The 57,540-nt window shown below is 59.4% G+C and carries 52 protein-coding genes, 1 pseudogene and 1 riboswitch (1 of these 54 only partly in view); of the genes and pseudogenes, 26 read left to right on the forward strand and 27 right to left on the reverse strand.

Going from position 1 to position 57,540, the window contains the following annotated elements; translation table 11 throughout:
- Positions 1-885: P-type ATPase actuator domain-containing protein (locus tag AC07TV_RS20990; RefSeq protein ID WP_494650322.1), on the reverse strand; the 885-nt coding region annotated here is incomplete at its 3' end.
- 89 nt (positions 886-974) lie between these two features.
- On the opposite strand from AC07TV_RS20990, the gene AC07TV_RS20995 reads away from it, so the two are divergent.
- Both AC07TV_RS20995 and cadR read left to right on the forward strand, forming a co-directional pair.
- On the forward strand, positions 975-1,313 hold the full coding sequence (locus tag AC07TV_RS20995) for a YnfA family protein (protein WP_494650323.1): 339 nt from the start codon (positions 975-977) through the stop codon (positions 1,311-1,313).
- Between the two features lie 16 nt (positions 1,314-1,329).
- The gene (gene cadR / locus AC07TV_RS21000; RefSeq protein ID WP_494650324.1) at positions 1,330-1,806 is read left to right on the forward strand and encodes a Cd(II)/Pb(II)-responsive transcriptional regulator; all 477 of its coding nucleotides are present in this window, start codon (positions 1,330-1,332) and stop codon (positions 1,804-1,806) included.
- Between the two features lie 76 nt (positions 1,807-1,882).
- Here cadR and AC07TV_RS21005 read toward each other — a convergent pair whose 3' ends face one another.
- The 4 genes from AC07TV_RS21005 to AC07TV_RS21020 are packed head-to-tail and all read right to left on the reverse strand — an operon-like array spanning position 1,883 to position 5,545.
- Positions 1,883-2,425 (reverse strand): cupredoxin domain-containing protein, encoded by a 543-nt coding sequence (locus AC07TV_RS21005; protein ID WP_494650325.1) that lies wholly within the window; start codon positions 2,423-2,425, stop codon positions 1,883-1,885.
- Positions 2,412-3,821 (reverse strand): multicopper oxidase family protein, encoded by a 1,410-nt coding sequence (locus tag AC07TV_RS21010; protein ID WP_494650326.1) that lies wholly within the window; start codon positions 3,819-3,821, stop codon positions 2,412-2,414. Before AC07TV_RS21010 ends, AC07TV_RS21005 begins: the two co-directional genes overlap by 14 nt.
- Positions 3,822-3,838: 17 nt before the next feature.
- The gene (locus tag AC07TV_RS21015; protein ID WP_494650327.1) at positions 3,839-5,278 is read right to left on the reverse strand and encodes a TolC family protein; all 1,440 of its coding nucleotides are present in this window, start codon (positions 5,276-5,278) and stop codon (positions 3,839-3,841) included.
- 3 nt (positions 5,279-5,281) lie between these two features.
- Complete coding sequence (locus tag AC07TV_RS21020; protein WP_494650328.1) at positions 5,282-5,545, reverse strand: hypothetical protein; 264 nt, start codon at positions 5,543-5,545, stop codon at positions 5,282-5,284.
- A gap of 177 nt (positions 5,546-5,722) precedes the next feature.
- Between AC07TV_RS21020 and AC07TV_RS21025 the strand changes: the two genes are divergently transcribed.
- The 8 genes from AC07TV_RS21025 (at position 5,723) to AC07TV_RS21060 (ending at position 15,723) form a co-directional block, all read left to right on the forward strand.
- Positions 5,723-6,400 carry a heavy metal response regulator transcription factor gene (locus tag AC07TV_RS21025; protein WP_265941898.1) on the forward strand — a complete coding sequence of 226 codons (678 nt, stop codon included), beginning with the start codon at positions 5,723-5,725 and terminating at the stop codon, positions 6,398-6,400.
- Positions 6,397-7,812 (forward strand): heavy metal sensor histidine kinase, encoded by a 1,416-nt coding sequence (locus AC07TV_RS21030; protein ID WP_494650329.1) that lies wholly within the window; start codon positions 6,397-6,399, stop codon positions 7,810-7,812. Before AC07TV_RS21025 ends, AC07TV_RS21030 begins: the two co-directional genes overlap by 4 nt.
- Before the next feature lie 236 nt (positions 7,813-8,048).
- A riboswitch (cobalamin riboswitch) is annotated at positions 8,049-8,250 on the forward strand.
- Positions 8,251-8,422: 172 nt separating this feature from the next.
- Positions 8,423-11,188: a ribonucleoside-diphosphate reductase subunit alpha gene (locus AC07TV_RS21035; RefSeq protein WP_494650330.1), complete on the forward strand. Its 2,766-nt coding sequence runs from the start codon at positions 8,423-8,425 to the stop codon at positions 11,186-11,188.
- Positions 11,185-13,269 carry a ribonucleoside triphosphate reductase gene (locus AC07TV_RS21040; protein WP_494650331.1) on the forward strand — a complete coding sequence of 695 codons (2,085 nt, stop codon included), beginning with the start codon at positions 11,185-11,187 and terminating at the stop codon, positions 13,267-13,269. Before AC07TV_RS21035 ends, AC07TV_RS21040 begins: the two co-directional genes overlap by 4 nt.
- Entirely contained in the window at positions 13,262-13,441 is a 180-nt protein-coding gene (gene nrdD / locus AC07TV_RS21045) for an anaerobic ribonucleoside-triphosphate reductase (protein WP_175145461.1), read from the forward strand. Before AC07TV_RS21040 ends, nrdD begins: the two co-directional genes overlap by 8 nt.
- The gene (locus AC07TV_RS21050; protein ID WP_494650332.1) at positions 13,434-14,099 is read left to right on the forward strand and encodes an anaerobic ribonucleoside-triphosphate reductase activating protein; all 666 of its coding nucleotides are present in this window, start codon (positions 13,434-13,436) and stop codon (positions 14,097-14,099) included. The genes nrdD and AC07TV_RS21050 overlap by 8 nt, the downstream gene beginning before the upstream one ends.
- A 38-nt stretch (positions 14,100-14,137) precedes the next feature.
- Positions 14,138-15,262 carry a ribonucleotide-diphosphate reductase subunit beta gene (locus AC07TV_RS21055; protein ID WP_494650333.1) on the forward strand — a complete coding sequence of 375 codons (1,125 nt, stop codon included), beginning with the start codon at positions 14,138-14,140 and terminating at the stop codon, positions 15,260-15,262.
- Positions 15,263-15,303: 41 nt separating this feature from the next.
- Positions 15,304-15,723, forward strand: a complete 420-nt coding sequence (locus tag AC07TV_RS21060; protein ID WP_494650334.1) for a GNAT family N-acetyltransferase — start codon at positions 15,304-15,306, stop codon at positions 15,721-15,723.
- A 123-nt stretch (positions 15,724-15,846) separates the two neighbouring features.
- Here AC07TV_RS21060 and AC07TV_RS21065 read toward each other — a convergent pair whose 3' ends face one another.
- The 11 genes from AC07TV_RS21065 to AC07TV_RS21115 form a co-directional block, all read right to left on the reverse strand.
- Complete coding sequence (locus AC07TV_RS21065; protein ID WP_494650335.1) at positions 15,847-16,470, reverse strand: IncC plasmid conjugative DNA transfer DtrJ family protein; 624 nt, start codon at positions 16,468-16,470, stop codon at positions 15,847-15,849.
- Positions 16,467-18,374: a conjugative transfer system coupling protein TraD gene (gene traD / locus AC07TV_RS21070; RefSeq protein WP_494650336.1), complete on the reverse strand. Its 1,908-nt coding sequence runs from the start codon at positions 18,372-18,374 to the stop codon at positions 16,467-16,469. The genes AC07TV_RS21065 and traD overlap by 4 nt, the downstream gene beginning before the upstream one ends.
- A 1-nt stretch (position 18,375) precedes the next feature.
- Positions 18,376-20,013, reverse strand: a complete 1,638-nt coding sequence (gene mobH, locus AC07TV_RS21075; protein ID WP_494650337.1) for a MobH family relaxase — start codon at positions 20,011-20,013, stop codon at positions 18,376-18,378.
- Positions 20,014-20,093: 80 nt separating this feature from the next.
- Complete coding sequence (locus AC07TV_RS21080) at positions 20,094-20,732, reverse strand: FlhC family transcriptional regulator (protein WP_494650338.1); 639 nt, start codon at positions 20,730-20,732, stop codon at positions 20,094-20,096.
- A gap of 11 nt (positions 20,733-20,743) precedes the next feature.
- A complete protein-coding gene (locus AC07TV_RS21085; RefSeq protein ID WP_494650339.1) occupies positions 20,744-21,043 on the reverse strand; it encodes a hypothetical protein in 300 nt (99 codons plus the stop codon).
- 332 nt (positions 21,044-21,375) lie between these two features.
- Entirely contained in the window at positions 21,376-22,440 is a 1,065-nt protein-coding gene (locus tag AC07TV_RS21090) for a DUF932 domain-containing protein (protein ID WP_494650340.1), read from the reverse strand.
- Positions 22,441-22,721: 281 nt separating this feature from the next.
- The gene (locus AC07TV_RS21095) at positions 22,722-23,732 is read right to left on the reverse strand and encodes a DUF7146 domain-containing protein (protein WP_494650341.1); all 1,011 of its coding nucleotides are present in this window, start codon (positions 23,730-23,732) and stop codon (positions 22,722-22,724) included.
- Positions 23,719-25,332: an ATP-binding protein gene (locus tag AC07TV_RS21100; protein WP_494650342.1), complete on the reverse strand. Its 1,614-nt coding sequence runs from the start codon at positions 25,330-25,332 to the stop codon at positions 23,719-23,721. Before AC07TV_RS21100 ends, AC07TV_RS21095 begins: the two co-directional genes overlap by 14 nt.
- Positions 25,333-25,401: 69 nt before the next feature.
- Entirely contained in the window at positions 25,402-25,719 is a 318-nt protein-coding gene (locus AC07TV_RS21105; RefSeq protein ID WP_494650343.1) for a hypothetical protein, read from the reverse strand.
- A gap of 9 nt (positions 25,720-25,728) precedes the next feature.
- Entirely contained in the window at positions 25,729-25,986 is a 258-nt protein-coding gene (locus AC07TV_RS21110; protein ID WP_494650344.1) for a hypothetical protein, read from the reverse strand.
- Positions 25,987-26,046: 60 nt separating this feature from the next.
- On the reverse strand, positions 26,047-26,487 hold the full coding sequence (locus AC07TV_RS21115; RefSeq protein WP_494650345.1) for a hypothetical protein: 441 nt from the start codon (positions 26,485-26,487) through the stop codon (positions 26,047-26,049).
- A 676-nt stretch (positions 26,488-27,163) separates the two neighbouring features.
- Here AC07TV_RS21115 and AC07TV_RS21120 point away from each other — a divergent pair.
- From AC07TV_RS21120 to AC07TV_RS21140, 5 genes are all read left to right on the forward strand, one after another.
- On the forward strand, positions 27,164-27,925 hold the full coding sequence (locus AC07TV_RS21120; protein ID WP_494650346.1) for a DUF1845 domain-containing protein: 762 nt from the start codon (positions 27,164-27,166) through the stop codon (positions 27,923-27,925).
- Between the two features lie 137 nt (positions 27,926-28,062).
- Positions 28,063-28,425, forward strand: a complete 363-nt coding sequence (locus tag AC07TV_RS21125) for a helix-turn-helix domain-containing protein (RefSeq protein WP_494650347.1) — start codon at positions 28,063-28,065, stop codon at positions 28,423-28,425.
- Between the two features lie 726 nt (positions 28,426-29,151).
- Entirely contained in the window at positions 29,152-29,358 is a 207-nt protein-coding gene (locus AC07TV_RS21130; protein ID WP_494650348.1) for a helix-turn-helix transcriptional regulator, read from the forward strand.
- A 243-nt stretch (positions 29,359-29,601) separates the two neighbouring features.
- Positions 29,602-30,546, forward strand: a complete 945-nt coding sequence (locus AC07TV_RS21135; protein ID WP_494650349.1) for a site-specific integrase — start codon at positions 29,602-29,604, stop codon at positions 30,544-30,546.
- A gap of 16 nt (positions 30,547-30,562) precedes the next feature.
- Complete coding sequence (locus tag AC07TV_RS21140) at positions 30,563-31,771, forward strand: DUF1173 domain-containing protein (RefSeq protein WP_494650350.1); 1,209 nt, start codon at positions 30,563-30,565, stop codon at positions 31,769-31,771.
- Between the two features lie 68 nt (positions 31,772-31,839).
- On the opposite strand, the pseudogene AC07TV_RS21145 reads toward AC07TV_RS21140, so the two are convergent.
- Positions 31,840-32,109: pseudogene (locus tag AC07TV_RS21145) on the reverse strand (integration host factor subunit beta); the annotation flags it as partial.
- Positions 32,110-32,247: 138 nt separating this feature from the next.
- Between AC07TV_RS21145 and AC07TV_RS21150 the strand changes: the two are divergent.
- The 8 genes from AC07TV_RS21150 to AC07TV_RS21185 all read left to right on the forward strand — a co-directional run bounded on the left by AC07TV_RS21150 (position 32,248) and on the right by AC07TV_RS21185 (position 48,869).
- Complete coding sequence (locus AC07TV_RS21150; RefSeq protein WP_494650351.1) at positions 32,248-33,570, forward strand: recombination directionality factor; 1,323 nt, start codon at positions 32,248-32,250, stop codon at positions 33,568-33,570.
- The gene (locus AC07TV_RS21155; protein ID WP_494650352.1) at positions 33,567-34,862 is read left to right on the forward strand and encodes a metallophosphoesterase family protein; all 1,296 of its coding nucleotides are present in this window, start codon (positions 33,567-33,569) and stop codon (positions 34,860-34,862) included. The genes AC07TV_RS21150 and AC07TV_RS21155 overlap by 4 nt, the downstream gene beginning before the upstream one ends.
- Positions 34,863-34,929: 67 nt before the next feature.
- Entirely contained in the window at positions 34,930-37,401 is a 2,472-nt protein-coding gene (locus tag AC07TV_RS21160; protein ID WP_494650353.1) for a DNA repair protein, read from the forward strand.
- A gap of 273 nt (positions 37,402-37,674) precedes the next feature.
- Positions 37,675-38,583, forward strand: coding sequence for a BrxR family transcriptional regulator (locus AC07TV_RS21165; protein ID WP_494650354.1), 909 nt, complete (start codon positions 37,675-37,677; stop codon positions 38,581-38,583).
- 234 nt (positions 38,584-38,817) lie between these two features.
- Positions 38,818-42,396, forward strand: a complete 3,579-nt coding sequence (locus AC07TV_RS21170) for a Druantia anti-phage system protein DruA (RefSeq protein ID WP_494650355.1) — start codon at positions 38,818-38,820, stop codon at positions 42,394-42,396.
- Between the two features lie 8 nt (positions 42,397-42,404).
- On the forward strand, positions 42,405-43,892 hold the full coding sequence (locus AC07TV_RS21175; protein ID WP_494650356.1) for a hypothetical protein: 1,488 nt from the start codon (positions 42,405-42,407) through the stop codon (positions 43,890-43,892).
- Positions 43,885-48,570, forward strand: coding sequence for an ATP-binding protein (locus AC07TV_RS21180; RefSeq protein ID WP_494650357.1), 4,686 nt, complete (start codon positions 43,885-43,887; stop codon positions 48,568-48,570). The genes AC07TV_RS21175 and AC07TV_RS21180 overlap by 8 nt, the downstream gene beginning before the upstream one ends.
- A gap of 86 nt (positions 48,571-48,656) precedes the next feature.
- Entirely contained in the window at positions 48,657-48,869 is a 213-nt protein-coding gene (locus tag AC07TV_RS21185) for a hypothetical protein (RefSeq protein WP_494650358.1), read from the forward strand.
- Positions 48,870-48,960: 91 nt separating this feature from the next.
- Here the strand turns inward: AC07TV_RS21185 and AC07TV_RS21190 are convergent, their stop codons facing one another.
- The 6 genes from AC07TV_RS21190 to AC07TV_RS21215 form a co-directional block, all read right to left on the reverse strand.
- On the reverse strand, positions 48,961-49,284 hold the full coding sequence (locus tag AC07TV_RS21190; RefSeq protein WP_494650359.1) for a hypothetical protein: 324 nt from the start codon (positions 49,282-49,284) through the stop codon (positions 48,961-48,963).
- Positions 49,281-49,589, reverse strand: coding sequence for a DUF5983 family protein (locus tag AC07TV_RS21195; protein ID WP_494650360.1), 309 nt, complete (start codon positions 49,587-49,589; stop codon positions 49,281-49,283). Before AC07TV_RS21195 ends, AC07TV_RS21190 begins: the two co-directional genes overlap by 4 nt.
- Before the next feature lie 270 nt (positions 49,590-49,859).
- Entirely contained in the window at positions 49,860-50,441 is a 582-nt protein-coding gene (gene radC / locus AC07TV_RS21200) for a RadC family protein (protein ID WP_494650361.1), read from the reverse strand.
- Positions 50,442-50,777: 336 nt separating this feature from the next.
- The gene (locus AC07TV_RS21205) at positions 50,778-51,449 is read right to left on the reverse strand and encodes a hypothetical protein (protein ID WP_494650362.1); all 672 of its coding nucleotides are present in this window, start codon (positions 51,447-51,449) and stop codon (positions 50,778-50,780) included.
- 113 nt (positions 51,450-51,562) lie between these two features.
- Positions 51,563-51,802, reverse strand: coding sequence for a hypothetical protein (locus AC07TV_RS21210; RefSeq protein WP_494650363.1), 240 nt, complete (start codon positions 51,800-51,802; stop codon positions 51,563-51,565).
- A gap of 247 nt (positions 51,803-52,049) precedes the next feature.
- The gene (locus AC07TV_RS21215; RefSeq protein ID WP_494650364.1) at positions 52,050-52,550 is read right to left on the reverse strand and encodes a hypothetical protein; all 501 of its coding nucleotides are present in this window, start codon (positions 52,548-52,550) and stop codon (positions 52,050-52,052) included.
- A gap of 109 nt (positions 52,551-52,659) precedes the next feature.
- Here AC07TV_RS21215 and AC07TV_RS21220 point away from each other — a divergent pair, with 109 nt between their 5' ends.
- Complete coding sequence (locus tag AC07TV_RS21220; RefSeq protein ID WP_494650365.1) at positions 52,660-52,908, forward strand: hypothetical protein; 249 nt, start codon at positions 52,660-52,662, stop codon at positions 52,906-52,908.
- Here AC07TV_RS21220 and AC07TV_RS21225 read toward each other — a convergent pair.
- Together AC07TV_RS21225 and AC07TV_RS21230 are read right to left on the reverse strand one after the other, a co-directional pair.
- Complete coding sequence (locus tag AC07TV_RS21225) at positions 52,879-53,100, reverse strand: hypothetical protein (protein WP_494650366.1); 222 nt, start codon at positions 53,098-53,100, stop codon at positions 52,879-52,881. The two genes, AC07TV_RS21220 and AC07TV_RS21225, sit on opposite strands and share 30 nt — an antisense overlap.
- A gap of 1,192 nt (positions 53,101-54,292) precedes the next feature.
- On the reverse strand, positions 54,293-55,195 hold the full coding sequence (locus AC07TV_RS21230) for a LysR family transcriptional regulator (RefSeq protein WP_494650367.1): 903 nt from the start codon (positions 55,193-55,195) through the stop codon (positions 54,293-54,295).
- Positions 55,196-55,285: 90 nt separating this feature from the next.
- Between AC07TV_RS21230 and AC07TV_RS21235 the strand changes: the two genes are divergently transcribed.
- Positions 55,286-55,843 carry an NAD(P)H-dependent oxidoreductase gene (locus tag AC07TV_RS21235; protein WP_494650368.1) on the forward strand — a complete coding sequence of 186 codons (558 nt, stop codon included), beginning with the start codon at positions 55,286-55,288 and terminating at the stop codon, positions 55,841-55,843.
- Positions 55,844-55,956: 113 nt separating this feature from the next.
- Here AC07TV_RS21235 and AC07TV_RS21240 read toward each other — a convergent pair whose 3' ends face one another.
- Positions 55,957-56,619 (reverse strand): IS3 family transposase, encoded by a 663-nt coding sequence (locus AC07TV_RS21240; protein WP_494650369.1) that lies wholly within the window; start codon positions 56,617-56,619, stop codon positions 55,957-55,959.
- A gap of 26 nt (positions 56,620-56,645) precedes the next feature.
- Positions 56,646-56,963, reverse strand: a complete 318-nt coding sequence (locus AC07TV_RS21245) for an integration host factor subunit alpha (protein ID WP_494650370.1) — start codon at positions 56,961-56,963, stop codon at positions 56,646-56,648.
- 218 nt (positions 56,964-57,181) lie between these two features.
- Between AC07TV_RS21245 and AC07TV_RS21250 the strand changes: the two genes are divergently transcribed.
- A protein-coding gene (locus AC07TV_RS21250; protein WP_494650371.1) for a hypothetical protein crosses the window boundary here: on the forward strand, positions 57,182-57,540 show its 5' portion. 313 nt of this gene lie beyond the right edge of the window; only the first 359 of its 672 coding nucleotides appear in the window; it begins with the start codon at positions 57,182-57,184; its stop codon lies beyond the right edge, outside the window.

Below are 57,540 nucleotides of genomic sequence, written 5' to 3' on the forward strand. Positions count from 1 at the left end.
CGGGATGCTTTCGCCGGTGACCGGCGCCTGATTGACCGCACTGGTTCCTGCCGTCACCTGACCATCGAGCGGTATCCTGGCGCCGGGTTTGACCCGCACACTGGCCTCCAGCGTTACCACTGCGGCCGGTACTTCCAGCCACGTCCCATCAGCCTGCCGAACTTCCGCCGTCTCCGGCGTCAGGTCGAGCAAGCCCTTGATGGCGTTACGCGCCCGATCCACGGAACGGGCTTCGATCAGTTCGGCAATGGCATACAAGGCCATGACCATCGCCGCCTCGGGCCACTGTCCAATGAGGAAGGCACCGGTCACCGCCACACCCATCAGCGCGTTCATGTTCAACTGCCCGCGCCGTAATGCCGCTACGCCTTTGCTATAGGTGGAAATGCCGGACAGCCAGATGGCAACAACGGCTAATGCCATACCGAAGCCCTTGAATGGCAATGTGTCGGGCGCGAAGAAATCCAGCGCTTCCGCACCGACGGCCAGCCCCAGCGCCAGAACACTTCGCCATAGCTCACTGACGCCAACGTTTTCCGTTGCCGCCTGATCTGGCGAAACCGCTTTGGGGCTAAACCCCGCCTGGCGGATAGCGGCCAAGGCGGCATCGAGAGCATCCGTCGTCGCATCGATCGAAACGGTGCGGGCCGACAGTTGGAAACGCAGGGAACGGATGCCATCGATACCGGCCACCGCACGACGGATGTCATTCTCCTCGTTCGGGCAGTCCATGGTTGGAATCACGAAAACGGGCACGCCATCGCTTTGAGCGAGATCGGCGGCGGCTGGGATTTCTACGGTGGTAGTCACTGCGGCTGAACAGCCGCCGGCACAGCCGCTGTGGGCGGCTTCCTGAAGGGGCTTCGGGCTGGGATCAAGACTCATGGCGTTCTCCTTGTTTCCTGCATTAGAAACCCTTGAGTGACTACAGAGTCAAGCGATTACAATAAAAGAAAATAGTCGGAGCCGAAGCAATGCTTGAGTTTGTCAAAGTTCTGGGATTGTTCGCCATAACCGCGCTGGCCGAGATTCTCGGCTGCTATCTGCCGTGGCTGGTGCTGACCCAGCAGCGTTCACCTTGGCTGTTGATCCCCGCCGCCGTTTCCTTGGGGCTGTTTGCCTGGCTGCTGACCCTGCATCCAGGTGCCGCCGGACGAATCTACGCCGCCTACGGCGGTGTCTACGTGGCGATTGCCCTGATCTGGCTATGGCGGATCGATGGCGTTGTGCCGACCCGATGGGATATTGTCGGCAGTGCGGTCACGTTGGCCGGTATGGCGATCATTATGCTCCAACCGGCTCGGTCCGTTTGATCGTCAGGAGGCGAAGATGAAAATCGGCGAACTGGCCCGCCTTGCCGGGACGAATGTGGAAACGATCCGCTATTACGAGCGTGATGGGCTGCTACCCGTACCGGCACGCAGCGAAGGCAACTACCGCATCTATCGGGAAACCCATGTCCAGCGACTGTCCTTTATTCGGCGTTGTCGCAGTCTGGACATGACGTTGGATGAGATCCGGGTCTTGCTACACTTCAAGGAGTCACCCCAGGAGAACTGCGCGGATGTGAATCGCCTCCTTGACCGACACATTGGGCACGTCACCCAACGGATGCAAGAACTCCAGGAACTGGAAAGGCAACTGAAAGACCTACGCGAGCGCTGCGGTGAGGCGCGGGATGCTGCCCACTGCGGCATTCTTGACGGGTTGTCTCAAGCGATCATGCCCGGCGAAAAGTCGGCAAGCCATGTACAGGGAACGCATCAACATATCCTGGCACAGGATGATCGAGGCAAACATGGCTGACGATATCGACTTGGCGTGCGACTTTCCGACCGGGAAGCCAAAGCGGAATGGAATCCGATTTATGTAATCTTGCGAACTACCGACGCACATTAATCTTGCCTTTCATCCCCGCTTCGAAATGTCCCGGAACGAGACAGGCGAAATCGAAACTCCCCGATTTCGCGAATGTCCAGGCGAATTCCGCGGTCTTTCCCGGTTCTACCGACACCGCATTCGGGTCGTCGTGCTCCATCTGCGGGAACTGCGCCATCAGTGCGGCGTGTTTCTTCAATTCCGCCGGCGTACCCAGTACGAATTCGTGTTTGACTTGCCCATGGTTGCGCACGACAAAGCGAATCGTTTCTCCTCGTCTGGTTTCGATGCGCTCGGGTTTGAAACGCATGCTGTCGCCCATGGCCACTTCGACCGTCCGGGTGGCCGCGCTGATCGAAGCCGGTCTGCCGAGGTCGGCGGCATGTTGACCGGATGGCTTGCCCGCCGGCTGTTTGGTCGGAGCGGTGTGGTTTTCATCGCCGTAGGCGGCAAAACCGGGCATGGACAGTATGACGAGCAAGGCAAGATCACAACGATTGCGCATGATGAGCACCTCTTCAAGTAAATTCGGCTTAGTGGCCGGCATGTTTGCCGGGTTTGCGCACGGTCAGTTCCTGGTTCACTGGTTTCCCGTTCGCCGGCATCGACATTCCGCCGTGAGTTGTCGCTCGCGGGGCCTCGGCGACCGGCCCCATCCATTCGGAGGCCTGAGTACCGGCGGGCTGCTTGTACCAGCCAGGGTCGCGATAATCCCCCGGCTTCTGATCGCGGCGCACTTTCAGCATCGAGAACATACCGCCCATTTCGACAGCGCCATAGGGCCCTTGGCCGGTCATCATGGGGAGCGTGTTGTCGGGAATCGGCATTTCCATTGCGCCCATGTCCGCCATGCCGCGTTCGCCCATCACCATGTAGTCGGGAATCAGATCGGTGATCTGCTTGACCACGCCCCGGTGATCGACGCCGATCATCGTCGGCACATCGTGTCCCATGGCATTCATCGTGTGATGGCTCTTGTGGCAATGGAAAGCCCAATCGCCTTCCTCATCGGCCAGGAATTCGATCTGTCGCATCTGGCCGACCGCGACATCGGTCGTCACCTCCGGCCAGCGGGAAGCGATTGGCGTCGGGCCGCCATCGGTGCCACTGACGACAAACTCGTGCCCGTGCAAATGCATCGGGTGATTAGTCATGGTCAGGTTGCCCATGCGGATGCGAACTTTGTCATCCTTGCGGACATTTAGCGAATCGATGCCTGGAAATGCCCGGCTGTTCCAGGTCCAGAGATTGAATTCGAGCATGGTATTGACCTGTGGCGTGTAACTGCCGGGGTCGATGTCATAGGCGTTCAGCAGGAAACAGAAGTCGCGGTCGACTTCCTCGATGAGCGGATGCTTGCTCTTCGGGTGGGTCACCCAGAAACCCATCATGCCCATCGCCATCTGAGTCATCTCGTCGGCATGCGGGTGATACATGAAGGTACCCGGGCGTCGTGCAACGAACTCGTAGACGAAGGTCTTGCCGACCGGAATCTGCTTCTGATTGAGGCCACCCACCCCATCCATACCATTCGGCAGGCGCTGGCCATGCCAGTGAATGGTGGTGTGCTCCGGCAGCCGATTGGTCACGAAGATGCGCACGCGGTCGCCTTCGACCACTTCAATAGTCGGACCAGGGCTTTGTCCGTTGTAGCCCCACAAATGGGCTTTCATGCCCGGGGCGATTTCGCGAACGACCGGTTCGGCGACGAGATGGAATTCCTTGACGCCCTTGTTCATCCGCCACGGTAAGGTCCAGCCGTTAAGGGTTACCACCGGGTTGTAAAGACGTCCGTTGGCTGGCTGGAGCGGCGGCATGGTTTCTGGTTTGTCCATCGTTATCAGTTCGGGCAGCGCCGCCATGGCGACGGAACCGACCGAAGCGGCGGCGACGGCACTACCAGCCATCCCCAGGTTCTTGAAAAATTCGCGACGAGAAGTCATGGTCGAGTCCTTTGCGCTCAGTGGTCGGCCCGACCCGTCGCCGTGACAGTGGCGCGGGCTGGCGTGTTCAGTGAGGGTTTGCCGATCATCGACATCTGCAAATCGCCCTCGGCAATCCAGAAGTCCCGCAACGTCTCGATATAGCTGTTAACCGTGGCGATCTGTGATCGCGCATCGGCGAGCAACTCGAACACGCCAATCAGCATGCCGTTGTAGCGCAGCACGTTCTCCTCGGCGATCCGCTGGTGGAGCGGCACGATCTCGTCGCGATAATGGCGGGCGATATCGTAGTGGGTCCGATAGGCGTGATAACTCTCCCGAACCTCCGAGCGCGCATTCGTGGCTGCTTCGGCAGCCCGTTCGACCGCCTGCATATAGATGGCCTCGGCCTTGGCGACCTTGGCGCCACCCCAATCAAAAATCGGCAACTCAAAGCTGATTTCGTAGCCTTTCTTGTAGCCGCTGTCCCGGGCGCCTTCCAGGACGCGGGCCGGCCCCACCTCCAGAACGTTGATCAAGCGGGTCGCCTTGCTCAATTCCAAGTTACTGGCCAGGGCTTCGGTTTCGAGGCGAATGGCTTGCAGGTCAAGGCGCTGGTCAAGGGCCGCCTGTTCCAGGACGGGGAGTTCATTGACGGTAGTCGGCAAGTCCGGCAGCCGCTCGGGAAGTTGGAAGACCGATCGGTCGGCCAGTCCGAGAACTCTGGCCAGGCGCTCCCGGGAGGAGGTAGCCGCCTGTTCCGCCCGCGCCAGGTTCAGCGCCGCATCGGCGTAAAACGCCTGTTCCCGAGCCTGACGCAACTTGCTGAAGTTGCCCACCTGCGCCATCCGGCGGGCCAGTTCGGCGCCGGCCTCCGAAGCCTGTTTGACTTTGCGCAGGTAGCGCACCGACTCTTCGGCCGCGATGGCGGTGAAATAGGCCTGCCGGGTGTCGGCGGCCAGCCGGGCCACCGCAATGATCGCCAGGCGCTGGGTTTGCGCGAAATTGCGCCGCTCGACCTCGACAGCCAGTGGCATGGTGATCAAGGCGAAAATATTAAAGGTCAGCGCTTGCTCGATCTTGTATTCGCGAATGCCGTTTTCCGGTTTGCTGGCCCGCAGCATCGAGAAGTGCGGATTGGGGAGCCTACCGACCTGCACAAGATCGGCCTCGCTGATCCCCAGATCAAAAAAGCTGGCCTGCAGCCCCCGGTTGTTGAATAGCGCCACCTGGATGGCGTCGTCGACCGCCAGTGGTTTCGCCAGCAGTTCATCGACGCGGGCTTGCAGGGTGGCTCGTTCCTGGTCGCCGCGCACCCACTTCACCTCTTTGCCGAGCCGCTCCTGGACAGTCTGTTCCACGCTGCCGAATCCGCCGTCATTGGAGAAAGTGGCGCAGCCGGCGAGACCTGCCAGGGCGATCACCAGCAATGTGCGCTTGCCGCTGCTGTACAGCCCTATGGGGAAATGGGAAGACATGGCTTATTTCTTCTCACGCGGAGCGGCTGCGCTTGCTGCCCCCGACTGTTGCTCTGCTTTCGAAGGCTCAAGATGCCCCATATGGCCCTGCAAGCGCCCCATCCGGTCATTGGCTTGCCGCCAATCCTGGACCGCTTCGTCCACCATGGGTTTGTAGTCAACAAATACCGACCGGTAGCCGGCAGTTGGCGTCGCCGCTGGCGGTGCGTGGTCATCTGCCCATCCCGGACTCATGGCGACGACAAGGATCAATGCTCTATGTTTCATGATGCCTCCGCTGGGAAAGAGGAGTCTTGGGAATCTATCGCTCCCATGGTGGACATCATGCTTTCGCGAAACCAACAATCGGCTGACTTACGGATTACATTTGCGTAATCTAGGGCGATCAATGCTGAAACCGACGCAAAATGCATCAACGATAGCCAACGGTTGGTGGAGAGCGTCATGAAAATATTGGTCGTAGAAGATGAACCAAAGACCGGGATATACCTGAAACAAGGTCTCGTCGAGGCTGGCTTCGTGGTCGATCTGGTGGCTAACGGCCTGGACGGCTTGCATTTGGCGCTGACCGAGGCGCATGATCTGGCCATCCTCGACGTCATGCTGCCGGGTATCGATGGCTGGCAGGTGTTGCAGGGAATTCGGCGGGCCGGGAAAGAGATGCCCGTATTGTTCCTGACCGCCCGGGATCAAGTGGAAGACCGAGTCAAGGGCCTGGAGTTGGGTGCGGACGACTACCTGGTCAAACCGTTTGCCTTTTCCGAGTTGCTGGCCCGTGTCAGAACCTTGTTGCGGCGGGGTGGGAAGGCAAAAGAGTCGGAGTTTCTGCGTGCAGCTGACCTTGAACTCGATCTGCTGCGCCGTCGGGTGACCCGTGCGGGGAAACGTATCGACCTGACCGCCAAGGAGTTCGCCTTGCTCGAACTATTGCTGCGCCGCCAGGGTGAGGTGTTGCCCCGTTCATTGATCGCCTCCCAGGTTTGGGACATGAATTTCGACAGTGACACGAATGTCATTGAAGTCGCCATCAAACGCCTGCGGGTCAAGATTGACGAAGGCTTCGAACCGAAGCTGGTGCGCACGGTCAGGGGCATGGGCTACGTTTTGGAGATTACCGATTGAGTCAAACACAGAGTCGATCACTGACGCTTCACCTAACCTTGTGGTTTGCATTGGCGTCGGTATTCGTGCTGTTCCTGCTTGGGTTGCTGATCGGGCGCTCGGTGGAACAACACTTCGAAGAGCAGGACATCGAGGTGCTGGCCGGCAAAATGGAGTTGGCCAAGCATGTTCTTGAGAAAGCGCTGGCCACGCCAAGTGGCGAGACGCTGGCAAAACAGTTGGATGAGGCTTTGACTGGGCATCACGGTTTGGTCATTGCCGTAGTCGGACCTAATCGGCAACGCTTGGATGCCCATGTAGGGCTTGTTCTGCCCACTGAATTGCTCAGCGATCGACTGGCGACCGGTAGTGGACGCCCGATCAAATGGGTCGCCGACGATGGTCTCCCATGGCGGGGCATTTCGGCCACTTTGACGTCCGGAGGCCAGGCCGGATCCTCGTATACCGTCGTGGTGGCCACCGAAATATCGCATCACGAACATTTCATGGGCGCTTTCCGGCAAACCCTGTGGGTGTTCATGCTGCTGGCCACGCTGGCCATGGGCCTGCTCGGATGGTTTGTCGTCCGGCGCGGACTGGCACCGCTGCAGACGATCAAGCGTCAAGCTGCCGCGATCACCGCCAACCGGTTGCACACCCGTCTGCCAGTCGAGGCTATTCCCCTTGAACTGGGCGACTTGGCGAGCACCCTGAACGACATGCTGTCGCGGCTGGAAGAGTCCTTTCAGCGCCTGTCGGACTTCTCGTCAGACCTTGCCCATGAACTGAGAACGCCGGTCAGCAACTTGCTGACCCAAACCCAGGTCACGCTGTCGCGCGCCAGATCGGCCGACGAATATCGGGACATTCTGGCGTCCAACGCCGAAGAGTTCGAGCGCTTGTCGCGGACGATCGCCGACATGCTTTTCCTGGCCAAGGCCGAGAACAAGCAACTCATCCCGCATCAGGAGCGACTCGAACTTGCCGACGAGGTTGCGGAATTGATGGAGTTCTACGGGTTGCTGGCCGAGGAAAAGGAAATTCGCCTGTCGGTCGTTGGGCACGGCACCGTATCCGGTGACCGTCTGATGCTGCGCCGGGCAATCAGCAATCTGCTCTCCAATGCGCTGCGCTATACCCCGGTCGGTGGAACGGTAACGGTAGCAATCGAAATGCATCGCGACGAGGTGGTTCAATTGGCCGTTGAAAACACCGGGCCAAGTATTCCAGCCGAGCACTTGCCTCGCTTGTTTGATCGTTTTTACCGTGCTGATAGCTCTCGCCAGCGGACAACCGAGGGTTCTGGCTTGGGGCTGGCAATCACGCGTTCTATCTTGGCTGCACATGGCGGGGACATCACTGTAAGCTCGACGGAGGGTATGACGAAATTCACCTTGTCGTTACCTGCGGGAGTTGAAAGTCAAATTGCTTAGCGAGGTACGGAAAGATGCTGATCGCCTTTGCAAGGCCATGTTGAGAAAAAATCGGAACCAGGAAAAATCGAACACAACAGAATCAATGCCGAGCAATCAAGCCGAAGTGATACGAGCAACAAGCCTGCAAATTGACTCGCCGAAGCCCTCGAAACTCCACTACATGTAGTGGTGTTTTTGTATTCGAGTACTAAATGTAGTGGTCGCGCGCTTGACATATCCGATATGCCCCAACTAGACTTCGAGCCGTTGAAGGTTCCCCGCAAGGGGATTAAAACGGGAATCCGGTGCCAGGCCGCAAGGTCTGAATTCCGGGGCTGCCCCCGCAACTGTAATCGGCGAGCGCTTCGCCAACACATGCCACTGGATGCGTCCGGGAAGGTAGGTGGAGCGCGCTGAACCGAGAGCCAGGAGACCTGCCGCAACGAACTTTCTTTCATGGTTTTGGGGCGGGGTGTCCCTGACGAGAGGTTTATTGCGTGTCTTTCTTGCCGTTCGTTCGCCTGACCGATTCGACCACGGGTTGCTGCCCGCGGGCGCTGCGGTCGGTCGCGCCGATTGGCGGCCGGGCGCCTCGTCGATTCTCCGCCCCCCGATACGGAGAATCGCCTTGTCATCCAATGTCCTGAGCTTATCCACCGGCAGCGAAATCGCCGCCGCCGCCCTGCAAGTCATCCGCCGCAACGGCGCGGTCGTCGCCTTCGATGCCGACAAGATCGCCGTCGCGCTGACCAAGGCCTTTCTCGCCGTCGAAGGCAGCCAGAGTGCCGTCTCGTCACGGGTGCGCGACGTCGTGGCCCACCTGACGCAGGCGGTCGTCCGTTCGCTGACCCGGCGGATGCCGGATGGCGGCACGGTGCATATCGAGGACATCCAGGACCAGGTCGAACTGGCCCTGATGCGCTCCGGCGAGCACGACGTGGCGCGGGCCTACGTGCTCTACCGCGAACGGCGGGCCAGCGAGCGTTCGGTCGCCCAGCCGCTGGCCGGCGCGCCGCTGATCCACGTTCTGGATGGCGGCCAGCGCCGGCCGCTCGACCGCGCCGAACTGGCCGGCCTGTGCGCCGATGCCTGCGCCGGGCTGGGCAGTGCGGTGGATGCCGAACGGGTGCTCGACAGCGCCATCCGCAACCTTTACGACGGCGTGCCGCTGGCTGACGTGCACCAGGCGCTGATCCTCGCCGCGCGCACCCTGATCGAACGCGAGCCGGCCTACAACCAGGTGACGGCGCGCCTGCTGCTGGCCAGCCTTGGCCGCGAAGTGCTCGGCGAAGCGCGGTCGTTGAGCGAGATTGCTGCTGTCAACAGCGAATATTTGCCCAATTTCATCGCCCAGGGCATCGAAGCCGAACTGCTCGACCCGCGCCTCGCCTCCTTCGATTTGCCGCGCCTGGCTACCGCCCTGAAGCCCGAGCGCGACCTGCAATTCGGCTACCTCGGCCTGCAGACGCTGTACGACCGTTATTTCCTGCACATCGACGGCCGTCGCATCGAACTGCCGCAGATTTTTTTCATGCGCGTCGCGATGGGCCTGGCCTTGAACGAAATCGACCGCGAAGCCCGCGCCATCGAGTTCTACGACCTGATTTCCAGCTTCGATTTCATGTGCTCGACGCCGACGTTGTTCAACAGCGGCACGCTGCATTCGCAGCTATCGTCGTGCTACCTGACCACGGTGGCCGACGATCTCGAAGGCATCTACCAGTCGATCAAGGAAAACGCCCTGCTGCAGAAATACGCCGGTGGCCTGGGCAACGACTGGACGCCGGTGCGCTCGCTGGGCAGCCGGATCAAGGGCACCAACGGCCAGAGCCAGGGCGTCATTCCCTTTCTCAAGGTGGTTAATGACACGGCGGTCGCGGTCAACCAGGGCGGCAAGCGCAAAGGCGCGGTCTGCGCCTATCTTGAAACCTGGCACCTCGACATCGAGGAATTCCTCGACCTGCGCAAGAACACTGGCGACGAGCGGCGCCGCACCCACGACATGAATACCGCCAACTGGATTCCCGACCTGTTCATGAAGCGGGTTATCGACCACGGCGAATGGACGCTGTTCTCGCCGGTCGATGTGCCCGATCTGCATGAAAAGTTCGGCGCCGAATTCGAAGCGGCGTATGTCGCCTATGAAGCCAAGGCTGCCGCCGGGAAACTGAAGCTGCACAAGAAGCTGCCCGCCGTCCAGCTCTGGCGCAAGATGCTGACCATGCTGTTCGAGACCGGGCATCCCTGGATCACCTTCAAGGATGCCTGCAACCTGCGCTCGCCGCAGCAGCACGTCGGCGTCGTGCATTCGTCCAACCTGTGCACCGAGATCACGCTGAACACTTCGGACGAGGAAACCGCCGTCTGCAATCTCGGCTCGGTCAATCTGCTGGCCCACCTCAAGGATGGCGCCCTCGACCAGGCCAAGCTGGCGCGCACCGTGCAGACCGCCTTGCGCATGCTCGACAACGTCGTCGATATCAATTTCTACGCGACGCCCAAGGCACGCAACGCCAACCTCCGCCACCGGCCGGTCGGCCTCGGTATCATGGGTTTCGCCGATTGCCTGTACGAACTCGGCCTGCCTTACGCGTCGCCGGAAGCCGTCGAATTTGCCGACCGGACCATGGAAGCCGTCTGCTACCACGCCTACGGGGCATCGACCGAACTGGCCCGCGAGCGCGGCCGCTATTCGAGCTACCCCGGCAGCCTGTGGGCCCAGCGCATCCTGCCGCTCGATTCGATCGATTTGCTGGAAGCCGGGCGGGGCGGCCATGTCGAACTCAACCGTGACTCAACGCTCGACTGGGCCGGCCTGAAGGAACGCATCGCCCGCCACGGCATGCGCAATTCCAACTGCGTCGCCATCGCGCCAACGGCGACCATTTCCAACATCGTCGGCGTCTCGGCCAGCATCGAGCCGACGTACCAGAACATCTACGTCAAATCCAACCTGTCCGGCGAATTCACCGTGGTCAACGAAGCGCTGGTCCGCGACCTCAAGGCGCTGGAGCTGTGGGACGAAGTGATGGTCGCCGATTTGAAATATTTCGACGGCTCGCTGGCCCGCATCGAGCGCGTGCCGGACGAATTGAAGGCGCGCTACGCGACCGCTTTCGAAATCGACCCGGTGTGGCTCATCGAAGCAGCAGCCCGGCGCCAGAAATGGATCGACCAGGCCCAGTCGCTGAACCTCTACCTGGCGCTGCCATCCGGCAAGAAGCTCGACGAAATCTACAAGCTGGCCTGGCTGCGCGGTTTGAAGACGACCTACTACCTGCGCACGCTGGGCGCCAGCCAGGCCGAGAAGGCGGGCGGGCGCGACGACGCCGTGGCGCAGGATGAGCCGAAATTCTGTTCGATCGACAATCCGGAATGCGAGGCCTGCCAATGAGTACCAACGCACTGCAAGCGACCATCTCGGAAGCGATACCCCTGGTTTCCCCGTCGCTGCCGCGTCGCATCCTGCGTCGTGACGGTTCCGATGTACCTTTCGAGGTCGAGCGCATCGCTTCGGCATTGGCTCGCGCCGGTGCCGCCAGCGGTGAATTCGATGTGGATGAGGCGCAGTTGCTGACAGCTCGCGTGCTCAAGGTGATTCGCCACCGCTATGCCGATTCGGCGCCCACCGTCGAGCAGGTGCAGGATATGGTCGAACAGACCCTGGTCGACGCCAACCACTTGCGGACATTCCGCGCTTACGTTGCCTATCGCGACCAGCACCACAGACTGCGCGAGGACCGTCGCACGCTGGTGGACGTGGCGGCCACCATCGACGAGTACGTGGATCGCGCCGACTGGCGGGTACGGGCCAACGCCAACCAGGGGTATTCGCTGGGCGGACTGATCCTCAACGTGTCGGGCAAGGTAGTCGCCAACTATTGGCTGTCGCACGTCTATCCGCCGGAGATCGGCCAGGCGCATCGCGACGCCGACATCCACATCCACGACCTCGACATGCTCTCCGGCTACTGCGCCGGCTGGTCGCTGCGCCAGGTGCTGTTCGAGGGATTCAACGGCGTGCCCGGCAAGCCCGAGGCCGATCCGCCCAAGCACTTCTCCAGCGCCCTCGGCCAGATGGTCAATTTCCTCGGCACGCTGCAGAACGAATGGGCCGGGGCCCAGGCGTTCAGCTCCTTCGACACCTACCTGGCGCCTTTCGTCCGCAAGGACGGCCTCGGCTATGACGCCGTGCGCCAGGGTATGCAGGAATTCGTCTACAACCTCAACGTGCCGTCGCGCTGGGGTACCCAGACGCCGTTTACCAACCTGACCTTCGACTGGGTCTGCCCGGAAGACCTGCGCGACCAGGTGCCGGTCATCGGCGGCGCGGAAATGCCTTTCGCCTACGGTGACCTGCAGGCCGAGATGGACCTCATCAACCGGGCCTACATCGAGGTCATGAGTGCCGGCGACCGACGGGGCAGGGCTTTCACCTTCCCGATTCCGACCTACAACATTACCGAGGACTTCCCGTGGGAGTCGGACAACGCCGAACGGCTGTTCGCCATGACGGCCAAGTACGGCCTGCCTTACTTCCAGAATTTCCTCAACTCGGACATGAAACCGAACCATGTCCGTTCGATGTGCTGTCGCCTGCAACTCGATCTGCGCGAGTTGCTCAAGCGCGGTAACGGTCTCTTCGGCTCGGCCGAGCAGACCGGATCGATTGGCGTCGTGACCATCAACTGCGCTCGTCTCGGCCATTTGCATGCCGGCGACGAGGCGGCGCTGATGGCCTGCGTCGACCGTCTCGCCGACATGGCGCGCGACAGCCTGGAGATCAAGCGCAAGGTCGTCCAGCGCCTGATGGACGACGGCCTCTTTCCCTACACCAGGCGCTACCTCGGCACTTTGCGCAACCATTTCTCGACCATCGGCGTGAACGGCATCAACGAAATGGTGCGCAACTTCACCGCCGGTGCCGCCGATATTGCCAGCCCCGAGGGCCACGCGCTGGCGCTGCGCCTGCTCGACCGCTTGCGCGACCGGATGCGCGCTTATCAGGAAACCACCGGCAACCTCTACAACCTTGAGGCGACGCCGGCCGAAGGCACCACCTACCGTTTCGCCAAGGAGGACAAGAAGCGCTGGCCCGGCATCCTGCAGGCCGGCACGGCGGACAAGCCGTATTATACCAATTCGTCGCAGTTGCCGGTCGGTTTCACCGACGACCCTTTCGAGGCGCTGATGCGGCAGGACGAACTGCAGACGCGCTACACCGGCGGCACCGTGCTGCATCTCTACATGCGCGAACGCATCTCGACCCCGGCCGCCTGCCGGCAACTGGTGCAAACCGCGCTGTCGCGTTTCCGGCTGCCCTACATCACGATCACGCCGACCTTCTCGATCTGTCCGAAACACGGCTACCTGGCCGGCGAGCACGAGTTCTGCCCGAAGTGCGATGACGAAATCCTCGCCCGCGCGGCCCCGCCCATTGACACCCCTACTGCGAAAGGAAGAAACCATGTCTGAAACGAAATCCCAAGCACTCCTGAACGACTCCGAACGCCAACGCTGCGAGGTGTGGACCCGCGTCATGGGCTACCACCGGCCAGTTTCCGAGTTCAACCCGGGCAAACAGAGCGAGCACGGCGAACGACGGCACTTCGCCGAACCATGTCAGGCATCGGCCGCTTGTGGCTGACAGGAAAACCCTGGTGGTGGGCGGGCTGACGCCCTTCACCACCATCGACTTCCCCGGCCGGCTGGCCGCCGTCGTCTTCTGCCAGGGGTGCCCGTGGCGCTGCGGCTATTGCCATAACCCGCACCTGCATTCGCCGCAGGGCCGGGAGAGGCACTGGAGCGATGTGCTCGACTGGCTGGAGCCCCGGCGGGGCCTGCTCGACGGCGTCGTTTTCTCCGGTGGCGAACCGCTGCTGCAACGCGGCCTCGCCGCGGCTCTCGGCGAAGTTCGGGCGCGGGGCTTTGCCACTGCGTTGCATACGGCCGGCATCTACCCGAAGCGGCTGGCTGCCGTACTGCCGACGCTCGACTGGGTGGGTTTCGACGTCAAAGGACCGTTCGAGGACTACCGTCGCATCACCGGTGCCGGCGACGGCGAAACGGCGCTTGCTGCCTTGGATATCTTGCTCAAGGCGGGCACCGACCACGAAATACGCTGCACCGTCGATACCGGGCTGCTGGATGCCGACGCCATTGCCCGGCTGGCACGCCAATTGGCGGCTCGGGGCGTCTCGCGGCTCGTTCTGCAGTCTTGCCGCCGTAATGGACTGCCGGCACAGCTGCCCGAAGCACTGCTCGACGCAGCGGCGGCCTATCTGCCGCAGATCGAATCGAGATAAGTGGATAAACGATTTCACAGAAAGAAAGCACGTCAATAATGAATGCACCATCGCCCAATGCCTTGTTCAATGACTGGGAGCTGCCGACACCCACGGTCGCCCCTGAAAATCAGGCAAAAACCGAAGTCGACCGTAGCATTTTGCCGGTGGCACCAGCCCTTGCCCCGATCAACGCCGCCGACAAGCGCATCGTCAACGGCAAGGGCGACATCAACCAGCTCGCGCCGTTCAAGTACCCGTGGGCCTGGGAGTTTTTCCTGAAGGCCAACCGCAACCACTGGACGCCGCTGGAAATCGGTATGGCGCAGGACGTGCACGACTACCACCACAAGCTGAGCGGCGCCGAGCGCCACGTTTTCGAGAACGTGCTGGCCTACCTGACGACCTCCGACATCCTGGCCATGCGCAACATCGGCCTGGCCGTCATGGAAAAGATGAGCGCACCGGAATTGCAAATCTACCAGGCCCGCCAGGTCTATGAAGAAGCGCTGCACACCTGGACCTACCAGCACTGCATCGAAAGCCTCGGCCTCGACCAGCAGGAAATCTACAACCGCTACCGCGTCGTGCCGGAAATCCACGGCAAGATCGCGCTGGCTAACCGCCGGCTGGAAAAGGTGCTGCGCTCGGACTTCGACCTCACCGACCGCGCCAATCTGCACGAATTCGCGCTGTCCTACTTCTTCTTCGCGGTGATCTTCGAAGGCTGCTGGTTCTACAACGGTTTCACCCCGGTCTTCGCGCTGCAGCGGCGCGGCCTGATGAAGGGCGCCGCCGAGCAACTGCAATACATCATGCGCGACGAGGTGCTGCACTGCGCCTTCGGCATCCGCGTCATCCGCGAACTGCTGGTCGAGGAGGGACTGACACTCGACCCGGCCGCGCTGCGCACACTGTGGGATGAAGCCGAGGCGGCCGAAACCGCCTACGCCGGCTACATCCTGCGCGACCCCGTCCTCGGCTACAACGCCGAACTGCACGTCGCCCAGTTCCGCTTCATCGCCAACCGGCGGGCGCGCCAGGTCGGCGTCGCCGAGCCATTCCCGGGGGCTGAAAACGTCCTGCCCTGGCTCGACGAGCAGGCCAACCTGCGCAAGGAGAAGAATTTCTTCGAAACCCGCGTCACCGAGTACCAGACGGGCGGGGCGCTGGCTTGGGATTGATCGCCGAGCCCTTCCTGGGCGTGCCGTGCCGACTCCCCTCCTTGTCACGCCCAGTTGTCCTCGCCCATCTGCTGGCTCTGACCTCGGACGACCGCTACGGTCGCTTCGCCACTGCGCTCTCCGATGCCGGTATCGCCGCCTACGCCGACCGCATCGACTTCATTCGCGACTTCTGTTTCGCCACCCTCGAACAAGACGGCCAACTCTCCGGCTTCATCCACCTCGCCGTGTATGGCGAGGTGGCCGAACTCGGTGCCAGCGTCCTTCCCCCATGGCGCCAACAGGGCAAGGCGCGCCGGCTGTTCGCTTCGGCGCTGGGGTTTGCCGCTTCAACTGGGATACTGGAAGTCCATCTCGCTACCGGGCATCCGGCGGCGCGGCGGATTTGTGGCGGATTGGGGTATGGGATGCGAGAAGGGATGGGGTGTCCGAGAGTGAGAGTCAGTCTGCTGAAGTGCTGATCAGCACCGGCTAGAAACGCTGTGCGCTCAGGGGGAAGAGTGCTCGATTCGTTCGGTAGCAGCCGTTCGGTAAGTCGGTAGTTGGCAGTTATCACCGTTTCAGCTTCAACGGATTCTTCATTGCTACGCCCGTCGATGAAAACACCCCAGCGCCCGCCCGGCCAGCACCCCAACCACCAGCGGCACGCACGGCAGCCACAGCGGATGCAGCGTCACTGGTAGTACGAAGCCGATGACCGTCGCGCAGAGGATCATGATCCCCAGGCTGGCGTACAGCGCGAACATTTCCGGATCGTGCTGCAGGAATTCCTTGGCCTTGATGAGCCGCGCGAATCCGCCGTCGACGACTGCAGCCAACACGAATACCGCCAGCCAGGGCAGCCATTCGAGCAGGGTGGAGAGTCGATAGCTGGCGAGCAGGAGTAGCGCGTCGACGGCGCGGAAGTAGGTGTTGTTGAAGAGGCGCTGGTTGACCGAGGACATCTCCCGGGACACCGCGCCGTTCACGCCCGCTGACGAAGGCGCATCCTTCGCGGAGGGAATCGGCGTGACCTGGGCCGTCGAATCTTGCATGCTCATCGCCCGATCCAGCATGCGGGTGGCGGGCTCGGCGCCCCAGTAGGCGGTGGCCGCCTCATGCTCGGCGCGTAGCTGCGCGAAGAAGCGCTCCGGCGGATGGGCCGACGGCACGTACAGCACCAGGACCAGCAGGATAAGCAACGACAACACGGCGACGGCGCGGATCATGCGACCGCCTTTTCCGGGGCGCGGGGCGAATCCGCATCGGGATCGAGGATCGGAAACCGCCCCTTGATGATCCGGCCGCCCGACACCGAGGCGAAGTACTGGAGGTTGGGCAGTTTGCCCAGCACATCCGCCGGCACCATCTCCTCGAAGCTCTCCGTGAGTTGGGTGGAATAGCTCGACGAGAAGTCGCCCAGATGGGCATCCGATCCGTGGCTCAGGCCCACCCGCACCGTATGGATTGCCGTCTTGCCGAAGGTCTCGACCACGAAGTCCTGGGTCGGCCGGTCCTTGGTGCGCAGCGCGATCAGGTTGTTGAGGTTGCCCAGCGCCATGCGCGCCGCGTCCTCGCTACCCAGCCGCCTAGCCAAGTCGGCCAGCGTCTGCATCGCGCAGGTGGTGAAGATGCCGCCCTCGGCGCCCTTGTTGAGGATCTCGATCAGCGGCTGGTTGATGACGTTCGAGACCTCGTCGACGAACAGCGCGATGCGTCGGTAGCCGCCCAGGTTGTAGCGCATGCCGGCGCGCGCTGCCTGATCGGCCAGTGCGAGGGCGCCGATCGCCGAGGCGACGGACGGATCGGGCAGCGAGTCCAGGCACATGTAGAGCACGTGGCTGGCACGCTCGATCTTCTCGAAGTTCATAATGGGCCGCCTGTCGTCCGCATCGAAGGGATCGGGTGAGAGGCTGCGCCCCAGGTCGCCCGAGGTCAGCATCGACAGGATGGGCAGCAGGTTGGCGGTGATCTTCTGGTAGTGCTCGCGGTTATGGCGGAAGGTGCGCACCTGGGCATCGATCACCTTGTTGCGCTGGTTCTGGGCGATGTGGTGCTCGTAGTAAGCGACGAAGGCCATCAGGTCGGCGCTGGCCGCCTCCGACGGTCGTTTAATGTTGCCGCGATGGGCATCGTGCAGCAGTTTCTTCATGTCTGGCAGTTCGCGCCAGCCGGCGCCCACGCTCTGATCGTAGTAGCGGCGCAACGAGTTCTCCAGCACCGGCTCGATGCCGCCCTCGATATACTTGGTCAGTTTCATCAGATTTGGCCGTTCCTCGATTTCGACCAGGCCCTGCACCACGACGTTGACGGCATCCCAGCCGAAGGCCGAGAAGGCGCCGGCCGTGTCCGGCGGCATGATGGACTGGATACGCGAGGCGATCTCGGTGGGCTTCTGCCAGTTGAAGGTGAAATCCAGCCGTACCCCCCGCTCCGGAAAGGCCGGGTGGAATTCCATGAAGGTGTCCGGCTCGCGGTAGTCCGCGCAGGCGCGCTCGACCACGCGCTTGAGCCGGCGGCTATTCTTCGGATCAATGACGATCACGACGTCGCCGCGCCGGATCGCCTGGGTGATCAGATTGGCCAGTGCCACGCCCTTGCCGGACTGGGTGGTACCAACCAGCAGCGTGCCGCCCTCGAAGTTCTGCAGCGGCCGATGCAAGGGGCCTTCGTTCGGTTCGACGCCGTGGATATAGGGCAGGCCGATCTCGGCGTCCGGCTGGGGCTTGCTGTCGTAGCCCAAGAGCCGAAGCAGGTGTGGCGACACCGCGTACTCGCGGTAGTCGATCTTGGCGAGTTCATAGAGCCGCTGCGAATGCACCGGCCGCCATTCGAAGCCGAAGCCCAAGAACACTAAGGCCGGATCCTGGCACCATCGAGCCAGGTCGCCGGTACCGACGACCTCGATGCCCCGTCCACCCAGCGACGCCCGCAAGACCAGCATGCGCAGGGCCTGGGTCACCCGCAACACGCCCATCGCGAAGCAGACGAGCGCCAGCGGCAGGGCCAATTGCCGGGGCAGCGTGCCGTCTACGCCTACCCCCAGGAAATAGAGCAGCGCCAGCCACCAGGCGATGCCGGCATAGACCTCGTAGGCCCGGCGCCAGGGCATCTCATAGCGGCGTACCAGCATCTCAGTTTCCCTCCGCCGGTGGTGTGGCAAAGCCCGCCAGATCGAGTCCGCTTACGCACCGCGGATCGAGCACGATGCCGACGGTGGGGTTGCCGTTGAATTCACGCGAGAGCGTCGGCGGGCCGTTGCGGTTGGGTTTCACCAGCATGTTCGCCTCGGTGAGGGCACGCATGGCAAGGGATGGCTGGATGCCGCGCCGCCCGAATTCCTCCAGCGGTACGAACACCCCCTGGGCGAAGGTGCTCACGGTGGGCGGACCCATGCCATCGTTGAGCGTGCGAATGGCCTCGGCCAAGGCGTCGCGCACGACCGGGTTCAGACGCATCGGGGATTGCAATGCGAATGTCGCCGACGGCGGTATCGTCGCCGGTTCCGGCGATGGTGATCCGGGTGTTTCCTCGACCGGCGCCACGCGGACGTCACTGTCGGCGGGCGGCGGAATAAGCGACAACTGGGTGCCGCTCTTCGGCGGTGCCAGCGGTGGCGCAGACGCCTGCGCCGGCTTGAATTCCAGTGCCTGGGGCAGGGCGACGGGTGGCGGATCGATTCCGGCGAGGAGAATGGCCGGGGCCGAGACCTTGACAGCTTCCAGCGAGGCCTTGGCGCCGGGCGGCTGGATGGACCAAGTCGAGCGGCCCGCTGCTGCCGCTTCGAACACGCCAGCGGCCAGCAGTAGTTCCAGCATCGTCTCGGGCGCCTTGGGGATGCCGGCCAGTTGGTCGACTTCGAGTAGTTGGTGGACATCCTCGGCGGCGCCAGGCCAGACCAGGAACAGACCGTCCTGCCCGAACCACAGGCGCGACTTCTCGCGGTTGGCCACCCAGGCCGAGTTGTCGCTGGTGAGCCGCCGCAGGGCATCGACCAGATAGCGCTCCAGGTGCGAACCATACTGCGGCGAGCCGTAGCGGTCGGCACTGGCAGCAAGGTTGCGGTCAATGACCAGAGCCAGCGAGCGGCGCACCAGTTCATCCACGATGTTGTGCTCGCGATAGATCGGAATGCCGCTGATGCTGGCCAGCAAGTGCGGCACGATCACCGTATTGCCTTCGGAGAGATCGGCCATTAACGCAGGGGACACCACATGGGGCAACGCAAACAGGCCTAGCCCACGCGCCTCAACGGCCTGAGGTCGCCAGCGCAGAAAGTAGCGCTCTGCGCCACGGGTCAGCAACCATTTTGCAAGTGGTTGAAGGAAGGCTGGCCAGACTTCACCGACGGTATCAGTGACGATGACATGGCTCAGCAAACGATGCAACTCACAGCACAGGCCAGCAATGAATGTCGCATGGCGCCAGCGCGGTTCCAATTGCCGACGCGCCGATATGCTCATGCGTCCGGAAAAGATGTGTGCGTCGGTGCCTTGTAGACTGAAGAAGGCGGTCTCGAGGCCGAGTCGCAGCAGCCCGCCAGGTTTGCTGAAGTAATTGTCGGCGGTGGCCGGCAGCAGATGCACGCAGGCGGCATAGCGTCGGATCAACGTCAATACGTCACGCTCGAAGCTCTCCCGATCGGTGCCGTAGCATAGCTTGATGCGCGCGATCAGGTCAGCTTCGCTGGCCAGTAGTTCATCAACTGAGAGAGCGGCAAAGCCCGGGTCGGAGGCGGGGTAGCAACTGACGGGAATTGGTGTTACGGCCATGGCTGCACAGCGATGTCGGACGGGAGGTCAAGTGCCTCATTCTTCGACCAACAACTTTTCCTGTCGCGGCGAAACAGCGCTTATTCAGCGGGGTTATCGCCTTCGGCTCCGGGACTTAGCTTGTGGAAGAGGGCGAGCATGCCCAGTTGGCGCGCGGTCATGTCGATGAGAGGGCGGCGCGGATAAGATGCCTGGATGCGGTGGTCGACGTGAAAGCGCTCAAGCAGTTTACAGAAGGGGCAGGGTTCGCCGGGGTGGATGATGGTGCCGACTGCCGCGATGAACTCGCAGCCGCAGCCCGGACAAGTCAGGACGGTCAGCGTTGGTGCGCTGGCCAGCCAGATGCCGTCGATGTAGGAGATAAGGTTGAAAGCCCGGTCCAGGCTAATCCGGTAAGGCGGCTGGGTGACCGACTGATAGGTGCGATACGCCAGGATCAAGGCTTCCACGGCAGTAAGTCCATGGCTGCGCAATTGGTGGAACTTGGCGCCAATGAGGCAGGCATCGGTGCGCAAAATGAGATTGGCGCCGTGGTACCACTCGGCCGAGTCCGGGGCTCGGCCGCGGGGAATAGTGTGTGCGTCGGGGAAGAAAAGACTTTGTATCTGGCGCGGTGGCATGCCGGTCATGACGTGAATCGTCTTCAAGCGGGCGCCGAGTGCAGCCAGTTCCTTTGCCTGTTGCATTGCGTGCAAGTGCCGGTCGCCTCGGGTCGACATGTCCGGTTTTCCTAGCGCCGATTTTCCATTGGAACGGGCGGGTGAATAATGGCCATGGGGCCTGCCAGGGCTCGCGGCGTACTTAGCAGCGTAAGCAGATCTGCACGCGGTGGGAACAGGGTCGTATCGCCGACATGGAGTACCAGGGACCACAGTTCATCGAGGCTCAAGTCATTGAGGTGGTCAGCCAGTTTTGTGTCGAGGGCAAATTTGCAACAGGTTGAAGCCCGATCATGTTGTAGACCAGCGCGAATGACGGCAAGCGCATTCAGGTTGATCCATTCGACATCGCTAAGCGTCACATGACTCATGGTCTTGTTCTCCGGTTGGCCCTGTTGGGGGCATCAGGCATTGGAGACGGAAACCTTCGTAAGCGATCCGGCGCGCCAGCCTGGTCAAGGCAAGGGGCAGTCTATTTAGAATGGGCTGGTAATGGCAATAGCATTTTCGGAAAAGCTTGATGGGGTGACGTTCTTGCCATACTCAAGGGCTGATTGATACTGTCGCTTGGTGAGTGGCGTGGTGCATGATGGACTGTCGCGTGATGCCGAAGCAATACAAAAAGCTGGGTGCTCGGTGCATTTGAGCGGTTGAATGCCGAACCGGGACAAATGTCCCGGCCGGTCTTCAAAACGATTCTTAATCAGGCCGCTTCGGCGAGTCCTTTCCACTCATGGGCCGACAAGTCGATTAGCCGACCGCCCAAGGCTTCGAACTCCGTTGCGCGGTCATAGTCTTCGACCTCCTGACTGTAATGCGTCACCGCATTGACCAAACCGTACCCCGACAACTCGCCCTCGGCGATCAGATGGCGTAGTACGCCGGCCCGTTCGCCTTCGTTGAGGACATAGCGCTGGGCCAGTACCTCGATCGTCTTCACGGGGTCGCCCACCAGCGGAATATTGAGCGTCTTTTGCAACTTCTGCGCTGTCTGGCGGAAGGTCGCATCCGACACTGCCGCCTGCACCACGTCACGTACCTTCAGGAAAAAGGCCTTGTCGTCGGCACGCAGGGTGTCGTCCTGGTAGACCTGGATGCGTTCATCCTCGCCACCGAGCGCGCGACCGACGTGCGTCTTGCGCAACGAGCGATCAGGCACGATCAGGCCATTGCTGCACACCAGCCGGAACAGCAGCGGCTGCACCGACAGCGTGCCCTGGCCAACCTCCGAGTTCGAGATCACGACGCCTGCCTGAACTACGTCGCCGGGTGCCATCTCGTATTTCAGGCGCGGCGTGATGCACTTTAGATACATCTTGGTTTCGGTCAGTTCGACCGACTCGAAGCGCACTTCTGGCAACTGCTGCAGGATGGGCAGCACGCTCTCAGCCAGGTCGAAGTTGTCCAAGCGGCGGTAGCGATCCGACAGCACGGCACGCACCTGGCCATCCAGAGTGCGCAGCATGCGCCGGTCTTCCTCGCTTTGCAGCCAGGTGTTTACATTGCGATCAAGCAGTGTGGGTTGATCTTCGCGCATACGCTCGAAATAGGCATACGGGATCTTCAACTTGTCCGCCAGTTGGCGGCGCGCTAGAGGTGTGACGCCGTATTGCACAGGGTTGCCACTTTCCTCGATAACCAAGTGGGTCTCGCCCTGCTCATCGGTGGCATGGTGTACCAGTGCCGAGGGCACGATCAGGTCCTTCTTCGAATGCAGTTGGCGCTCCAGTTCCTGGGCCAGGCTGACGAGAGAACGTCCGTTTTTCATAGCAATCTCCTTGTTGGAAAAGAAAAGCGGAGACGGCATCCCCCGCTCGCGGGGATGCACATCCCCGCCAGGGTCGGTGACGGATCGGCGAATGCCGGTCCAAATAGGGCACGAGGTGAATCGCGCCGGAACTCCAGGGCTGTCTTCGCGATACCGTGGGGTATCGCCTGGTGTGACAACTACCAGTCGGGCAAATGACCTTTTCGCCGGCACCGAATGGCGCGGCAGTGCCGCTGAAAAGGTGGGTGCGCGCGCCTTGCGGTGGCGCACACCCTGGTTGCTCAAGCTGCCTGTGCGGACAAGGCCTGCACGCGGCGTAGCCACAGATCGCTCCAGTCCACGCCAGCGTCCTTGGGCACGAACACTTGCACGTCGCGCTTGCCCGTGCGATGTGTTTCGCGCTTCAGGCGCCGGGCCAGTATGAAGGCGCCGGCCTGGCCGGCGAAGTCGCCGTCGGCATCGTTGTCGGCGTAGATCCAGACCCGGCGAACCGAGTCGGGAATCCACAGTTTCTCCAGATTGCCGGCGTTCAAACTGGCCCAGAACGGCCGTCCCGTCGCGAGATAGAGTGCGATGCTCTTCTCTATGCCTTCGCTGATTCCAAGGTCTTCAGTCGCCTCGAAGAGACGAACCGCGGCCCCGTTGATGCCGGAAGACAGCACCTTTTTCGCATCTGGCACGGCCAACTTGGCGCCATCCCGGAGGTAGGTTCGGTGCAGTGTGACCGCATGGTCATCCTCGCCCTGGATGCAGGCCAGCATGGCCGGATACTCGGCGACCTTGAGCGACTTGCCGTCGGCATCCTTCTGGTAATAGCCCAGCGCCGGATGGAAGCGCAGCACCTTCGGATAGACCGGCAGCGCCACGCCCCGGCTGGTCAGGTAGCGATCGACTTCATCGCCTGCCGTGACTGGCTTCGCTTCGCTCCAGATCCTTTGCGCAAGTTTCTGCATGCGCTCGGCGGAAGGTTCTTTGGCCCGGACTGGCACCATCACTGGCATCATCCCCAGGCAACGCTCAACATCACGCAATGCCGTGTTGAAATCGATGCCCAGTACTGCCTGAAGCAACTTGAAACCGCCGCCTGGGCCGCAACTGCGACAGTGATAGTTTCCTTCGCCGAACTTGTCGGTGTACTGGAAGCGATCCGTGCCGCCGCACAAGGGGCAGGGGAGATTGCGCCGCTTGAGGATGCGTTCATCGACACCGAGGCTCGCCAGTATCTCCGTCCACCGGCCATGGGCACGCTGCTTGACCGCTTCGATACGGGCCTCGTACTCACGATTCTGCATGGCATGCTCCTTCTTCGGCGATCAGGGCTACCGAATAGCTGGGGGCGATGCCCACGCCGACGGTGACCTCGAAAGTCTTGCCATGCAGCAATGGGTATTTGCCCAGACCAAGTTCCAGCAACAAGGAATCCAGCGTTTGCACGGGGTCGACCGAACGCAGGCGACGGATCAGGTCGGCTAACGCATCGCGGTCGGCGTCCAGGTCCGAAGACATGAACTGGTCGTTCTCGTCGATGAAGGATGAGGCCTGCCGCACCGCTTCGCCGGAGGTCTCGCCGGCCGGGATGTAGATGACATCCTCGTGGCAGACGCCCGCGTCGGTGATTTCAGCCACATCCTTGGCGCTACGCAGGATCACTGAGTCGCAAAGGACTACGGTGGGCCATACCCAGCGTCCTTCCAACTGGACGCGGATCTGCTCGGACACCGCTTCGACCCGCACCGTTTCCTGGTCCAGAAAACGCACGTAGCGCCATGCCCAATGATTGGAGCTCAGACCGATCCAGTCGAAGATCAGATGGCCTTTGGCCCGGGCGAGCATCCAGCGCGCCGCGTTGTCGTTGCCCAACCAGTCGAGGGAAACCAGCGTCACTTCGCCGCTCTCGACGGCTTGCCGGGTGGGTGCTACGGCAACTTGTCGGACATAGCTGCGGTCATCGTCTTGGATTGGATAGTCGACGATTTCGTCGAACAATTCGACCGGTAGAACATCGAGATCGTTGAGTAGATCCCATTGTCCCCAGGCGCGCATTGCCGTGTAATAGATCGCGACAAAGCGCTCGGGCGAAAGCTGGGTCTTGGCGACTTCCAGCGTCTGCCGCCAGCAGGCGGCCAACTCGGCATCAATGCGCTTTTTCTGGACGTCCTCGTCGATCAGTTTGTCGCGATCCGGCAGGCGCGCCATGAATTGGCGCGAATCCAGGTGCACGACATTGACCTCGTCGAACGAGCCGTAGTTGGGCTTCATGACACAGAAACCCTGCAAGAATACAAATGTGTTGTAGCTGAACTTGCCGTCCCGCGTCCCGGTGAGATGGACCGTGCCTATCGGGCTGGCCATCGTTGCTAGGTTCGCGGCGGCAAATGGCCGCGCCAGCGGCTGGCCGTTGAACAGCACATCAACCGGAAAACCTAGGCACAAGGTCTCGATACGGCTGCCCAAATCGGGCAGATCGACCCCGTGCAGTTCTATCCGGGTGCTGGTCACTGCCTCGGCCAAAGACTCGACGTCGATGGCCGCCTTGGCCAGTGCCGCCGTAGTGTCGATATCGACTCGCTGATGACCCGAGGCGACGATGCAGCGCGTCGCGGCATAGAGGCACTTCGAGAAACCGACCCCGAAAGGGCGCTCTTCGGCACTGGTGGCATCATCCCAGCCCGATTCGTGAAAACTCAGAAGTTTCTGGAAATCGTCGAGACCTCCGCCATTATCCTGGACCACCAGGATCTGCGCACCGGCATCGTAGTCGACTTCGATGTGCGTCGCCCCGGCACGGCGGGCATTTTGCAACAACTCAGAGATGAGCGTGAAGCGGTCGGTGAAGGCATAGCGCTGGTTGCGCAAGGCGCCTTCTTCGTTGATTCGAACCTGTATCTGCATGATGTTCTCCATGAATGCAGACGGCACCGGTCCCGGCGGGACTGGCCCGCCAAGGGGGAAGTTGACCAGTCAGCCGAGACGGTGGACGGGCGGTGTAAACAACTGGCCGACAGCCAGGGCTTCCATCAGGCTGTGCCTTAGGAATTCAATGGGCAGCAGGTGGCGGGTGCTCAGGACCTGGCTGGCAACGTCGAGACGCTCGACCTTCAGGCCGATCGGGTGCCAATACACTCGGTAGGCCAGCCTGTCAGCACCGGCGATGACAAAAGTACGACCGGCCAGTCCGGTGAGGACTTCGCTTTCCTTGACGAGGAACTCGATGTCTTCGGGGGCCTGGACGGTCAGCAGGGCCGTTGAGCGTCCGGCGCGATGCATTGCGGTATACATACGCTTTCCTTAAAGCACGGACGGGGAGCAGGGCAGGCCATCGGCAGACAGTCCGGCATCCATCTCCTTGCTCGCCGGATCGAGGCGTTGGTCGTTGATCCGTGCCAGGGCATCGTGGTCCGCCGGCGGGTCCATCAGGCAAATGGCATGCAGCCGTTCCTGGCGGATCTGTTCCAGCCCGACAGCGTCTTCATAATCCAGACGTCCGGCGATGCCGTAGAGGGCGAAGATCGCCAGCAGGCAAAGGACATCCTTGAAAGTGCTCATGACGATTCCTTCGAATAGGGGGCTTGCACGTTGGCAGCAAGCCTGAAAAGTTGGACGGGATTAAGCGAACAAATCGCCTTGCACGGACATCCGCTTGATCTGTTCGTTGATCCACTGGGGGTTCTTGGAAAGTCGTGCTTCTATCCAGGCGGGGTTGTGGACGACGGCATCGCGTACCCAGTCGGGGTAACGCTCCAGCGAGGCGCTAAACCAGGCTTTGAGGCTGTGGCGGATGTGGCCGCGGATTTCTTCGGCGTCGACCAAGCCGCAATAGGCGATGGGCGACAGGGGGCTGCAACCGACCACGCGCAGGCAACTGACGAAGGAGAACGGCAGGCCGTCCTTTTCGTGTTCGCTGAACACCCAGCGCAGCGTGTCGAACTTCTCTTCAAGGGGCGTCGCGGGATCAGCCAGGTGGCTGACTTCTTCAAGCAGGCGCCAATGCAGGAAGACGATGTCTTCCTCGCTCCATTCGATCGGTGCGTCCGCATCGTCGAGCATCTGCTCCAGCGCGGCACGATCAGGAATCGCCGCAGGGCGGTGATATGAGATAGCCGGCCAAGAGGAAAAGATGGGCGGGAATACGGGGCCCACGGGCGTGGGCTGGGAAGCTTTGGGGGATAAGCTCTGATTCAGCATCGTTGGCTCCAGAAAAAATGGAGGCAATGCGCACCACGGCAGGGGCAGATGCCCCCGTGGGGTGACGAACGGCCGAGCCGCTAGAAGCGGTACGGGAAGAAGAAACTCCTGGGCTGGCTTGAACGGGCGGTACGAACCGCCGTGATCGGTATGCCAGCGACCGATCGAGGAAGGCTTTCGGGGGAAGGGCGTCCGGGATACGGGAACAGAGACGCCGCGCCCCTGCCTCGAAAACTTTCCGCGATGGCATGGGTGCGATCGGTAGCGGAATCACCACCGGCAGGACTGACGAGTGCCGCACCGGCAAAACTCAATGGTGCGCAACAAACGGATTACTCCAAGGCTTGCCTTGTTTGAATGCAGGGCCAGCTACTGCATGACGTAAAGGTAGCGGCCCGCATAGCCAGGGTCAATCCCGAAAAACCACCTCGATCGGCCCCGATGCCGAAAGGCCCCTCAAGCGTCGGCCATTTCCGGTGGCGAATGAACTGCACTCTGCGGAAGATTGCTGCGAAAGCGGTATTTCGAGGAGTACGGCATGTCGGAGATCCAGATCGTCAAGATAGATGAGGGTGGCGTTAACGCACGCATCCTCGCCAAGGAGGCCAAGGCTGATTTTCGGCGCGTTGAAGCCGCCAGCCTGAAAATGCCCACGCGTTTCACTAGCGCCGAGGGCAAGCGTTTCTTCGCGCGGCTGTTCAATACCCTGCAACTCAACACCCACTTCATCTCGGTGATTGCTCGTACTCGGCTGGACCATGACGACGTGGCGAAGATCGAGGACAGCATCCGCGCCCAGATGGACACGGTGAGCGAGAGTTTGAACAAGGCCATCGATGGCGCCGAAGCGCTCTTCAAGGCCCACGCCATCACCAGCACGGCGACCTATGACACTGTGCCGCTGGATGTCGAAGTTCATGTGCTGTCATCCAGCGGCCGCCGCTTTCTCGAGGTGCTGGGTAAACTCGACCAGTTGATGCCTCTGTTGCAGACCTTGGAAATCCACGAAGTGATCACCACGCAGGCAGTGGATATTCAACGTGCGAGCCTCAAACGGCAAGTGCGCGATATCGCCAATGGCGCGCGCAATTTCGCCATGGGGCTGCGGCGGCGAATGAACACCATGGGCGCGCGTGATGGCGAAGGCCGAAGCGCGGACGGCCGGCAAGAGACTGCCGGGGTAGATAGGGCGGACGAACCCAGAGCGGAAGGTGATGGAGAGGTCGAAGCGGCAGTGATGATATTCGACACGCAATTATCCGAAGTCTTGGAAAGTGACCCGCCTTCGGTTGGCGACTAGACATCGATGTCTGCTACTCGTCCCCTTTGCCATTTCCTCTGAGCCAAAAACAACAAGTATGTAGGTTCATATAGCAACATAAGACACCCTGTTTCAACCGTTGGGAGACCGTCATTCTTGTCGATTAAAAGGACAACATGATGGCGGTAAAGAAGAAAGACTCCGCTGCTCTGGCGAAGCACCTTGGGGGCAACCTATGCAAGCGGCGCAAACAGTTGGGATGGACACAGGAAACAGTTGCGGAGCGGGTCGGCGTGGATGTCGAAACCGTATCACGCATTGAGCGCGGAGCACATCTGCCATCGCTGCCTACGCTAGACAGGCTTGCGGTTGCGCTGCGCTGTTCTGCTGGCGACTTGTTGTCGAAAGAAGGACCCGTCGAGGCCAGCGAAGCTGCGACCTTTGGCGCATGGATTTCCGAACTTGGACCCGATGATCGGGCATTCGTTATGTCGGTAGTGCGGAATTGTTGTGAACACTTGGGTAAACGCTCAAAGTAGCAGATATTCCTGCCGACGGGAGGAATACAGGGAACTCAATGGCGTGCGTGAGGCCATTCAAACACCTCTCAGGAAGCTTCCAGAGGCACCTCAAGGGATACTGTGAGATGCCGCCAGCACAAATCATGGCCCTTTTCACCAAGGCAAGCTTGATCCTGGCCAGATTTGCCCGCGATCCGGTTTTCCAGCCGCAAGCTTGATCTCGGCGAGCCAAAATGGGTTCTCTACCTGTGCCATCTCCAATCGCTGGCCGGCCCGGACTCTTGAGGCGGGCGGGTTCTGGAGCTTCTTGCATCTGCCAACGAGCACCCATATTTTGTAGCCAGGTTCTCCGTCAGCCCGACCCGGTGCAACGGGCACCTTTACCGCTTTCGCGGCGGCGTCGCAGTCGATACCTGCCTGTTGTTCGACGATCCGCTGCCGCATGTGCAGCGCGGTGCAGTGCCGGATCAGCTATTTTTTCCGGACCCGTACGCCCTTGGCCATCAAGTGGCGAAATTCAATTTTTTGCTCATCTTTCCATGCTGTGCGACCGGGGCGCCCGCAGCATGCCGTCGAGTTCAGCGTTCCCTATCGGCTCGCGCCATCCTGACCTAGCGCGGCCACTACAGAGCAGGTCATTTCCTTTAACAGCGTCAGCTGCAACGAGGTTCGATCGTGCCAAAAATCCGTTCCAGGGTCTCCGCAACGGCGGCGACTTCCAACCCTCTTTCTACTACACCAGTCATGCCGACTGCGATCCTGACGCTCCCCGATACCGGGTTCCTGCGTCAGCGGCAGGTCCTGGCTTTCGTTCCTATTTCCAAATCGACCCTCTGGCGGCGCATACAGGCGCGCACTTTTCCGGACCCGGTCAAGCTCTCGGAGCGCGTGACCGTCTGGCGCGCCGAAGATATCCGCCGCTGGATCGGGCAGCAAGGGGCACCGGTCTGATTTCCGAATCAAGTATGGGAGATTGGCTCGTAGCGGCGTCGTTTGCGCTGCAACCGGGCCGCTACCGATCCACTGCGCAATGCGTGCATACCGTCTTCGATCAGAGGGGCTCTACCGAGTATGGCGCTCTTGATCTGATGACGAAATCCCGCACCTTTCCCGGCGATTTCGCCTGGCGATGGGTGCGTCGACGCTTGAGTATTCGGAAAGATGTCGGTCGACATATGATGGGAGATGCAGGTCATGCAAGACAGCCAGGAGGTCAGCAAGCACCACGAAAACGCATTGCAATCGGTTGAGATGCTGCGTGCAGTCATCGGCGGCGATACCTACGAGACGGTAGCCGTGCGCTTCGGTATCTCGCGTACGGCAGTTGAGCGGCGCATCAAGTCAGTCGCCGTCCAACTCACCCAGGTTGTGGGTGTGGACGGTCTCAAGGAAGAGGGCGCTGCATTTGTGCGGCGGCTGCGCCTGCATCGCGAGGCCATCCTGGTCGCGCTGGCCGGATTCGTGCCGCTGCCGCCGCTCGGCACCCGCCCGGCGCGCGTATTGTCGGCAGCGGAGGTGGCCCAGGGCGCGGTGCGCATCAAGGGCCGCACCAGTCGCACCTGGCACGACCTTGCCCTCTACTACATGCTGTTTGCCACCGGCCTGCGCCCTCTCGAAATCGCCCGGCTTGAGGTGCGCGACTACCTGCATGCCGATGGCAGTGTCTGCCGTGAATCGGAATTACGTGCCGAGGCGGCGATCAACGGAAAATTGAGGCCGCTCTATTTCAGTAGTTGCCGGCTCGATGATGCGCTGACGGCCTATTTCCGGGAGCGCTGCGAGTGCGGGCACGGCGTCGGGGCACCAGACTGCTACCGTGGATTACGTGCGGACAGCCGCTTGTTTCTGTCGCCTTGTGGCGAGCCCTACCGAATCGCTTCAAACAATGGCGAGCCAGGGCAGAATCGCTTTGTATGCCGGGCTCTGCTGGAGATTTACCGCAAGTTGTTCCGCTACGCCGAACTCAAGGGCCTGAGCGCCCAGTCGGCACGTCTGACGGTGATGTCGCGGATGTATGAGCGCGGTGCCGACGAGGATCAGGTCGGTGCCATCCTAGGTATCGGCGAGCGCAGCGCGGTGCGGGAACTGCTACCCCGGCCGAAGCCGACACTGGCTGAACTGCTCGACGAACTGGTTTAAGTCTGGCGCTGCCACTATGGACCCCCAGCGCTTTGCCATCAAAGGCCGCGTAATTGGCGCTGATGATCCGCAGTTACAGGAGGCTTTGGCCCAGGTTCATGACACCCTCGAACGGCCACGCTGCCTGTGCATGCCGGGTGGCGTGGAAATGTATGTAGCGAGGCACCGCCAGTTTTTGGTCAAGCGTATGCCAGACAGCGGCAGTGCCCACCATCCCGGTTGCCCGTCTTATGAGCCGGAAAGCCAGCAATCGGGCTTGGGCGAACTGGTGGGCGAAGCGGTGCTTGAGTCCGAGCCGGGGCGGGTCGAACTCCGCGTCGATTTTCCGTGGACGCGGGTGATCGGGCAAAGTGTGCCGCGCGGCGAAGCGCAGGACGTGGCAGAGGTCGGTGTGCCACGGCGGCGCATGTCGCTACGTGCCTTGATGCACTTTCTGTTCGAGCGCAGCGGCTTCAACCGCTGGAGCCCGGCCATGGCCGGCAAGCGCAACCAGGGAGTGCTGCGTAAATATCTGCTGGAGGCGGCCGAGGAAATCACGGTCAAGGGCGTGCCGCTGGCCGAGCGCTTGTATATCCCCGAACCTTTCAGTGAAAACAGCAAGGTCGAAGCTGCCCAGCGCCGACGCGAGAAACTGGCGGTGTTACGCCCGCGCGACGGCCAGACGCCGCTAGCCATCGTCATCGGCGAATACAAGATCAGCGAGGCAACGGCCCAGGGGCACCGGGTTTGGATTCGTCACATGCCGGATGCGCCCTTGCTGATCGCCGGCCGCGCTTGGGAACGCATAGAACGGGTCTTCGCACCGCTGTTCGAGGCACGCGATGCCGACATCGGCCACTCGGTGAGGCTGGTCATCGCTGCACTGATCTGTGCCCGCCGTGAATACACCTACGAGATTGATTCAGTGAGCCTGATGCTGACCAGCGAGCAGTGGATACCGATCGAGGGTGTGCATGAACTTCCCCTTGTCGATGCCTTGGTCGCTCAGCAGCGCCGCTTCGTCAAGCCGCTACGCTACGATGCGCACAGTGCCTCACCATTTCCGAACGCGCTACTGCTGGATGCCGGCCCGTCACCCGTGCCACTGCATGTGCTGAGCCGATTCATGAATCCCAAGGAGCGGGCGGCGAAAGAGAAAGCGATTGCGAGGGCGGGAGAGATCGCCTGGGTATGGTCGACAGATCAGGCGATGCCATCCTTGAAAAGCATTTCAGATTCACGCTGACGAGTGCCGGTAATTGCGCCATAGACGGGCAGATCGATCAGCAAGCGTTGAGAAGAAGTTGTCGCCATCACGCGTTCACGCAATTCCTTCCCGGCCTTGAAGGCGGGAACCCATTTTGCCGGTACCGCTACTGACTCACCGGTTTTTGGGTTGCGTGCCTGGCGGGGCGTGCGGTGGTTCAGGTAGAAAACGCCGAACCCGCGAATCTCAACCCGATCACCGTGAATCAGCGCCGCATGGATGGCTCCGAGAATCTCCGTTACCGCCATTTCAGCATCCTTCTGTACCAGTTGAGGAAAGCGTTCGGCGAGTTGGGCGATGAGTTCGGAGCGGGTCATGGCGATATTTTAAGACTGAGATGACCGTCGGCCAAGGGAATGCTTTTGCCGGGAGTGTTTCCGTAGGGGTTGAAACGGAGGGCAGTCGCGAGAGCATGAATTGTCGAAATATCCCGACCTTCATGAAGGAGCGCCGTCATGGCCCATCTCAACCCACATCCAGTGATTGCCGTACAGGGTGCCGGCATCACACCAACCCTGCTCGGGCAAAGCCCCGCCCGCATTCCGACTGGCGGCAAAATCCGCGCCGGTATCAAGGTGCTGACGAAGAAAGCCGCCGAGCAGCCCAAGGCCAAGGCGATCTACGATCAGGGCGTAGCTGCTGGCCAGTCCTTCGAACAGATCGAGCGCGCTATCGCCGAGGTGCTGCCCGCCCTCAAGACGCCACTGATACCGCGCAACGTGCCATGGTTCACCGTGCGGGGCCAGGACTTTCCCAATCCCGAAATCGCCGCGCAAATTCTGGCGGCCTACAGCGAAGACCGGGGTGAGGGGCGGCACCTGTACCGCTTTCCCGTGGTATTTCCTTCCGACTACTGGCAGACCGTGATGCCGCACGAACTGGCGGCCTGGGGAATGCACGACAAGCACTACTGGTCGCAATACTCAACCGATGGTCGGGTGCGCCATTGCATGTGTCATGCGCCGGTGCCGGTGGACGATACGGGGCGGCGCACGATTCGCCTTTTCGGGGGGCGCAAGACGATGGTCCGCGAGGAGAACAATGGCCTGTGCGAACCGGAGGCCTGCCGCGAATACCAAGCGCGACAGTGCAACCTGACCGGGCGCTTTCTGTTTTTCATACCCGGCATCCGCTCGATCAGTGCTTTTGAACTGCATACCAACAGTTTTTACGCGATGAATGCGGCGATCCAGAAGTTCGAGACCGTCGGCTTCCTGCGTGGCGGGCGCATCTCCGGTTTCCTGGATCGGCAGCGCACGCCTTTTTACCTGACCAAGAGACTCATGGAGGTGGCTCATATCGATGAACAGGGCAGGGCAGTAAGAGTACCGCAGTGGATCATCGATCTCGAGGCGCCGGTGGATGTCACCGCCTTACTGCGCGACAACGAGGACACCGAGACGGCACTGCTGCAGGCGCAACTGGCGACGCAGGTGCTGCAAGGCAGTACGGGCGAGGCCTTTGCCGAATCAGTGCAATCTGCTGCGGGCGAAGTCCGGTCATTCTCAATGGTCGATGTCTCGTCTGTCGACGAGCCGTTGCTCCAGAACGGGCATCCCAGTTTCGAGGAACTGATGGTGCGGGTGCTGGCTTATGACATCCTGCCTGAGCAGTACCGGGCCTACGCCGACCGGCGCTGGGGACCGGGCTGGAAAATCAATCCACATGGCCGTGCCCAGGCCTGGAATGAACTGGCGCGCTACGGCAATGACCCGCAGGGCTACCGTGACAAGATCGAGAGCGAAATGCAGTTGGTGTCGCGCGGGAGAACGGCATGATCCGCATCGCGCATTTCTCCGATTTGCACTACGGCACCAAAAATCGAACGGAGGCGGATCGCTGCTTCGGCGCCGCCATCGACCGGGCCATTGCTCTGGGGATAGAAGCAGCGGTGCTGTCAGGTGATGCCACCGACCATGCGCTGGACCTGCACGCGCCGGCCGCCGAACGACTGTTCGCCCAGGTGCGGCGACTGGCCGACCATTGCCCGGTGCTGATGTTGCAGGGCACGTTTTCGCACGAACCGCCGGGTACCCTGGCTATTTTCAAGCTGCTGGGCGGCCGCTATCCGGTGCATGTGGCCGAGCGTATTGAACAAGTGGCACTCACCGCCCAGGGGCAATGGCTTGTTTCGACGGCCTGGTGCTTCGATCAACTGCCGGCCGGTGCCCGTGCCTTGTTCTCCTGCGTGCCGACGGTGAACAAGGCGGCGGTTGCCGCAGCGGTCGGTGCGGCGGATGCGGCACAGGCGGTTGGCGAGCATCTGGCCATCTTGTTGCGTGGTTTTGTGCCGATCAATCGGGCGGCGCTGTTGCAAGGCCTGCCCACCATCGGCGTCTCGCACGGTACCGTATTCGGCTGCCTGAGCGAGCACGGCGTGCCAATGGCGGGTTTCGATCATGAATTCACTACCGGGGCGCTGTTCGCCGCCGAGACGCAGGCCTTCATGCTCGGGCATATCCATCGACATCAATTCTGGCAACAGGAGGGCGGTGCCGGGCGGCAGTGCATTGCCTATCCCGGTTCCATCGGCCGTTTTCACTACGGCGAGGATGGTGAGAAGGGTTTTCTGGTGTGGGAGGTGGATGCTGATCAGGCACGCTTTGCACTGGAGCCGACACCCGCACGTCGAACGATTGATATCGTGTTCGACGGCAAGCCAGACCTCGACACGCTCCGAACTACTGTATCCCAACAGGGCATCGCCGGTGCCTTCGTGCGCGTGCGCTGGACGGTTGCCGATGAAGACCGTCATGAAGTCGACCGTAGGGCAATTGAGCGCTTGCTGGAGGGCGCGGCGGAAACCAAGTTGGAGGGACGCATCGTGCCGGTGGTTCGAACCAGGGCGGCAGGAGTTTCGCAACTGGCGCATCTGGGCGACAAGGTGCGGGTATGGGCGCAGATAACCGAGGTCAGGGTGGAGCCATTGCTCGCTTGCCTCCAGACGCTTTCCGCTCAGGAGCCAGAATCCATCGTCGAGCATGTATTACGGGGGCAGGAGACTTCCCGTGGCGAAAGCAGCACCAAGGCCGAGCCAATGAACGATCCCGAACCCATGTTGCTGTTCTGACCTGAGCAGGCTTGCCGATCTTTGTCTGTGTCGCAGACTGTTCTGGTGACCTAGTTGGAGTCCTGTTATGCAACCGCTATCACTCACGCTCAAAGGCTTTCGCGGTATCCGTGCCGGTCTGGGATGCGATGTCCTCACCCTGGATTTCGAGCAACTGGCCGACGGTGCCGAGTTGGTCGCCATTGCCGGCGCCAACGGGCGCGGCAAGACCACCGTGATGGAAAATATGCACCCCTATCTCACCATGCCCTCGCGGGCGGCGACGGCGGGTCCGGGCGGCTTTTCCTATTACGACCACGTCTGCCTCCCGGAAAACGAAAAGGACCTGGTGTGGTCCCACGCTGGCCGAACCTACCGTTCGCAGGTGGTGATCCGCCTCAACGGCCGGCGCAAGACTGAAGCATTCCTGTTTGCCTTTTCTGCCGACGGTGCGTGGAAACCCATGGCATTGGAAGATGGCACTATCGCGGATGGCAAGGTGGAGACCTATACCCGCTGCGTCGAGGCGATCTGCGGCAATGCCGACACCTTCTTCACCTCGGTGTTTTCTGCTCAGGGCAAACGGCAGTTGAGCGCCTATCGCAATGCCGAGATCAAGACGCTGCTGGCTGATCTGTTGGGGCAGGAGGAAATCCGGGCGCTGGGCCAGAAGGCGGCCGAAACGGCGCGGCTACTCAAACTTGGTCTGGCGGCGATATCGCAGGAGCAGTCCGGACTGGATGATGATGCGCAACGCATCGGCGGGGAACTGCAACGGCTTGAGGGCGCTGCGGGCCGCATCGCCCAGAGTCTGGCGGCACGCCAAGCGGCTCAGGCCACCCTGGAAACTGCCCGAAGCCAGCATGCGCAATTGGCGGCCGAACGGGAGCAGTCGCAGAGTGTTGAACTGCGTCGGACGCAGCTTCAGGGCGAATGCAGCGCGGTGATCCAAGCTGGCACCGAGGCCATCGAAGCCTTGAAGGCCCAGGAGCATAGCGAGTCGCAGCGCCTGGAACGACTGGAGCAGCGTATCGCCCAACGCCTGACTCAGGAGCGTAACCGTCGGCAGGCTTTGCACAATCAGCGTCAACAATGCCTCAAGGTGTTGGCCGGTGCACCGACCGTACGGCAAGCCGAGGCCCGTCTACCCATGGCTGAACAGGTCCTGTCGCTGCATCTGGCTCGGGTCGGCCACTGGCGCCAGCAGGCTCAGCACCTGACCCAGTGCAAAGCTTCCGAGCACTTGGTCCGGCAAAGATTGTCGGGGATCGAGCGCGAGGCCGGGCAGGCAGCGCTCAAAGCCGAAGAATTGGCGCGGCGCTTCGGCCTTGCTGGCCTGGTGCCCTGTGCCGGTACCGACCTGCTGGGGCAGTGCCAGCTTTTGGGGGATGCGCGGGAAGCCCAGGCACTGGTTCCTGGTGCCCAGGCTGCCATCAAGCGCCTGGCAGACCAAAAGGCAACTGCACAAGAGGAGTTGGCGGTTCTTGGCGGGCAGTACGAAGGGATTGCTGCCGCGCCCCAGAAACTGGCGTGGGCCGAACAACGTGCCGAGGTGGCAGGCGCGAGAATCTCGCGGTATGCGCTACTGGCAGCCAAGGCGGGAGAACAGGTACGGGCGAAGAACGCGCTCGCCGAGATTGAGGCGGAACTGGCGGCGTTAGGTGACGAAACCTCGTCTTGCCAGCAAGGGGCGGAAACACCGGATGAGTTGGCCGAGCGCCAACAAATTGGCACTGCACGGCAAGCGATTGCAACCCAGCACGAACAACAGGCCAAGCACTACCGCGCCACGCTGGATAGGCTCAAGCAGGTGTTGGCGGCCTTGCCTCCATGCTATGACGAGCAGCGTCTGAGCGAGTCGCACAGGAAGATGGAAGAGGCAGCGCAGTCAGTCGCTACAGCCGAACAGAATTACCTGAGCACCGTGCGGGATGCCGAAAACTTCACTGTCCTGGCGCAGCAGGCAACAGCCTTGGCTACTCGCCAGGCACAGGTGGCGAGCCGTATCGCCAAGGTCCAGTCCGAGTTGGGTAACTGGACTCTTTTCGCCAAGTGCATGAGTAATGATGGCTTGATCGCCCTGGCCATTGATGATGCCGGACCCGCCTTGGCGGGACTGGCCAACGATTTGCTGCTTGCTTCCTACGGTTCCCGTTTCACGGTCTCCATCCTGACGCAGGTGGAGACCGTCAAGGGCGAACAGAAGGAAGGTTTCGACATCCAGGTGCACGACGGCGACTCGGGCGAAAGCAAGAGCGTCGGCCTGATGAGCGGCGGCGAACGGGTGTGGATCAATGAGTGCTTGATCCGGGCGGTGGCACTGTATCTCTGCCAGAGCACGGGACGCCGTTATGGCGCCTTGTTCTCGGACGAAGCCGATGGGCCGCTGGACCCCGAGCGCAAGCGCATGTTCATGGCGATGAAACGGGCGGTGCTTTGTCTGGGTGGCTATCAGCGGGAGTTCTTTGTCTCCCAGACACCGGAACTGACCGCCATGGCTGATGCGGTGATCGATTTGGAGGTCTGCGCAGAGTTGTCAAGAAGCCAACAGTCAGCGTGATGCACAGGTGACCTCGTCATTTTCGCAAAAACTAGGGCCGGTCTACCGAACCTGTCTTTCCAGACCCCCGTGCTTTTTTGAGGCGCTATACCCATTGCGATCGGGTGTAGCCGACACCCGATCATCAAAGATGGCCATAGATATCCCTCGATTGCACCTAGGTCGCGCGCATTCATTGAGCATGCGCGTGTATAATGTGCATCAAAATGATGAAGCAACATCAGTCTTCTTGATCTATCAACCGTTTCGACCGAGCCTGCAGAGCATCGATAAATGCCCACCGCCAAGAGCAGCATCCAAGACCTTTCGCAGGCACAACGTGAACGACTGGCTTCGCTGGAAATGCGTGCCTTCTTCACGGGCGAAATCAGGCGTTCGGAAATCGAAGCTCGTTTCGGTATCAAGCCTGCGGCTTCGTCCAGAGATCTGAGCGCATATCGCGACCTGGCTCCTAACAACCTCGACTATGACGCTGTCGCCCGGTGCTATCGACCAACGGCTGAATACAAGCCGCTTTTCGAGATCCAGGCTGAGCGGGTATTGACCTGGCTTCAGCAGGGTTTTGGCGACGGCTTGGATGTGAAGCTAAAGCAGGTTGCGCCCTGCGAAGGGCCGGGGGGGCTACGAAAACTCGACTTGTCGACGCTTGCCGCAGTGACGCGTGCATTGTGCGCAAAGCGGGCATTACATATCAATTATCTTTCCTTGCAGTCAGGACCAACGCGTCGCGAGATCGTGCCGGTGGCACTGGCCGATGATGGACTGCGTTGGCATGTTCGGGCATTCGACCGAAGCAAGGAAAGATTTGGCGATTTCGTCCTGACCAGGATCACGAAGTTTCGAGAATTGACCGCCAAAGTCGGGGACTGTGAACTCTTGGTGGCCGATGAGCAGTGGGCCCGTATCCTCGAATTGGAACTAGTGCCGCATCCTGGAATTACCTGGTCCAAGGCGATAGAAGCGGACTACGGGATGCAGGATGGCGTCGTACGTGTAAAGGTGCGAGCAGCTGTGGCCGGCTACATACTGCGCCGCTGGTCTATTGATTCCTCGCCTGATCACTCTCTCGACCCCGCCTCCCATCACCTATGGCTGAGAAATCCGCAAACGCTTTATGGTGTGGAAAGTGCTGCTCTAGCACCTGGCTATCCAGACACCGAAAGAGCCCTGGCTGATGCTTGAAGTCGGCAAAGAAAATTTGGAAAGAAATATGGAATTTGAATCAACCGCTAAGTACATGTCTAGCACAGCCATTGTTCGAAATGGGATAACCCGGGTGGGTTGGTGTGACTCATTCGACATCGTCGGCTGCTAAAGAAGAACATTTTGGAGATTACTGTTTCTCAACCTTCGAAGCCACGCGCTCCCGAAAAAAATTCACGAAGCGCTCCTCAAGATGATGACTGGCGTTTGTTCATGCCTAGCATCGATGATGACGGGACTGCTTATTCGATGCTCCGGCGCCTTGCGAAACTTCCCCATGAGGAATCTGTAGCAAGGCTGTCGGCGTTCGCCAATGCACAGGCCCAGATAAAGGGAACGCAAGCATTGAAGACGCGGGTTTCGGCAACCCTGTTGCGGGATTTGCTGCACATTGGCTGGGAGGTGCTTGTCAATCCACATCACATTTATGTTCGCCCACCCACTCCAAAGGACCGGGTGGCGCGCAAGGCCTTTATCCGGCAGCAGTTGCTCTATGGGCGAGATGACCAACTTCTTGACGACTCGCACCGGCGGTTTCTCTTCACGATGGAGCGGCCTTCGAAGTATTCGTCGTGCAAGCCCGTCACTGAGTTGATCGCGGATGGTCGGCGGCTTGCTGAGCAACTTCGTCCCATCGCGGCTATGCCGAAAGAACAACGTGGGGCACTACTTGAGCGCGTCTGTCAGCCGTACCTGCAACTGGTTAGCGACGAACGGGACGAATTCACGAATATCCGTTTGATTGATATCTGGCGCTACTTCCGACACAGTTGGAGTACGCGGTATCGTTCGTCACCCGGCCGCAATCTGTTCTATCTGGTTCGGGATGCGGCGCAGCCGAACCATCCTGTTATCGGCATCACTGCGCTGGGCAATACCGTGATGCAATTGACACCCCGAGATCTGGCCCTTGGCTGGACGCTCGACGGTATGTTGGGTCTTTGCGATCGGGGTGAATTTACCGATAGCGAAGTGCTTCGAGCGCTGCGGGTGCGACTGGAGCAGGACTTCGAGCAAATCTATCGGGATGACCTGCCTGTTGCCCGTCGAATTGACCATAGTGTTGACGACGAGACACTGAGCCGGCTGGCTGTGATTGAACAGGATTCGATCCGCGACCGTGCGGACTCGCTCAAAGGCGACGACGAAAATGCCAATAAGAGGGTCGAAGACCTGGCTCCTGAACGGCTGGTCCACCTGACAAAAACCCCTCTATTTCGCTCGAAGAGAGCGCGTGCGACCCGCGAAATTTTGCGTGCCTACCGCACGATCGCGACTTGGCGTTGCAGCCTTCGTGACCTGGCGGCAACCGACTACGGAACCTGGGCACTGAATGTAGCCCTGAAGCAAATCAAGAAACGCTATTCCGCAACCAGCATGATGGAACTGACCGTGTGCGGCGCGGTAGCGCCGTACAACCATTTGCTGGGTGGAAAACTCGTCTGCCTCATGATGATGAGTCCCCGTGTCGTAAATGACTACCGCGAGCGCTACGAGGGCATGGTAAGCATCATTGCCAGCCAGATGGCCGGACGTCCCATCAGCAAGGAACCGCATCTGGCTTTTCTTGGTACGACCAGCCTTTATACGGACCACTCGTCGCAATACAACCGGGTGAAGTTGCCCCCCGGGACTGTCCCAGGCCAATCGTCGAGTATTGAATATACCCAACTTGGACGAACCGAAGGCTTTGGCTCCCCAAATCTATCGGCTGAAACCGAACTCGGCCTAGCTGCGATTGCGGAGGCATCCGTCGGTTTTCGCAATGTCAATTTTGTGTTTGGTGAAGGTCAAAGCCCGAAACTTCGGCAATTGCGCGAAGGATTTACAGGGCTTGGCCTGAATCAAACTAATCTGCTGCAGCATGGTTCCCCGCGCATCATCTACGGCGTCCCCCTAGTCAAAAACCTTCCTCGTGTGCTGCTGGGCATCGACGAAGAGCCTACCTACGCTATTGACCCATCCGAGGCTGGTGCTGAGCAGAGCATCGGCAGTTACTGGATTCAGCGATGGCTTGCTTCTCGCCTCGATCACCTCCCGTCCCTGGAGGCAGTCGCCAAGTCGACGCCACTGACCGAGCGTGTTTCAAGATTGATACCCGAGCGACCGGCCGATTCTGCACCGCAAGGTCAACTGCCGTTCAGAACAGTCAAAGGAGATAAGATCGACATGCAGACCGGAATCATGACCGACGAACGGCTACAGTTTATTCGGCTGCTGTACCGAAATGAGAGCGCATTCAGCGATCACGTCAGCCTCACTCGGTTAAAAGAGTTGAATATCAAGACTAACCTTGAGGAGGTTGTGCGCAAGGTAGTCCGCAATGGCGGTTCGGTGGTCATTACTGGCAATGCTGGCGACGGAAAGACCCACGCTATCCTTCTTATGAAGAAGGAATTGAAGGGGGCCGAAGTGGTCACCGATGCAAGCGAACTGACTTCAGCGGATATCGCCGTGCGCTGGCAACTTGCGCGAGACGAGAAACGCCCGTTCTGTATTGCAATCAATGAGGGGCCGCTGGTGGACCTAGTTCGGGAACACCGTCACACTCAGCCCTGGCTGGAGGATATTCGAGGGCAGTTGCTCCGCCTTGTTGGCTACAAGCCGCTCGAAAGTTTGCAGAGTGGTGATGCCGAGAACTGGAAAATATCCGCTGGCGAAGCAGTCATTGTCGACTTGAGTCACCGCCGTGTGTTGTCCGCTGACCTGATTGCCGCGATTATCGAGAAGTTGACCGATGACCACTGGTACCAAGGATGCAGCAACTGCCGAGCAAACACGACCTGCGCCGTTACCTACAACCGGACCATGCTGCGCTCCGAGTTGCCGCGCCAGCGCATGGTCAAGTTGCTGACGACAGTTGGAAAAACCGGCGTGAAGGTGACGTTTCGCGAGGCACTTGCTTTCGTCTCCTACGCTTTGTTTGCCGGTAAGACGTGTGAAGAACTGAAGGAGTTGGGAACCAGTGAGGAAACGCGTTATTACTGGAACGCCTTCGAAGGCGAAGGGGCTATTTTTGAATTGTTGTCACGCGGGATCGATCCGCTGAAGCAAACGAACCCGCAGATCGACGAGAACTTGTGGCGAGGGATTTTCAATCCTTCCGACTTCGCCGGAAATTCGATGTTACCGGCGTTGCAGCGTAACCTCGACGAACTTGCCGAGCGGGAACAACGCAACTTGGCCGATGAGTTTACTGCCCTCAAGCGCCGCTGGTATTTCGAACACAAGGAAGGACACCTTCTCGATTTCTCCGAGGCAAATCGGTTATTTGAGGAATTACAGGATACGTCGGTCGCGATGGCGATCCGGCTCAGCCGGTTGATCACGTTAATCAACCGCTGGTGGAATCGTGGAGGGGAGTCCAAGGGGGATGCCCTGCGGTTATGGACACGCCTCTCCTATCAGCCGAGATCGAGAAGCCAAGCCATGGTCTCCGGCCTAGCAGTCAACCGCAACCGCCTGAGGCTCTACAAGCAGGAGTTGGCACCGGTGCTGAGAAAGGCGTTTGGCGAGCAGCCTACCGGCCACCTTTTGCTTGCTTCGGCGGACGACCCCCGATTTGCGAGGCTGGTCGTGGATACCGAACTGTTGGAAGGTCTGCTGCATGGCTCGATTGCCGATGGGCAAAGCGAGATCAGCCGGCGACTGGGTCAATTCAACGACACGCTCTCACAGTACGGGGATAAAAGTTCCGATGTCCGTACGGTCGATGTCGTAGATCCGCAGAGCGAACTGCGAACGACGGTAGTCGTTGATCTGGTAAATCGCCGTTACGACTCCGCGAATTGAGGTCTCAAATGAGTAAACAACTCCGCAAGGCGCTCACTGACGAACTGCATCGCAGGCATGGCTACAAGGTGATGGAGGCAAAGATAAAGCCGGTCCACATTGCCAACGCGCTGATGCGCAGCGAGCATCAATGTGTGGGTCGAATGACAGTGCTCGAGCAACTGTTTGTGGCCACTTTACCCAAAAACAGCATGGATGCACGCATCAATGCCGTGCGCTCAATGCTGGACAGTCAGCGTGATCGCTGGGGTGCCTTGGGGCAGTCATCGGATATCAAGTCGTCCTTGTTGATGACCAAGGTTTTGCCGCTGATTCGCACTCTATTGGGTACCGATGGTGCAGCATTCGGAAACTCCCCGGAGTTTTCGTCATTCTCTTCGCCGACGGCCTTGACCGTCACCGGCGATCCATCGGATGACGGTGCCGGGGCCTTTGTGCATCGCTTGTGGGGGGCTCACGATGCTGCTGTCCGGCTGCCAATCCTTGACCTGCTGGCAGAACTGAGTTCGCCTGACAAGGACCCGGCGCATATGGACGATCTGTCAGCCTTGCTGGCGCCCTTGGTCGACTCTACAAAAAAACGGCAACCGGGTGTCATCACGGCCGAGGATTTGGGAAGTGGCTATTCGCCTCTGGAAGAAGCGTTGCGGTCCGCGGCTAATTGTTTATGTGCCTACGAACGAAAACTCAATCCTAATCCCATTGCGAGTTTGCAGCGCGTCGTATTACTTGCTGCTCTGTCAGTGTTTATGCACGCGGCAACCCGGGCACATGAACGCGCTGGCCATCCTGCACGCATTCTCCTGCTGGATGCGTCGGGCGACCACTATTCGGCGATTGCACAGGCCAGTACGCGCTGCGTCACACAACTCATCAATGATGCCTGTAACTACATGGTCTCCGTGTTGGATGACCTTTTAACTGCGCAAATATTGGACTGGCCGAGTTCCCCGCTGGCGGCGATAAACTCCTTGTTCGAGAGTGTCGGGCAGGCGCCCCTAGATGCGAACAATCCGCTGGTCCGTCGTATCGAAGAAATCGTTCAGGACAATACTGATCTGGACGAAGTCCGTCGTGAAGTGGCAGAAGAACTGGTTCGCCAGGCAGAAGGAACGTCTCGTCGTGGGCTCGATGGTTATCTTCGCCTTCTTGGTATCCGTTCTGGTTTTCTGTACCCGACGCAAAAAAATCCCAACAAGCGCCTGAATCCGGCCGACCGAACGCTCGAGGTTCTGGTTGCCTCGACCATTGATGTCAGTGCGCAGCCTATGGAATACCGCGACTTCCTGGAACTCCTGCGCCAGAAATGGGCGATAGTCGTCGGTGGCAGGGTCGAGGATGCGGCATTGCTGGCTCATCTTGGTGCGACCGTGCCAGTGCGTTTGCTCAGCGAAAATAGCGAGCGGTTTCTGAGCCGCCTCGAATCCCTTGGACTTGCCCGACGCTTGGCGGACAGTGTCGCCGTTGTCGGTCTGCTGGAGGCAACTCATGAATGACGAGCGAAATGCGGTTAACGAACGCGTAGCGGAATTGCTGTTGGCTGAATTTGAAACCGCCGTCCATCGCGAAGAGTTCGGTGTTGTCGCCCAGGATATGGCCATGTTTGACAAGCAGCATTTCCTGGCAATGCTGCCGGACTTGCTTGCAAAAACGAAAGGGCGCCTGCGTATTTCCCTTGTCGGCGAGCGTGACGATATAGCGAACTTTCAGGGTTTGTATCCGAAGTTCGCAGAGTTCGTAGCCTCTGATGAGGAAACGGCTGTGCAATGGCGGAACCAGAAGCTAAAAACCATTGTGGTGATCGCCAACGGGCCTCTCAGCAAACAGGCTTCCTTAAAAGACTTTCGTTCGTTGGGCGAACATAGCCTGATTAAGTTGCTTTGCGAGGAAGAACGTGATCGGGCCGAGGTACTGAGGCTGCGGACACTATGGGATGCCCTTAAGTCGACACGGGGGCCGAGTTTGTCGCTGCACGCCATTGCCACCTTCTCAAAGGCGTTACAGAGTTTGAGCCCAGTGGACCGCTCGGTGAAGGCGCCAACCCATCTTTACGCACTTGGTCTATTCCCCGATTTGCACCTTGCTGATGAGGCGACCGAAGGACGGATCATTCGTCGGCTGAAGGCAAATTCAGATGCTTTGAATATGGTGAGCAATGCCACTCCTGAAGACTGGGATCGCATGACGACCTTTTGTCGGCAATTGCCGGCCAAGGAAAAGGCCAGATTCAATGCGATTCGAAAGCGGCTCAGGGGGATCAACCAGCGTAGTTCGGAGGATCTAAAGGATGTCGAACTCGCCGATGTGCTGACGTTGTGGCGAGGCAAACTCGCTGCATCGGCTTCCAGCAATGGCCAAAACGGGAACGGCAAAGATGGCGGCAAGGTTCCAGTTGAGTCACTCGTCGCGGAACTACTGCTTGATGGTGGAGAGGAAAAATTAGCCGATTTGGCCGAACAAATCTCGGTCCTGACAGACCAGGCGGAGAACAATCAGACCGTCGGCGATGATGAACCCCTTGGTACAAACGATACCGGCGGCGGGGACAGTTCTCCTGCGGCGCTGCCCGTGACTAGCGTTAACGCCAATGTTATCGGTTTGGCAAAGTCTCGGTCGACGACGAGCGAATGGGGCGGTGTCATCGATATTGAGACTGACCGTCTTGATGCACTGACTGAAGTGACGGCCTTCAAAGCATGGAGGCCATTCCTGTTTCAGGAGTTCAAGTCCTGGATTGAAGAGTTCGTTGAGGCTGAATTGGCGCCACAACTCTGCATTGAACTTGCAGATTCGTTGGCCGCAACGAGGAACCGCTTGCTGGCGCATATTGCAGAGCTGACCGTTTCGCCGGTGACGGTTCTTGCCGGGCGGAAGGATATTTTTGAAGCCGCTGAGGCCTATCTCAAGGCCTACGACCAATTGCTGCGCCAACTTCAGTCAGCCTATCAGGAAATGTACGCCCAAGCCGGTGATGAAGCCGAACGCTTGGTTCACTGGCTGCTCTCAATGGAGTTGTACGTTTATCGTCGGGATGGCGTGACGGAAGTGCTCCTGTCGCCTGTGCACCCGCTGAATCTATGGCGCAGTGTCGCGATCGTTCGCGATCTGCAGTCGCTTGGCGGAAAGTTGTCGGAGACTGAGCGTCAGACGCTGGTTGCGGCGTCTGCTGAAGATTTACAACTGCTTAACGTCTTGGTTTTGCCGAAGATCGAATCGCTGAATACGCAGCCTGCTCTTTTGGGCCATGCTGGTGCTATCGCGCACCTGCCGCTATTCAAGGAGGCTCCGCGAGGTGTATTGGAGCCGGATGGGCTCAGGAGTGTCGGCATCCTGTCGACGTTGATCGCGCACCTTCGTCCCTTCGCACGGCCAGGCTTGCAGGTTCTCTTCATCAATGCACCGCGTCCGGCTCGCTTCCTCGAATCGGTATTGGAGGCATTGGATCTCGATAACGAAACGGCTGAGGATACGTTCTGGGGAGTGCATTTGCGCTTCCGCTACACCTCGGACGACACTCGTGGCTGGACGTCTGAACTCGAGGAACTCGACGATCAACTGAAGGATCGCATTCGTGCTGGACAAGAGCGTGGACTGATCAGTTTATCGATCAACCCTGAAATTATGAAATGGCCGGAACTCATCGATGAAACCCAGGCATTGCCTGCACACCTGACGGTTGTCTTTGACCCCTTTGAGGTTCGAACCGCGCTCGTCGCGCGAGCTGGTCTGCATGACCTCAGTCCTTGGATGCCGAGTTGCGAATATCGCTATAACAAGCTCAAGAAGCAGATCATGATCGTCCCGGTTGCCGAAGAGGAAATTTTTGCGACCTATTTTGCGACAGCAACACTGGTTCATCGTGAATTGAAGCAAAGTACGGCAACACATCAACCCCAGGTGGCGTCCGTGAAGAGTTGGCTGGACCAACTGGCTGAAAGCAGTACATGGACTGTTGTCGCCGACCCCCATAGGGTCCTGGTGCCGCGTCTCGGCGAGGCCGAGGTTATCGACAGGCGGATCGAAAACGCTCGTCAGATCACGACTTTTGGCCGCGATCTGAGTCCCTTCGTGCGTCGTTTGGATCAGCAATTGCGCAAAACGCATTTTGTGGCCGACCCGGCGACACTGGAAGAACTCGTCCGCGATTTGGTGGCGATGGAACCCAACGGAATTCTCGGCTTGGTTGGGGGGGATAAGGGCAAGCACGTCAAGGGAGCGCTTGGAAAATTGATCGCCATGCGCTGGTATCGTCGAGCGGACCCGAGCGGCCTTGCGGTTAGCCTCGATACTCAAAACGCTCGCCGTTGGCTTAGTGCCGGTAGGCATTCCAATGAGCAGGCTGATCTCCTGGGGCTTCGAGAGGAAGGTGGCGACCTGATCATAGACGTGATCGAAGTCAAGACACACGACGACAATGTGCCATACACCATCCGCGACGGTGTCGTTACAGGACACGCGGTCGATCAAGTTCTTGCTACGCTTCACGCCTTGGCAGAGGTTTTTGGTGGGCAAGGGGTTTCACCATTGGCAAAACCACGTCGGGAAGTGATCCGTGAGCACCTCTATACCGCTCTGCTTCGCGATCTCGATCCTAAATATATAGAGCGTTGGCATGGTCTGTTGCAAGACCTCTTCAATGGCAATCTCAAGGTTCGCCTTACCGGCCGTATCGTTCACGTGCAACTTGCCAGTGTGGCGACCACGAGTCCAGTGACTGTTCATAGCGAAAGCGGCATCCCGCTGGAAATTAATACCTTGGCGGGGACGGATGTCGGCTTGGTGCTGACCGCGACCAAATTGGTGCGGGATGATGCTCCCTTGAACCGCGAGCCGATTGGCGTGGCCGGGCACGTCTCCGCGTCGATTGATCCCGTCCAGGCGTTCCAACTTCTGGTTACTGATCAGAAGTTGGTGCAGGCGGCGAGCGCAGTTGCGAACGACCAGGAAATCTCCGGCGCGGGCGAAGACAAAATCAAAAAATATGCGTCAGAGAGCGCGGTGGTCCGGACCGACGCGACGAGTCATGCCGTTGAGGTTGGGGGGGGCGCCCCTACTCAGCAGTCGTTGGAATTGTTCTTAGGCCAAGAACTCAATACCAAGAATTCGGTGGCTTGGTTGCCTGGTCGGCAAAGTAATGGGTTTTTGTTGATTCTTGGAGCTTCAGGTTCTGGCAAGACCGAGACTCTCAAGGTGCTCGGGAAGGGAATTGTTGATTACGGCGTGCCTGTCTTGGTCCTCGATTTTCATGGTGATGTCAATTTCCCAGGTCTTCGATCGGTTTTGCTCTCATCCGGTACGTCGAGTACCACTGGCGTCAATCCGATGGAGTTGGACTCCCAGAGTGCCGAAGAGACAGGTCTCTACGACCAGCGAAAAGTCATACGGGACATGGTTCGCAATGCTGTACCGGCACTCGGCCATCGGCAGAATGCAATTCTTCGCGATGCCATCGAGGAAGCCTACCAGACGGCTGGTTTTGACGATGGCGATCCGCTGACCTGGCGCAATACGCCGCCAACGTTTGCCGACGTTGAACGCATCTTGTCCGGATGGTCCGAGGATGATGCCCGCAAGAGTCAGCGTTCCGCGATAGAGGGGTGTTTGGCTGCCGTACAGGAGATCTTCGAGCACCCGATCTTCCAACGGCAGGAGCACGTTTCCACGGACGAGATCTTGTCGACAAATGTCAGACTCGACCTCAGTAAATTGCCTGATGAAGTTCGATACATCGCCGCAGAAACGTTGCTGCGAAAGATTTTCCGTGTGCTTCGCCTCAAGGGGCCGATTCCGGTGCAGCCGGCAGATGACCGACAACGTTTCCGGTTATTTGTAATTATCGATGAAGCCAAGATTCTCGCGACCGGGGGAGGGGATCCTGATGCGGCTGACCGAATCTTGAATCTACTATTTACTGAAGCCAGAAAGTTTGGGCTTGGCATGATACTCGCATCTCAAATGAGCGATCACTTTGGTTCTGAGGTGAAGGCGAACGCTGCGACATGGTTGGTACTAAAACCGATGGACATGAGAGAGGCTAAGAAAAATGCGCCTAACGTCCATATGGAACCCGAGGCGCTGACCGCGTTGAAAGGACGAGGTGATGGCTATTTTCGGGATCGAACCTCCCCTCGAGCAAGGCGAATTCAAGTCCAGGCGTTGGAACCCAATGTATAGATTCAGAAGTTGGTGGGATATGAATCTTTAGCAGGGTTGAATGGCGAAAATATGCCGGGAGACTGTCTCCGAAAGGAGAACAGAACATGGCATACACACTCGGCCGCTTTACAATTGATGAACTTGGATTTATTCAAGTTGTTCCGGCGCGCATTCTGGTTGCCTCGGCGAAGGGGGATATCGATCTGAATCTCTTGGCGAGGGAAGAACTGGCCAATCGTGGGTTGGACCAGTCAGGGGTTTGGGTTGGTTTTGAGCGGGCAATAATGGCGCTTAGAAACAGTGGCGACACTTTTTGAACTACTCAGACACCACATCCCTCTGTTGAGGAGTGACTGCGAGGCACCGTCTATCGACATGCTACGCCACAGTGAATTTTCTCTGCAGTAGTCAAACTTCAGCCGGCGGGTGAATGGCATGGTGCCAAACCACAACATTGCCCGCAGTGAAGCGCTGGTCCAGATAGACAGCTTCGATCATGGTTGCCGGGACCTTGATGCCCAATGCATCGAGTTTGCCGGTCAGCGTGCCGATGACCGTCCAGTCGAGGGCTGGCTCATGGAGACTGTCGTAGACGATCTCGTCCTCACCAGCGAGCACGCTTTCCTGGCAGCGAAATACCTGCAGGAATAGTTCGCGTAGGGGCCGGTCATAGCCGGCCACCACCAAAACGGGCCGGCCCGCGTACATGAGCCGGATGTTATGCCGACTCATGATGCCAGTTCCGGCGTTTCGAAAGTCGGCAGGCCGTCGATTACGGCCGCTTCGCTGTCGAATTTCAGCCAGACAATGCCGGCCAACTCGGCGACCTCGAAAATCGCGGCCAAGTCGCTTTCAGTCGGAATCCGGTGGCGCGGCGCGCCGACGTAGAAGATGCCACCGCAGTCGGTCGGATAGGCGTTGACTGACAGGTCGTCGTTGGCCAGTTTCAGGCGAGTATTCGAGCTCAGATGCGAGAGCGAGATTGCGGCCAACGGTTCAGCCTGTGTTCTCAGGTGTGTCACGGAAGTATTTTCCATGCGTGTCTCCTTCTTTTTGAGAGAGCGTCGACCTGGTCTTCGTTTGCCTGCCAGTTTGACGGTGGTAAGTCATGCCGCAGTTGCGGCAACGGAACCAGCGCAGGCGTCCGAGCGTCCCCAGAGGGACGCCATTACCTGCGCAGAACGGGCAACGTGAAGTGGAAGTCATTTCTATTTTCCATTCACAAAGCAATTGTTGAAGTCCGACCGGGAGCCTTGGAGAAGCGCTTCCGGATCGGACTCAGCATAGAAAGCGGGCGACTCATGACACTAAATCAACCCAAGTTCGGCAAACGAAACGACTTTGTCACCGGCCACGATGAAATGGTCGATGATCCGCACGTCCACCAGGCTCAGTGCCGACTTCAGAGTTTGCGTCAGCAGTTCATCGGCCCGCGAGGGCTCGGCTTCGCCCGAGGGATGATTGTGGGCCAAGGCCAGCGCCGCAGCATTTCGGGTCAGGGCTCCCTTGACCACTTCCCGGGGATAGACTGAGGTCTGGGTCAGGGTTCCGCGGAACAGTTCTTCAGCCTCGATCAGGCGATGGTGGGCATCCAGGTAAAGCACCAGGAACACCTCATGTTGAAGGCCTGCGCAGTGCAGGCGTAGCCAGTCGCGCAGAACTTGCGGCGAGGACATTACCGGGCTGTTACTCATCTGCTCGCACAAGTCACGCAACAGCAGTTCACGCGCCACACCCAGGCGGTGGGCCAGTACGCTATCGGCCATGTCGTTCATGGCGATGGGTGCAACGGCATCGCTGACATGCAAGGGGATGGCACTCGATGCGCAAACTGCGGGCGCGAGTAATTCGCGGACGAGGTCGGCATGGGACAGGACGGACATATTCATGGCGTTCTCCTCTATATATTGGAAAAGCGGGAACGCCGATCCCGACGGGGACAGAGTCCCCGCTTGGGATGAAGGTGTGGACGAATGTACGGACGAATGTACAAATGACAGTCGGCAAGACGAATGGGGCAGGTATCGACTGCGACGCCGGCCAGAAACCGGGTGACATTCCACAATGGAATGCATTTAGGCTTGGCTAGTTTCTCGCATCGGGTAGCGGGCTTCAATGGGCTGGTAGCGACGCCATGCGCAAGCCGGGCTGATTCTGGTCGATTTTGGATAGCGTTATCGATGAGTTGTGCGAGAGCCATGCTCCATGGACTTGCTTAGGCGGCGTCAGCGGAAGACGCGCGGCTCGATTGTCACCCCGCGCATGAAGGCGAGGTAGGCGCCGGCCTGGCCGATATCCCGGAAACTGGCGACGACTTCTTCGCGCTGGAGTACGTCCCAGGGGCGTTCGGCATCGCCCGACGGTTTGATGCTCAATTCGGCTTCCCGATAAGCGTCATGGCGGTACAGGAAATTACCGGACGCCCAGTCAACGATGGCCAGGATGCAGGCGCACAGAATGGCGCTGCCGCCATGTTCGCCAGATTCGATCAGAAGTGGAACTTTCAAGGTTCCGATCGAGCGGCCAATCCGGCCGACGACATCGTGCTCTTCCAGCCAGGGTTCGCCGGTAAGTGTGTCGCCCAGAATCAGGCGAATCTTTCGTTCGTGGGTCCGACAGGACTCCAGAACCTTGGCGGCCTTGGTATCGGTACCTGGATCGAAGTACGTCGTGCGCGTCAGCGGCGATTGGCTCCAAGCTTGGACGGCATGGCAATACTTCTCGTAACCAGCGAAAGTGGCATAGTCCTCATCCGTGAAGGCGAGGTCGGCTCGGCCCAGTTTGTGGGCAATCAGGTTGGCGTGGTCGCGGGCGTTGGCAAAGCCGAAGCAGGTATAGCTCTCGCCGCAATCGACGACATAGAGTTGTTGTTCGGCATTGATGCTGATCTTGTTCATCTCGGGTTCCTTTCGACATGGCGTGGAACCCGATACCCCATGGGTGTGAGCCCCACGGGGTGTTGGTTGGTTCGCCGGGCCGGAGTATGGCGGGCGTATCGTTGCGTGGTAATTCAGGCCGTTTGCGCTACCGGCTGGAACACTGGCTCAACGACCACGGCATCGGCGACGACGATCTGGTCGGATATCTGACGGTCCAACTTCAGCAGCAGGGCGTCCGCGTGCTCTTGGTCATCCGGGCGCAGGGACGAACGCAGTTTTTCGACCTCTTTCTTGATGAGGCGAAGTTCTTGGACGATGGCGCGGTTGGCATGGGCTTCGATGGCATTCAGGATTGCGGTGACGGTGATCATCGATGGCTTCCTTTCATGGCTTGAGACGGGGATGGGCATGCCGATGCCCACTGGCGGACGGGGAAGGTGAACGCGGGTCGGCAATGCGGGATTTGATCGTGCGAGGCTGCCTCGACGGGAGCATCGGCACGCATGGGTGGGATTGAAGCGAGCGCCGCACGCACCGCGAACTGAAGCGCGGGCGTGGGCGTTCGACGATCCGGATACAACAGCCGTAGCCGTTACATCGCAGGCCGGACCGGAAGGGTCAGGCGGCCGTGCGCGGTGCTTTATCGGCGGACGAGGCCTGGTCTTCGGTGGCTGCTGGGGCCAAGGTGACCTGGCGCTCGAAAGCCGGGCGGGCCGTCGCGAACCCAGATTTCCGGGGCAGGCGACGCACCTGGACGGCGGCCGGTTCCTTGGCTGCTTCGGGCAGGCATTCAAAAGCGAGGTCGCTGCCGTGGCACCACATCGTCTGCAGGTTGCGCAGTGGCTGGATGAACAACCCGATGCAAAGCCCGCGGAAGAACTGACCGATCCGCTTGTGCCGCGCCTGGCGGGCCTTGTGCTGGCGCAGGGATTCCCTGCAGCATAGGTAGAGTGCCAGATGGCTGCGCTTCATTTCAGGATCGGACTCCAACTGGGCCAGAACTTCGCTAGCGATGGCCGGATCCCGGCCGACGCGCTGGTAAAAACCAACCCAAGTACGTTCTTCCTCAGATTCGAAGCTGGAGCGCCGCGGACGAGGGCGAGATTTCTCGATTGACATGGTGTTATCTCCAAAGGTGAACAGAGGGAACACCTGTCCCCGGTCGGGGAAGCGGTAGACTCCCCGGGGTTGCACGGACATATGGCGCTGCTAAGCTGAACGCTCACACATGAAAGGTGCCCACAGCATGCTGCGTGCAGGCAACGCACTACGGTTCACGCCCGACGAAATCGAGGACTTCCGAAAACTCGGACTCGACTTCGACGGGGCGCGAACGCCGGACGACTTCGAACAGGTATTGAGCCATTGGGCCAATACGCTGAACGACGAACGTCCGAATCTGCTGGAAAAAATTGCTGTTGAACTGGCTAAGGCCAAAGGCATTCAGCTACCCGCACGCTTGACGCGGGTACGCTGATCCGACCTTGCTGTTCACCTCGGCAATCCCGATCCAGCGGTCGGCGATCCGGTCCAGATAGACCAGATCATCGACTTCGATCTCACCCGACTCTCGCAAGCGGGCGATGACCTCCTTGACCAGGGACGGATCGTCCTTGGCCAGTTGAATCACGGTGGCGGCAATGCGCCGGCGGTAGAGACTGATCGGCATGATTAGGCTCCTACCGCATGAGACTCGGAAGCGCAGCCGGATCGTCCGGGGATGATCGGCGGCGGTTTCAACAACGCCGGTACGACCGGTGTGCGTGTGGTAGGCCGGGCATACCCGGAACCACCCAACAGCACGGCAACTGGACGCGACGTTTTGGTCACAGAGGTTGCGAACATGGTGTTCTCCTTCGGGAATGAAAGGGAACACCTGTCCCTGGCAGGGAACTTGGGGTTCCCCGTTCGGGATGCTCGGCCAAAGGGCAGAGCGACTCAGCAATTGCCGGTTGGCAAATGCGGGATGAAGGCTGGTGGTTCTTGTGAACGGCGCCTTCGCTAAATGCAGAACTGCAGAACCCCCTAGCATCGGGAAAGTCTCACAACCATGAAACTGGACTATCCGGCTGGGGGCGGGTACTCGAAAGGCAGGTAACGACTGCGACGCCAGAAAGACTGGACTTCACGGCGATTGGTGTCGCCAATGAAGGCTGTGCAGACGCGATGTCTACAGGAGGCATTCGTAGTATCGCGCTTTATTGATTCAGGGTTAAAGTGTGTCGACCCGGTTACCACACCCAAGCGCCTGGTATTTGATTGGGGGGGGGCTATGGCCAGAGTTTTTGGGCGTTATGCGAATGTCTTCTGCGTTGATCACGTGGGTGCGTGTTGGGCGGCAGGTCCGCTTTCCTATGTCGCATGGTGAGTACTGAGCGGCTTCTTGCTAGAAACTGCCTGGTTCCATATTGTCGAGACAGTATAAAAAAGAGCCTGCCCTGAGGCAGGCTCAAGTCCAATCCGGAGGAGGAATGGAGGAGACATCCTAATAATGCCAATACAATTGCTGCTATGCAACATTTATTGGATGGGTGCTCAAATGCATGTTGCTAGCCAAGTAGTGCTCAGTAATTGGTTGATTTAGCTTGTTTTTCGTTGCCTTTATCAAGCCGTTGGCATTCAATATCGACGTAAACATCAGCTATCAGGTCTGATTTTTTCAAAATTGACGTTGATTGCCACCCGCAAGGGCTGACATTTGCTGGTGACCGTAGCCACGAAGATTTGTTATCTGGATGAGTTCGAACAATATTGCGCTGCAATCAATTTGTTCTGATTTTTACCAAATTGTCTTACTCATTCGCTATCGAGGCATTGGGCTGGGAATGTTTTCAATGATGCATCTCCAGAAGCCGGAAGGCTTATGGCTGCGACAGAATTTCCCTGATCACCGTCGCGACATATTGCACCCCGTGATCTTTTGCTCGTCGCTTATGCCATGCCAGATGTAATGGAAAGCCAGCTACTGACAAAGGGGGGTCGAAAACCACATGCGTTTTATCCCATTCCGTTGGCAGGCACCGGCGCGGCAGCAATGAAATGTAGTCCGAAGCCAATAAAACGGCTGGTACGGCCAAAAAAGAGGGGACCACCACCCCGATATTTCGGTTATGCCCCAACTGACTCAATCGGGCATCTAAAGGACTGCTGGTGTCGCCATGACCGGATACCAGCACGTGGGGATAGTTGAGCCACTGAGTTAAATTGAATTTGTGTGCGGCTGGATGCCCTTTGCGCATCACCACACAGTAGGTCTCGTGGGACAGTTCTACCCTCTCGAGAGCATCCGGAACCTCCGGAAATACGGAGACGGCGAGATCCAATTCGCCACCTATCAAGGATTCGAGTGCTGCTTTAGCACCATGCCACGGGCAGGCCACAATTTGCAGATGCGGTGCCGTCGACGAAAGCCGAACGAGCAATGGCGACAACACTAATGTTGCTGGAGCATCCGGCAACAAAATTCGAATCGTTTGCTCCAGTGTGGAGAGATCTGGCGCTTGCGGTTGTAGCAGCGCCCCAATCTCGGCTAGGATATTTTTTAGCGGCGCACGCAGCAATGCTGCTTTGGGCGTCAATCGCATGCCAGGCTGTCCTCTTTCTAGCAACGCATCCTTGAATAGATAGCGGCAGCGTTCGAGCGCATTCGACATCGCAGGCTGAGAAAGGCCAATACGCGCAGCTGCTCGCGATACATGCACCTCGTCCAGCAATGCGTCCAATGCCACCAGCAAATTGAGATCGACCGACCTTAAATTGATCATATCAATACAAGTATATACGAAACATCCATTAGACGAATATTTAACTATAATCCATCATGAGAGTTCATCAAATTCACATCGAGAACTTCCATGACCGACACCCTTGTTTTGCTCTTTCACCCCTCGCTTGCCAAATCAAAAACCAATGCCGCTCTGGTAAGGCAAGCTACAGTCATCGCTGGACTGGAGGTCATCGATATGTACGCACTCTATGGGGATGGCAAAATTGATGCTGATCTCGAAGTGAAGCGGCTACTCAATGCGGAGCGGGTTGTTCTCCAATTTCCAATCCAGTGGTATTCGTCACCGGCCTTGCTGCAAACCTGGAAAGATATCGTCCTGACCCGAATGTTCTATATCGCCTATGAAAATGAAGGGAAACGCTTCGAAGGAACACCTCTATTGATCGCCGCGACGGCAGGCAATACTCACAGCGCCTACAGTCCAAGTGGGATCAATCGCTTTTCGTTAGGCGAAAACCTTACTCCGTTCATGGCCATGGCCGGCCGGTGCGGCCTGCCCTGGGCCGATCCATTTTTTGTCTATGAGGCAGGTAAGCTTGATGAAGCAAGTTTGGAGAAAGAGTCCACTCGTTATGCTGACCATCTGCGTAAATGGATTGCAGAGTCTGTTGCCCATCGAATATGACCTCTTGGAAGAACAAGAATTCGGCGCTACCGGGCACCCGAGTCGCTCATCAACAGAGGTGGCCCCGCGAAGTTGGACAAATATTTAGTTTTCTTAAGTGATATTTCTGCGGGTTAAGCCGCTACGGCGAGGAGCGGCTGGTTGAAGTAAGCCGTATCCGGGGTTTGCCCGTCAAGCGTTGAGTGCGGGCGACGGAGATTGTAGAAATCGAAATAAATGGCCAGCACCTGCCGGGCCTCAGAAACGGTGTCGTAGTCGTGCAGGTAAATCTCCTCATACTTGACCGATCTCCAGAGGCGCTCAACGAAGACGTTGTCTCGCCAACAGCCCTTGCCATCCATGCGACCTGAATGCTGCCTTCCTGAAGCAGGCGTTATGAACGCTGAGCTGGTGAATTGGCTGCCTTGGTCAGTGTTCATGATTTCCGGCTTGCCATATTTCAGGATGGCCACTTCCAGAGCATCGACGCAGGGATCAGCGGTCAGGCTGTTCGACAGCCGCCAGGCCAGCACCCGGCGGGTGGCCCAATCAAGGACAGCACTCAGATAGACGATGCCCCGGCGCATCGGAATGTAGGTGGTATCCATCGCCCAGGCCTGATTCGGACGGTAGATGCTGAGATTTCGCACCAGATAGGGATAAATGCGGTGCGCCTGGTTGCGCTGGCTGGTGTTGGCTTTGCGGTAGATGGCCTGGATGTCGAACTTCTTCATCAGCGTGCTGACACGTTTGCGGCCGATTGCGTGACCTTCAGTGTGGCGAATCCCGGCCCTCAAACAGCGACTGAGGTCCTTGCCTGTGCTCAGGCGGCTTTCGCTTCGTCGAGGGACAGATGAGGACTGGTCTCTACGGAGTCTTTGAGGCGACCACTGGAGTGAAAGGTCACGACTCGACGAGCGGAGATGGGGGTTTCTTCTCCGGTCTTGGGATTGCGCCCTGGTCGTGCGGCTTTTCTACGAGTATTAAATACGCCGAAGCCGGCCAGTTTTACTTCTTCATGACGTTCCAGGCAGTCTGAGATTTCTTTGAAAAATCCCTCAACCATCTCCTTGGCCTCCCGGTGGTTGAGGCCAACGCCGTCGACGAGTAGTTCAGCGAAGTCTGCTTTGGTGAGGGTCATGGTTCGAAAGTGAAATTTACGGAAGGCTGATCATAATTCGCAAGCCTGCTTGGTGAAAGTCTTCCGCGCCGGAAATCTGTGAGTTGTTGATACACGAAGAACCAATAGCGGCAGCCCCTGGCTATTTCAGCAGCAATGCAATCCTGGGAGGGGGTAGGTTTGACCAAATGGACTTTGTTTTATAGAATAAGGTCAATTGGTTCAATTGGCTGATGATCATGTCTAATACTGCTACCCAGGTCGCTTTCTCCGGTGATGTCCTGTCTTTTCAGTCTTGCCCACAGTCGACGGGCGGCAAGAAGGAGCACACCTATTTGATTGGTGTGAAGGATGAGGCCGTATCCCGTGTGCTGGAAGGGATGATGCCCCTGCTCGGACGTCTTCTGCTGGAAAAGACGGCGAATGTGCGCGAACGTCGTCTGGAAGAAATGGTTGGCTTCATGGCAGCACAGATGCTGGCCCCTTCTGCAGTGGATACCCAGATGGCCCAGCGTCTGGCCGCACGCCATGCCGCAGTGCTCAACGAGTTCGACTACTTCTCGGCCGAGCAGTTGGCCGATGCGAACCGTTCGACCGC

The sequence above is a fragment of the Azonexus sp. GW821-FHT04F04 genome (assembly GCF_059420025.1).

What these genes read in the sequence shown, in the direction of transcription:
- AC07TV_RS20995 (WP_494650323.1), top strand. Translation starts at nt 975, where the DNA reads ATGCTTGAGTTTGTCAAAGTTCTGGGATTGTTCGCCATAACCGCGCTG.
- cadR (WP_494650324.1), top strand. Translation starts at nt 1,330, where the DNA reads ATGAAAATCGGCGAACTGGCCCGCCTTGCCGGGACGAATGTGGAAACG.
- AC07TV_RS21005 (WP_494650325.1), bottom strand. Translation starts at nt 2,425, where the DNA reads ATGCCGGCCACTAAGCCGAATTTACTTGAAGAGGTGCTCATCATGCGC.
- AC07TV_RS21010 (WP_494650326.1), bottom strand. Translation starts at nt 3,821, where the DNA reads ATGACTTCTCGTCGCGAATTTTTCAAGAACCTGGGGATGGCTGGTAGT.
- AC07TV_RS21015 (WP_494650327.1), bottom strand. Translation starts at nt 5,278, where the DNA reads ATGTCTTCCCATTTCCCCATAGGGCTGTACAGCAGCGGCAAGCGCACA.
- AC07TV_RS21020 (WP_494650328.1), bottom strand. Translation starts at nt 5,545, where the DNA reads ATGAAACATAGAGCATTGATCCTTGTCGTCGCCATGAGTCCGGGATGG.
- AC07TV_RS21025 (WP_265941898.1), top strand. Translation starts at nt 5,723, where the DNA reads ATGAAAATATTGGTCGTAGAAGATGAACCAAAGACCGGGATATACCTG.
- AC07TV_RS21040 (WP_494650331.1), top strand. Translation starts at nt 11,185, where the DNA reads ATGAGTACCAACGCACTGCAAGCGACCATCTCGGAAGCGATACCCCTG.
- nrdD (WP_175145461.1), top strand. Translation starts at nt 13,262, where the DNA reads ATGTCTGAAACGAAATCCCAAGCACTCCTGAACGACTCCGAACGCCAA.
- AC07TV_RS21055 (WP_494650333.1), top strand. Translation starts at nt 14,138, where the DNA reads ATGAATGCACCATCGCCCAATGCCTTGTTCAATGACTGGGAGCTGCCG.
- AC07TV_RS21065 (WP_494650335.1), bottom strand. Translation starts at nt 16,470, where the DNA reads ATGATCCGCGCCGTCGCCGTGTTGTCGTTGCTTATCCTGCTGGTCCTG.
- traD (WP_494650336.1), bottom strand. Translation starts at nt 18,374, where the DNA reads ATGCTGGTACGCCGCTATGAGATGCCCTGGCGCCGGGCCTACGAGGTC.
- mobH (WP_494650337.1), bottom strand. Translation starts at nt 20,013, where the DNA reads ATGGCCGTAACACCAATTCCCGTCAGTTGCTACCCCGCCTCCGACCCG.
- AC07TV_RS21080 (WP_494650338.1), bottom strand. Translation starts at nt 20,732, where the DNA reads ATGTCGACCCGAGGCGACCGGCACTTGCACGCAATGCAACAGGCAAAG.
- AC07TV_RS21085 (WP_494650339.1), bottom strand. Translation starts at nt 21,043, where the DNA reads ATGAGTCATGTGACGCTTAGCGATGTCGAATGGATCAACCTGAATGCG.
- AC07TV_RS21090 (WP_494650340.1), bottom strand. Translation starts at nt 22,440, where the DNA reads ATGAAAAACGGACGTTCTCTCGTCAGCCTGGCCCAGGAACTGGAGCGC.
- AC07TV_RS21095 (WP_494650341.1), bottom strand. Translation starts at nt 23,732, where the DNA reads ATGCAGAATCGTGAGTACGAGGCCCGTATCGAAGCGGTCAAGCAGCGT.
- AC07TV_RS21100 (WP_494650342.1), bottom strand. Translation starts at nt 25,332, where the DNA reads ATGCAGATACAGGTTCGAATCAACGAAGAAGGCGCCTTGCGCAACCAG.
- AC07TV_RS21105 (WP_494650343.1), bottom strand. Translation starts at nt 25,719, where the DNA reads ATGTATACCGCAATGCATCGCGCCGGACGCTCAACGGCCCTGCTGACC.
- AC07TV_RS21110 (WP_494650344.1), bottom strand. Translation starts at nt 25,986, where the DNA reads ATGAGCACTTTCAAGGATGTCCTTTGCCTGCTGGCGATCTTCGCCCTC.
- AC07TV_RS21115 (WP_494650345.1), bottom strand. Translation starts at nt 26,487, where the DNA reads ATGCTCGACGATGCGGACGCACCGATCGAATGGAGCGAGGAAGACATC.
- AC07TV_RS21120 (WP_494650346.1), top strand. Translation starts at nt 27,164, where the DNA reads ATGTCGGAGATCCAGATCGTCAAGATAGATGAGGGTGGCGTTAACGCA.
- AC07TV_RS21125 (WP_494650347.1), top strand. Translation starts at nt 28,063, where the DNA reads ATGATGGCGGTAAAGAAGAAAGACTCCGCTGCTCTGGCGAAGCACCTT.
- AC07TV_RS21130 (WP_494650348.1), top strand. Translation starts at nt 29,152, where the DNA reads ATGCCGACTGCGATCCTGACGCTCCCCGATACCGGGTTCCTGCGTCAG.
- AC07TV_RS21135 (WP_494650349.1), top strand. Translation starts at nt 29,602, where the DNA reads ATGCAAGACAGCCAGGAGGTCAGCAAGCACCACGAAAACGCATTGCAA.
- AC07TV_RS21140 (WP_494650350.1), top strand. Translation starts at nt 30,563, where the DNA reads ATGGACCCCCAGCGCTTTGCCATCAAAGGCCGCGTAATTGGCGCTGAT.
- AC07TV_RS21150 (WP_494650351.1), top strand. Translation starts at nt 32,248, where the DNA reads ATGGCCCATCTCAACCCACATCCAGTGATTGCCGTACAGGGTGCCGGC.
- AC07TV_RS21155 (WP_494650352.1), top strand. Translation starts at nt 33,567, where the DNA reads ATGATCCGCATCGCGCATTTCTCCGATTTGCACTACGGCACCAAAAAT.
- AC07TV_RS21160 (WP_494650353.1), top strand. Translation starts at nt 34,930, where the DNA reads ATGCAACCGCTATCACTCACGCTCAAAGGCTTTCGCGGTATCCGTGCC.
- AC07TV_RS21165 (WP_494650354.1), top strand. Translation starts at nt 37,675, where the DNA reads ATGCCCACCGCCAAGAGCAGCATCCAAGACCTTTCGCAGGCACAACGT.
- AC07TV_RS21170 (WP_494650355.1), top strand. Translation starts at nt 38,818, where the DNA reads ATGCCTAGCATCGATGATGACGGGACTGCTTATTCGATGCTCCGGCGC.
- AC07TV_RS21175 (WP_494650356.1), top strand. Translation starts at nt 42,405, where the DNA reads ATGAGTAAACAACTCCGCAAGGCGCTCACTGACGAACTGCATCGCAGG.
- AC07TV_RS21180 (WP_494650357.1), top strand. Translation starts at nt 43,885, where the DNA reads ATGAATGACGAGCGAAATGCGGTTAACGAACGCGTAGCGGAATTGCTG.
- AC07TV_RS21185 (WP_494650358.1), top strand. Translation starts at nt 48,657, where the DNA reads ATGGCATACACACTCGGCCGCTTTACAATTGATGAACTTGGATTTATT.
- AC07TV_RS21190 (WP_494650359.1), bottom strand. Translation starts at nt 49,284, where the DNA reads ATGAGTCGGCATAACATCCGGCTCATGTACGCGGGCCGGCCCGTTTTG.
- AC07TV_RS21195 (WP_494650360.1), bottom strand. Translation starts at nt 49,589, where the DNA reads ATGGAAAATACTTCCGTGACACACCTGAGAACACAGGCTGAACCGTTG.
- radC (WP_494650361.1), bottom strand. Translation starts at nt 50,441, where the DNA reads ATGAATATGTCCGTCCTGTCCCATGCCGACCTCGTCCGCGAATTACTC.
- AC07TV_RS21205 (WP_494650362.1), bottom strand. Translation starts at nt 51,449, where the DNA reads ATGAACAAGATCAGCATCAATGCCGAACAACAACTCTATGTCGTCGAT.
- AC07TV_RS21210 (WP_494650363.1), bottom strand. Translation starts at nt 51,802, where the DNA reads ATGATCACCGTCACCGCAATCCTGAATGCCATCGAAGCCCATGCCAAC.
- AC07TV_RS21215 (WP_494650364.1), bottom strand. Translation starts at nt 52,550, where the DNA reads ATGTCAATCGAGAAATCTCGCCCTCGTCCGCGGCGCTCCAGCTTCGAA.
- AC07TV_RS21220 (WP_494650365.1), top strand. Translation starts at nt 52,660, where the DNA reads ATGAAAGGTGCCCACAGCATGCTGCGTGCAGGCAACGCACTACGGTTC.
- AC07TV_RS21225 (WP_494650366.1), bottom strand. Translation starts at nt 53,100, where the DNA reads ATGCCGATCAGTCTCTACCGCCGGCGCATTGCCGCCACCGTGATTCAA.
- AC07TV_RS21230 (WP_494650367.1), bottom strand. Translation starts at nt 55,195, where the DNA reads ATGATCAATTTAAGGTCGGTCGATCTCAATTTGCTGGTGGCATTGGAC.
- AC07TV_RS21235 (WP_494650368.1), top strand. Translation starts at nt 55,286, where the DNA reads ATGACCGACACCCTTGTTTTGCTCTTTCACCCCTCGCTTGCCAAATCA.
- AC07TV_RS21245 (WP_494650370.1), bottom strand. Translation starts at nt 56,963, where the DNA reads ATGACCCTCACCAAAGCAGACTTCGCTGAACTACTCGTCGACGGCGTT.